This window comes from Burkholderia sp. AU44665 (assembly GCF_030504405.1).
Taxonomy (GTDB): Bacteria; Pseudomonadota; Gammaproteobacteria; order Burkholderiales; family Burkholderiaceae; genus Burkholderia; species Burkholderia semiarida.
Window position 1 is genome coordinate 339,138 of record NZ_JAUJRI010000005.1, and the last position, 56,633, is coordinate 395,770.

At 65.9% G+C, this 56,633-nt stretch carries 54 protein-coding genes and 1 tRNA gene (2 of these 55 cut by a window edge); 24 read left to right on the forward strand and 31 right to left on the reverse strand.

Annotation, left to right across the window (positions count from 1 at the left end; all coding sequences use genetic code 11):
• Both hutH and QZM15_RS14385 read right to left on the reverse strand, forming a co-directional pair.
• Positions 1-1,228: the 5' portion of a histidine ammonia-lyase gene (gene hutH, locus QZM15_RS14380; protein ID WP_302106610.1), read on the reverse strand. The gene continues 296 nt to the left of window position 1, outside the view; only the first 1,228 of its 1,524 coding nucleotides appear in the window; the start codon lies at positions 1,226-1,228; the stop codon falls past the left edge of the window.
• A 78-nt stretch (positions 1,229-1,306) separates the two neighbouring features.
• Positions 1,307-1,441, reverse strand: coding sequence for a hypothetical protein (locus QZM15_RS14385; protein WP_256939973.1), 135 nt, complete (start codon positions 1,439-1,441; stop codon positions 1,307-1,309).
• On the opposite strand from QZM15_RS14385, the gene QZM15_RS14390 reads away from it, so the two are divergent.
• Positions 1,440-2,360 (forward strand): glutamate/aspartate ABC transporter substrate-binding protein, encoded by a 921-nt coding sequence (locus QZM15_RS14390; protein WP_302106611.1) that lies wholly within the window; start codon positions 1,440-1,442, stop codon positions 2,358-2,360. The genes QZM15_RS14385 and QZM15_RS14390 overlap by 2 nt on opposite strands.
• A 21-nt stretch (positions 2,361-2,381) precedes the next feature.
• On the opposite strand, the gene QZM15_RS14395 is transcribed toward QZM15_RS14390, so the two are convergent.
• A complete protein-coding gene (locus QZM15_RS14395) occupies positions 2,382-3,137 on the reverse strand; it encodes a 4'-phosphopantetheinyl transferase superfamily protein (RefSeq protein ID WP_059578308.1) in 756 nt (251 codons plus the stop codon).
• 123 nt (positions 3,138-3,260) lie between these two features.
• Positions 3,261-4,304 carry an alpha/beta fold hydrolase gene (locus tag QZM15_RS14400; RefSeq protein WP_059578305.1) on the reverse strand — a complete coding sequence of 348 codons (1,044 nt, stop codon included), beginning with the start codon at positions 4,302-4,304 and terminating at the stop codon, positions 3,261-3,263.
• Between the two features lie 315 nt (positions 4,305-4,619).
• Here QZM15_RS14400 and QZM15_RS14405 point away from each other — a divergent pair, with 315 nt between their 5' ends.
• From QZM15_RS14405 to QZM15_RS14415, 3 genes are all read left to right on the forward strand, one after another.
• Positions 4,620-5,561, forward strand: a complete 942-nt coding sequence (locus tag QZM15_RS14405) for a LysR substrate-binding domain-containing protein (RefSeq protein ID WP_302106612.1) — start codon at positions 4,620-4,622, stop codon at positions 5,559-5,561.
• Positions 5,562-5,727: 166 nt separating this feature from the next.
• Positions 5,728-6,954 carry an MFS transporter gene (locus QZM15_RS14410; protein ID WP_302106613.1) on the forward strand — a complete coding sequence of 409 codons (1,227 nt, stop codon included), beginning with the start codon at positions 5,728-5,730 and terminating at the stop codon, positions 6,952-6,954.
• On the forward strand, positions 6,945-7,067 hold the full coding sequence (locus tag QZM15_RS14415) for a hypothetical protein (RefSeq protein ID WP_059578298.1): 123 nt from the start codon (positions 6,945-6,947) through the stop codon (positions 7,065-7,067). The genes QZM15_RS14410 and QZM15_RS14415 overlap by 10 nt, the downstream gene beginning before the upstream one ends.
• A 22-nt stretch (positions 7,068-7,089) precedes the next feature.
• On the opposite strand, the gene QZM15_RS14420 is transcribed toward QZM15_RS14415, so the two are convergent.
• The gene (locus QZM15_RS14420) at positions 7,090-8,568 is read right to left on the reverse strand and encodes a deoxyribodipyrimidine photo-lyase (RefSeq protein WP_302106614.1); all 1,479 of its coding nucleotides are present in this window, start codon (positions 8,566-8,568) and stop codon (positions 7,090-7,092) included.
• A 342-nt stretch (positions 8,569-8,910) separates the two neighbouring features.
• Positions 8,911-9,891 (reverse strand): acetyltransferase, encoded by a 981-nt coding sequence (locus QZM15_RS14425; protein ID WP_302106615.1) that lies wholly within the window; start codon positions 9,889-9,891, stop codon positions 8,911-8,913.
• A 24-nt stretch (positions 9,892-9,915) separates the two neighbouring features.
• Here QZM15_RS14425 and QZM15_RS14430 point away from each other — a divergent pair, with 24 nt between their 5' ends.
• The 3 genes from QZM15_RS14430 (at position 9,916) to QZM15_RS14440 (ending at position 12,868) form a co-directional block, all read left to right on the forward strand.
• Positions 9,916-10,125, forward strand: coding sequence for a hypothetical protein (locus tag QZM15_RS14430; RefSeq protein ID WP_226224985.1), 210 nt, complete (start codon positions 9,916-9,918; stop codon positions 10,123-10,125).
• Between the two features lie 339 nt (positions 10,126-10,464).
• Positions 10,465-11,832, forward strand: coding sequence for an MFS transporter (locus QZM15_RS14435; RefSeq protein ID WP_302106616.1), 1,368 nt, complete (start codon positions 10,465-10,467; stop codon positions 11,830-11,832).
• Positions 11,819-12,868, forward strand: coding sequence for a beta-propeller fold lactonase family protein (locus QZM15_RS14440; RefSeq protein WP_302106617.1), 1,050 nt, complete (start codon positions 11,819-11,821; stop codon positions 12,866-12,868). Before QZM15_RS14435 ends, QZM15_RS14440 begins: the two co-directional genes overlap by 14 nt.
• Before the next feature lie 76 nt (positions 12,869-12,944).
• Here QZM15_RS14440 and QZM15_RS14445 read toward each other — a convergent pair whose 3' ends face one another.
• Positions 12,945-13,982, reverse strand: coding sequence for an AraC family transcriptional regulator (locus QZM15_RS14445; protein ID WP_059578285.1), 1,038 nt, complete (start codon positions 13,980-13,982; stop codon positions 12,945-12,947).
• 225 nt (positions 13,983-14,207) lie between these two features.
• Between QZM15_RS14445 and QZM15_RS14450 the strand changes: the two genes are divergently transcribed.
• On the forward strand, positions 14,208-15,317 hold the full coding sequence (locus QZM15_RS14450; protein ID WP_302106618.1) for a fatty acid desaturase: 1,110 nt from the start codon (positions 14,208-14,210) through the stop codon (positions 15,315-15,317).
• Between the two features lie 44 nt (positions 15,318-15,361).
• On the opposite strand, the gene QZM15_RS14455 is transcribed toward QZM15_RS14450, so the two are convergent.
• The 11 genes from QZM15_RS14455 to QZM15_RS14505 form a co-directional block, all read right to left on the reverse strand.
• Positions 15,362-15,982, reverse strand: a complete 621-nt coding sequence (locus tag QZM15_RS14455; protein WP_060314183.1) for an HAD family hydrolase — start codon at positions 15,980-15,982, stop codon at positions 15,362-15,364.
• 120 nt (positions 15,983-16,102) lie between these two features.
• Positions 16,103-16,960: a hypothetical protein gene (locus QZM15_RS14460; protein ID WP_302106619.1), complete on the reverse strand. Its 858-nt coding sequence runs from the start codon at positions 16,958-16,960 to the stop codon at positions 16,103-16,105.
• Between the two features lie 51 nt (positions 16,961-17,011).
• A complete protein-coding gene (locus tag QZM15_RS14465) occupies positions 17,012-17,668 on the reverse strand; it encodes a TerD family protein (protein WP_060314191.1) in 657 nt (218 codons plus the stop codon).
• 97 nt (positions 17,669-17,765) lie between these two features.
• Positions 17,766-18,782 carry a DUF475 domain-containing protein gene (locus tag QZM15_RS14470; protein ID WP_302106620.1) on the reverse strand — a complete coding sequence of 339 codons (1,017 nt, stop codon included), beginning with the start codon at positions 18,780-18,782 and terminating at the stop codon, positions 17,766-17,768.
• Positions 18,783-18,824: 42 nt separating this feature from the next.
• The gene (locus QZM15_RS14475) at positions 18,825-19,565 is read right to left on the reverse strand and encodes a VWA domain-containing protein (RefSeq protein WP_302106621.1); all 741 of its coding nucleotides are present in this window, start codon (positions 19,563-19,565) and stop codon (positions 18,825-18,827) included.
• Positions 19,566-19,592: 27 nt separating this feature from the next.
• Positions 19,593-20,699 (reverse strand): toxic anion resistance protein, encoded by a 1,107-nt coding sequence (locus QZM15_RS14480; protein ID WP_226224979.1) that lies wholly within the window; start codon positions 20,697-20,699, stop codon positions 19,593-19,595.
• 350 nt (positions 20,700-21,049) lie between these two features.
• Positions 21,050-22,387: a virulence factor gene (locus QZM15_RS14485; RefSeq protein ID WP_226093850.1), complete on the reverse strand. Its 1,338-nt coding sequence runs from the start codon at positions 22,385-22,387 to the stop codon at positions 21,050-21,052.
• A 47-nt stretch (positions 22,388-22,434) separates the two neighbouring features.
• Complete coding sequence (locus QZM15_RS14490; protein ID WP_060966367.1) at positions 22,435-22,698, reverse strand: PAAR domain-containing protein; 264 nt, start codon at positions 22,696-22,698, stop codon at positions 22,435-22,437.
• A gap of 9 nt (positions 22,699-22,707) precedes the next feature.
• On the reverse strand, positions 22,708-24,189 hold the full coding sequence (locus QZM15_RS14495) for a virulence factor (RefSeq protein ID WP_196485202.1): 1,482 nt from the start codon (positions 24,187-24,189) through the stop codon (positions 22,708-22,710).
• On the reverse strand, positions 24,186-26,447 hold the full coding sequence (locus tag QZM15_RS14500; RefSeq protein WP_302106622.1) for a hypothetical protein: 2,262 nt from the start codon (positions 26,445-26,447) through the stop codon (positions 24,186-24,188). The genes QZM15_RS14495 and QZM15_RS14500 overlap by 4 nt, the downstream gene beginning before the upstream one ends.
• A gap of 23 nt (positions 26,448-26,470) precedes the next feature.
• A complete protein-coding gene (locus QZM15_RS14505; protein ID WP_302106623.1) occupies positions 26,471-29,248 on the reverse strand; it encodes a type VI secretion system Vgr family protein in 2,778 nt (925 codons plus the stop codon).
• A gap of 350 nt (positions 29,249-29,598) precedes the next feature.
• Between QZM15_RS14505 and QZM15_RS14510 the strand changes: the two genes are divergently transcribed.
• Positions 29,599-29,689, forward strand: a tRNA-Ser gene (locus QZM15_RS14510).
• 84 nt (positions 29,690-29,773) lie between these two features.
• Here the strand turns inward: QZM15_RS14510 and QZM15_RS14515 are convergent.
• From QZM15_RS14515 to acs, 3 genes are all read right to left on the reverse strand, one after another.
• The gene (locus tag QZM15_RS14515; RefSeq protein ID WP_060314223.1) at positions 29,774-31,789 is read right to left on the reverse strand and encodes a sodium:solute symporter family protein; all 2,016 of its coding nucleotides are present in this window, start codon (positions 31,787-31,789) and stop codon (positions 29,774-29,776) included.
• A 3-nt stretch (positions 31,790-31,792) separates the two neighbouring features.
• The gene (locus QZM15_RS14520) at positions 31,793-32,137 is read right to left on the reverse strand and encodes a DUF4212 domain-containing protein (RefSeq protein WP_302106624.1); all 345 of its coding nucleotides are present in this window, start codon (positions 32,135-32,137) and stop codon (positions 31,793-31,795) included.
• Between the two features lie 85 nt (positions 32,138-32,222).
• Positions 32,223-34,205, reverse strand: a complete 1,983-nt coding sequence (gene acs, locus QZM15_RS14525) for an acetate--CoA ligase (RefSeq protein ID WP_099316596.1) — start codon at positions 34,203-34,205, stop codon at positions 32,223-32,225.
• A 325-nt stretch (positions 34,206-34,530) separates the two neighbouring features.
• Here acs and QZM15_RS14530 point away from each other — a divergent pair, with 325 nt between their 5' ends.
• From QZM15_RS14530 to QZM15_RS14570, 9 genes are all read left to right on the forward strand, one after another.
• Complete coding sequence (locus QZM15_RS14530) at positions 34,531-35,439, forward strand: DMT family transporter (protein WP_060313613.1); 909 nt, start codon at positions 34,531-34,533, stop codon at positions 35,437-35,439.
• Positions 35,440-35,550: 111 nt separating this feature from the next.
• Complete coding sequence (locus QZM15_RS14535; protein WP_302106625.1) at positions 35,551-36,135, forward strand: TIGR00645 family protein; 585 nt, start codon at positions 35,551-35,553, stop codon at positions 36,133-36,135.
• A gap of 44 nt (positions 36,136-36,179) precedes the next feature.
• Positions 36,180-37,703, forward strand: a complete 1,524-nt coding sequence (locus QZM15_RS14540; RefSeq protein ID WP_034183495.1) for a fumarate hydratase — start codon at positions 36,180-36,182, stop codon at positions 37,701-37,703.
• A 193-nt stretch (positions 37,704-37,896) separates the two neighbouring features.
• Positions 37,897-38,373: a bacterioferritin gene (gene bfr / locus QZM15_RS14545; protein WP_006478315.1), complete on the forward strand. Its 477-nt coding sequence runs from the start codon at positions 37,897-37,899 to the stop codon at positions 38,371-38,373.
• Between the two features lie 34 nt (positions 38,374-38,407).
• Positions 38,408-39,265: a glutamate racemase gene (gene murI, locus QZM15_RS14550; protein WP_124864560.1), complete on the forward strand. Its 858-nt coding sequence runs from the start codon at positions 38,408-38,410 to the stop codon at positions 39,263-39,265.
• Between the two features lie 150 nt (positions 39,266-39,415).
• Positions 39,416-39,652, forward strand: coding sequence for a bacterioferritin-associated ferredoxin (locus tag QZM15_RS14555; RefSeq protein WP_006482749.1), 237 nt, complete (start codon positions 39,416-39,418; stop codon positions 39,650-39,652).
• 218 nt (positions 39,653-39,870) lie between these two features.
• Complete coding sequence (locus QZM15_RS14560; RefSeq protein WP_226224969.1) at positions 39,871-40,602, forward strand: energy transducer TonB; 732 nt, start codon at positions 39,871-39,873, stop codon at positions 40,600-40,602.
• 36 nt (positions 40,603-40,638) lie between these two features.
• Positions 40,639-41,373, forward strand: coding sequence for a MotA/TolQ/ExbB proton channel family protein (locus QZM15_RS14565; protein WP_059642283.1), 735 nt, complete (start codon positions 40,639-40,641; stop codon positions 41,371-41,373).
• A gap of 13 nt (positions 41,374-41,386) precedes the next feature.
• On the forward strand, positions 41,387-41,815 hold the full coding sequence (locus QZM15_RS14570; protein WP_059583550.1) for a biopolymer transporter ExbD: 429 nt from the start codon (positions 41,387-41,389) through the stop codon (positions 41,813-41,815).
• A 405-nt stretch (positions 41,816-42,220) separates the two neighbouring features.
• Here the strand turns inward: QZM15_RS14570 and QZM15_RS14575 are convergent, their stop codons facing one another.
• On the reverse strand, positions 42,221-43,195 hold the full coding sequence (locus tag QZM15_RS14575; protein WP_059583548.1) for a LysR family transcriptional regulator: 975 nt from the start codon (positions 43,193-43,195) through the stop codon (positions 42,221-42,223).
• A gap of 121 nt (positions 43,196-43,316) precedes the next feature.
• Here QZM15_RS14575 and QZM15_RS14580 point away from each other — a divergent pair, with 121 nt between their 5' ends.
• The 3 genes from QZM15_RS14580 to hemP all read left to right on the forward strand — a co-directional run bounded on the left by QZM15_RS14580 (position 43,317) and on the right by hemP (position 45,158).
• Positions 43,317-44,189, forward strand: a complete 873-nt coding sequence (locus QZM15_RS14580) for a pirin family protein (protein ID WP_059583547.1) — start codon at positions 43,317-43,319, stop codon at positions 44,187-44,189.
• 100 nt (positions 44,190-44,289) lie between these two features.
• Positions 44,290-44,772: an SRPBCC family protein gene (locus tag QZM15_RS14585; RefSeq protein ID WP_059583545.1), complete on the forward strand. Its 483-nt coding sequence runs from the start codon at positions 44,290-44,292 to the stop codon at positions 44,770-44,772.
• A 140-nt stretch (positions 44,773-44,912) separates the two neighbouring features.
• Positions 44,913-45,158, forward strand: a complete 246-nt coding sequence (gene hemP / locus QZM15_RS14590) for a hemin uptake protein HemP (RefSeq protein WP_034207822.1) — start codon at positions 44,913-44,915, stop codon at positions 45,156-45,158.
• Between the two features lie 274 nt (positions 45,159-45,432).
• Here the strand turns inward: hemP and QZM15_RS14595 are convergent, their stop codons facing one another.
• The 5 genes from QZM15_RS14595 to uvrB form a co-directional block, all read right to left on the reverse strand.
• Positions 45,433-46,830, reverse strand: a complete 1,398-nt coding sequence (locus QZM15_RS14595; RefSeq protein WP_099316600.1) for a 4Fe-4S binding protein — start codon at positions 46,828-46,830, stop codon at positions 45,433-45,435.
• Positions 46,827-47,669 carry an FTR1 family protein gene (locus tag QZM15_RS14600; RefSeq protein ID WP_059583542.1) on the reverse strand — a complete coding sequence of 281 codons (843 nt, stop codon included), beginning with the start codon at positions 47,667-47,669 and terminating at the stop codon, positions 46,827-46,829. Before QZM15_RS14600 ends, QZM15_RS14595 begins: the two co-directional genes overlap by 4 nt.
• Before the next feature lie 57 nt (positions 47,670-47,726).
• Entirely contained in the window at positions 47,727-48,059 is a 333-nt protein-coding gene (locus tag QZM15_RS14605) for a cupredoxin domain-containing protein (RefSeq protein WP_006478303.1), read from the reverse strand.
• 55 nt (positions 48,060-48,114) lie between these two features.
• Complete coding sequence (locus QZM15_RS14610) at positions 48,115-48,666, reverse strand: iron transporter (protein ID WP_059583539.1); 552 nt, start codon at positions 48,664-48,666, stop codon at positions 48,115-48,117.
• A 223-nt stretch (positions 48,667-48,889) separates the two neighbouring features.
• Entirely contained in the window at positions 48,890-50,980 is a 2,091-nt protein-coding gene (uvrB, locus tag QZM15_RS14615; protein WP_059583537.1) for an excinuclease ABC subunit UvrB, read from the reverse strand.
• Positions 50,981-51,239: 259 nt separating this feature from the next.
• Between uvrB and QZM15_RS14620 the strand changes: the two genes are divergently transcribed.
• Positions 51,240-52,439 carry an amino acid aminotransferase gene (locus QZM15_RS14620; protein ID WP_226226251.1) on the forward strand — a complete coding sequence of 400 codons (1,200 nt, stop codon included), beginning with the start codon at positions 51,240-51,242 and terminating at the stop codon, positions 52,437-52,439.
• A gap of 119 nt (positions 52,440-52,558) precedes the next feature.
• On the opposite strand, the gene QZM15_RS14625 is transcribed toward QZM15_RS14620, so the two are convergent.
• On the reverse strand, positions 52,559-53,347 hold the full coding sequence (locus tag QZM15_RS14625) for a 3-hydroxybutyrate dehydrogenase (RefSeq protein WP_099316602.1): 789 nt from the start codon (positions 53,345-53,347) through the stop codon (positions 52,559-52,561).
• Positions 53,348-53,511: 164 nt separating this feature from the next.
• Here QZM15_RS14625 and QZM15_RS14630 point away from each other — a divergent pair, with 164 nt between their 5' ends.
• Entirely contained in the window at positions 53,512-54,483 is a 972-nt protein-coding gene (locus tag QZM15_RS14630; protein WP_302106626.1) for an aldo/keto reductase, read from the forward strand.
• Between the two features lie 111 nt (positions 54,484-54,594).
• Positions 54,595-55,440: a 23S rRNA (adenine(2030)-N(6))-methyltransferase RlmJ gene (locus tag QZM15_RS14635; protein ID WP_302106627.1), complete on the forward strand. Its 846-nt coding sequence runs from the start codon at positions 54,595-54,597 to the stop codon at positions 55,438-55,440.
• 15 nt (positions 55,441-55,455) lie between these two features.
• Here QZM15_RS14635 and QZM15_RS14640 read toward each other — a convergent pair whose 3' ends face one another.
• The 3 genes from QZM15_RS14640 to cueR all read right to left on the reverse strand — a co-directional run.
• Positions 55,456-55,824 (reverse strand): hypothetical protein, encoded by a 369-nt coding sequence (locus tag QZM15_RS14640; protein ID WP_302106628.1) that lies wholly within the window; start codon positions 55,822-55,824, stop codon positions 55,456-55,458.
• Between the two features lie 113 nt (positions 55,825-55,937).
• Positions 55,938-56,084: a DUF3563 family protein gene (locus QZM15_RS14645; RefSeq protein WP_080970925.1), complete on the reverse strand. Its 147-nt coding sequence runs from the start codon at positions 56,082-56,084 to the stop codon at positions 55,938-55,940.
• 215 nt (positions 56,085-56,299) lie between these two features.
• Positions 56,300-56,633: the 3' portion of a Cu(I)-responsive transcriptional regulator gene (gene cueR, locus QZM15_RS14650; protein ID WP_226234384.1), read on the reverse strand. The gene runs 71 nt beyond the window's last position; 334 of the gene's 405 nt are visible here — the last part of the coding sequence; its start codon lies off the right edge, out of view; the stop codon is at positions 56,300-56,302.

Consider the following 56,633-nt stretch of genomic DNA (forward strand, 5'->3'; position numbering starts at 1 on the left):
TCGCCGAGGTCGGCAGCGAGTCGACCGACGCCGGGTGCGCGAGCGTCTTGTTTTCCGATGCGAGTGCGGCCGCCGTCACGTGCGCGATCATGAAGCCGGAGTTCACGCCGCCGTCCTTCACGAGGAACGGGGGCAGGCCCGACAGCGTCGCGTCGATCAGGAGCGCGATGCGGCGTTCGGCCAGCGCGCCGATTTCCGCTGCGGCGAGCGCGAGGTTGTCGGCGGCGAACGCGACCGGCTCCGCGTGGAAGTTGCCGCCCGACAGCACTTCGCCGGTGTCCGGGAAGATCAGCGGGTTGTCCGACACGGCGTTCGCTTCGACGAGCAGCACGTCGGCCGCGTGGCGCATCTGGTCCAGGCACGCGCCCATCACCTGCGGCTGGCAGCGCAGGCTGTACGGATCCTGCACCTTGTCGCAGTCGCGGTGCGACTGGTTGATCGGCGAGCCTTCGAGCAGTTCGCGGTACGACGCGGCCGCGTCGATCTGGCCTCGATGGCCGCGCAGTTCGTGGATGCGCGCGTCGAACGGCTTCACCGAGCCGGCCGCCGCGTCGACCGACAGCGCGCCGGCGACGAGCGCGGTGCGGTACAGGTCTTCGATCGTGAACATGTTGTCGAGCGCGAGCGCGGTCGACGCCTGCGTGCCGTTCAACAGCGCGAGGCCTTCCTTCGCCTGCAGCGTGAGCGGCGCGAGGCCCGCGACGCGCAGACCGTCGAGCGCGCTCGCGCGCTCGCCGCGGATGAACACTTCGCCGACGCCGAGCAGCACGGCCGACATGTGCGCGAGCGGCGCGAGGTCGCCCGACGCGCCGACCGAGCCCTTCACCGGGATCAGCGGCAGCACGTCGGCGTTGAACAGCGTGATCAGCGCGTCCATCACTTCACGACGGATGCCCGAGTGGCCGCGGCCGAGGCTCGACAGCTTCAGCGCCATCAGCAGGCGCACCGACGAACGCGCCATCGGCTCGCCGACGCCGACCGCGTGCGACAGCACGAGGTTCTTCTGCAGCAGTTCGAGCTGGTCGTGCGGGATGTGGGTGCTCGCCAGGCGGCCGAAGCCCGTGTTGATGCCGTAGGCCGGCTCGCCCTTCGCGGCGATGTCGGCAACGGCCTTCGCGCCGGCGTCGATCTTCGCGAAGCTGGCCGGGTCGAGCTTCAGTTGCACGGATTCACGTGCGATCCGGCGCAGTTGCGGGAGCGTCAGGTGGCCGGGGGTCAACGTAATCATGTGAGCAATCCTGTCTAGACAAGTTCGGAATGGATTGAAGTGTAGCCACCCACACTTGTCTAGACAACCCGTTTTTCATTATTCCGACTCGGGAGTTTCCCTGATGCCCGGCAGGCCCGCCGGGCCGGTCGCCGCGATCCGGTTCTTAACATCTGTTGCAATTATTTTATTTTTGGCAACATACGAATCATCGCTCGCCACGGAGACCGTCATGCCCTTCCCGTCACGATTCGCCGCCCGCCTCGGCTTCCCCCTGCTCGTCGTCGCGTGCGCGCTCGCGCACGGTGCGTCCTTCGCGGCGGAGCCGCTGTCCGGCACGCTCGACAGGATCCGCCAGGCCAACCTGATTTCGATCGGCCATCGCGAAACGTCGGTGCCGTTCTCCTATGTCGATGCCAGCGGCAAGGTCGTCGGTTTCTCGCAGGACCTATGCGACCGCGTGATCGCCGCGGTGAAGGCGCGCACCGGCAAGCCCGACCTGCAGGTGCGCTTCATTCCGGTCACGTCGCAGAACCGCATTCCGCTCGTGCAGAACGGCACCGTCGATCTCGAATGCGGCGTGACCACCAACCTCGCCGCGCGCCATGCGCAGGTCGCGTTCTCGACCACCTTCTTCGTCGCGACGACGCGCCTGCTCACGCGCACGAGTTCGGGTATCCGCGACTTCCCCGATCTCGCCGGCAAGACGGTCGTGACGAACCAGGGCACGACGTCCGAACGCCTGCTGCGCAAGATGAACGAAGAAAGGAAGATGGGCATGCAGATCATCGGCGCGAAGGACTACGGCGAAGGACGCCTCACGCTCGAATCCGGCCGCGCGGCCGCGTACATGATGGACGACGTGCTGCTCGCGGGCGTGCGCCAGCTCGCCGCGAAACCGGCCGACTGGCGGATCGTCGGCACGCCGCAATCGTCGGAAGCGTACGGGTTCATGCTGCGCAAGGACGATCCGCAATTCAAGGCGCTCGTCGACGGCGTGCTCGTGCAGTTGATGAAAAGCGGCGAGATCGACGCGCTGTACGACAAGTGGTTCTTGAGGCCGGTGCCGCCGAAGGGGCTGTCGTTCGACTTCCCGATGAGCGACGTGATCAAGGCGCGCTATGCTGCGCCGAACGACGCGCCGCTCGAGTGAGCGCCGCGCGTCGACACCGGCTTACGCGCGCGTCCACGCGACGCACGCCGCGTAGCCGGGCGCCGCGTCGAGCCACGCCGCGTCGAACGCCGCGACGCCGGCGGCGGGCGCGGCCGGCTCGACGATCGTCGTCGCGGGCGTCGCCGCGTCGCGCGGCGGCACGACCGCGAACGCGCGCAGCCCGCCGACGATGCCGGTGCCGAGCGCCTTGAGCAGCGCCTCCTTCGCGGACCACACCCGCATGAATTCACCCTCGCGCGCGCCGGGCGGCAGGCCGTCGAGATACGCGATCTCGGCGGGCGCGCACACTTCGCGCGTCAGCGCACGCCAGTCGGTCGCGCGGTTGCAGCCCTCGATATCGACGCCGACGCGGCCTGCCGGCGCCCACGCGAGCAGCGCGTGTTCGCCCGCGTGCGACACGTTGAAGTCGAGCGACGCGCGATGCGCAGGGTCCAGCGACGGCCGCCCCGCCGCGTCGACGACGATCGCGACCGCGCGCGGCGCGATGCCGAGCGCCGCGCCGAGCACGTCGCGCAGCGCGGCGCGCGTCGCGGCGCTGCGCACCGCATCCTCGTGCCGCAGGAAGCGCGCGGCGCGGGCGCGCTCGTCATCGCTCAGCGCCGCATACGCGGCCGACACGAGCGGCACGCGCCAATCGAAATCGACGCGCGCGATCCGCACGCCGGCGCGCGCCGCGGCGGGCGGCACGTCGAGCGCACGCATGCGCCATGCGCGGGGCGTTTCAACGGAAGAAGCGGAATCGGACGGAATGGACATCGGCGCGCGGCAGTCGGTGCGGTAAAACGAAAGGTCCGATGTTAATCGATCGCGCCGGCCTGCGGCCGCTGCGACACGATCGGGCATTGAACGGGGCTGCGCGATGCGTGCGCGGATGCGCGGTCACCCGTTCGCGGCGATGCCGGGCAAGCCGCTCCCCGTCAGCCGCCCGCGCGACGCCGGGTGCAGCGCGTGCACGACGCCCGGCGCATCGGCCGGCAGCACGCCGTGTTGCAGCCAGTACAGCGCGACGGGCCACAGCGTGTCGGTGAAACGGCTGTGGAAAAACGCGAAATGGCCGATCGCGTCGACGCCGATGTCGGCCGGCGCGATCCGCAGATGCGTGACGTTGCTGCCCGTGTAATAGCCGGCCAGCCGCTCGATCGCGTCGACCGTGCCGAACGCGTCGTCGTCGATACCGATCGCGAGCATCGGCGCCGACAGCCCCGCGAAGCGCGCCGGCAACGCGGTGCGACTCGTGGCGCTGTCGTCGAGCACGCTGCCGATGTAGCCATCCTCGAAACGCGGCTGCGAGCGCGCCCACGACAGTGCGACGCCGCGCGGCGTGTCCTCCATCCAGCCGAGACGCTTCGCGGGCACGTAGCCGAACACGGCCGCGAGCGCGGGCATCGCGACATGCCACTTCCACCACATCCGGCGTCGCTCGGCCGGCAGGTAATCGCGCCAGTACGCATACTGCGCGCCGACGGTGACCACATGCCGCGCGTGCACGTTCGATGCCGCGAGGCCGAGCACGCAGCCGCCGATGCTGTGCGCGACCACGTCGAGCGGCTGCCCCGGAAACGCGTCGCGCGCGTAGTGCAGCGCGGCTTCGCAATCGAGCCGCCCCCAGTCGAGCCAGTTCGCGTGCAGCTTGGCGAGCCGCGCCGGGCGCGACCCGCCGATGCCGCGATAGTCGTAGACGAGCACGTCGCGCCCTTGCGCGAACAGCCAGGCCGCGAAACGAAAGTAGTAGTCGCAGCGCACCGACGTCGCGCAATTGACGACCGTCACGGGCCGCACGGCGCCGCCGCCGCCGCGATGGCGCCAGACGTGGGCGCGCAGTTCGTAGCCGTCGGCTGCGCGCAGCGTCACGGGTTCGGGTGGCAACGCGTCGGCCGTGCGATTGGCCTGTGGCGCGCCGCTGTTCTCGTTCGAAATCGTCATTGTGTCTCCTGTCGACCAGAGTTGGCGCTTTAGCGCCTACTCTGGTCCCATGGCGTGGCTGGTTGGAGTTAGCGCTTCAGCGCTTACTCCAACCCCACGGCGGTCGACCCCAGTTAGCGCTTTAGCGCCTACTCTGGTCCCATGGCGCGGCTAGTTGGAGTAAGTGCTTCAGCGCTTACTCCAACCCCACGGCGGTCGACCGGAGCGAGCGCTTCAACCCCAACCCACCCCCGCCTTCCGCGCCCGCCTCCATTGAACTTGACGCGCGCCGCGTTCTCAACCAATCTTGCCGCTCCGTTCGCATGAGTCACACGCATGTCAACGCCACTCGTCCGTCTCCCGTCGCTCGATCTCGTCCGCGGTTTCGTCGCCGTCGGCCGCCGCATGAGCATCACGCTCGCCGCGCAGGACCTGTGCGTCACGCAGTCGGCGGTCAGCCGTCAGATCCATGCGCTCGAAGCGCATCTCGGCGTTGCGTTGCTGCAGCGCGGCTACCGGAAGATCGCGTTCACGCCGGAAGGCGAGCGACTGTTCCGCGTCGCCGATGCGGCGCTGCACGGCCTGCAGGACACCGTCGCGTCGCTCGCCGCCGGGCGCGAGCGCCGCCCGGTGACGATCACGGCCAGCATCGGCGTCACCGCGCTGTGGCTGCTGCCGCGGCTCGGGCGGCTGCAGGCGCGCCTGCCCGGGATCGACCTGCGCGTCGCCGCGAACGACAAGGTACTCGATTTGCGCGCCGAGGGCATCGACCTCGGCATCCGCTACTGCCCGCGCGAGCGCGCACCAGCCGGCGCGCTGCGGCTGTTCGACGAGATCGTCGTGCCGGTCGCGCATCCCGCGCTCGCCGCGCGGCCGGTCACGAGCGCGGCCGCGATCGCCGATCACGTGCTGCTCGAATTCGACGGGCCGCCGCAACCGCAGTTGCAATGGCACGCGCATCTGCACGCGGCCGGGCTCGGCGACGCGCGCCCGAAAGGCGTGCTGCGCTTCAACCAGTACGATCAGGTGATCCAGGCCGCGATCGCGGGCCAGGGCATCGCGCTCGGGCGGCTCGCGCTCGTCGCGCCGATGCTCGCCGACGGCCGGCTGGCGGCGCTCGGGCCGCACACGCGGACGCCGCCGCCAACGTACGGCTACTGGCTGTTTCAGCACGATCCGGCCCCGCGCCGCGAAGTCGTCGACGTGCGCGACTGGATGCTCGCCGAAGCAGCCGAATGCGATGCGGCGATGCACGCGCACGATACGGCCTCGACCTGAACCCGCAGCTGGGCGGCTGCGCATGACCGCAGGCTCACGCCGCCCCCTTCACATTCGCGCCACGCATGCCAACCTGACCGAATGATCGCTTGAGCGACGGCAGCCGCGCTCGTCTAATCGGATCGAGCGCGGCCGTTTCGCCGCGCGCCTTCATCCGGAGACACGCATGACCCCGATCGAGCAGGAAGTCCGGCGCCGCTGGCTGCCCGTGCTGGCAGGCGGCCTGATCATGGGCGCCGCGCTCGGCATCCGCCACGTGCAGGGCCTGTTCCTCGCGCCCGTGTCGCTCGACCACGGCTGGTCGCGCGAGGCGTTCGGGCTCGCGCTGGCGTTGCAGAACCTGATCTGGGGCGTCGCGCAGCCGTTCACCGGGATGGTGGCCGACCGCTTCGGCTCGGTGCGCGTGATCGTCGCCGGCATGCTGCTGTACGCGGCCGGGCTCGTCACGATGGCGCATGCGGCCACGACCGGCCTGTTCACGGTCGGCGCCGGGCTCGTGATCGGCGTCGCGCTGTCGGGCTCGGCGTTCGCGTCGATCTACGGCGCGCTGAGCCGGCTGTTCCCGCCCGACCGGCGCGGCTGGGCGCTCGGTGTCGCCGGCGCGGTCGGCGGCCTCGGCCAGTTCTGCATGGTGCCCGTCGCGCAGGAGCTGATCGGCGGCATCGGCTGGCGGCACGCGTTCATCGCGCTGGCGCTCGTCGCCGCGCTGCTCGCGCCGCTCGCCGTGTTGCTGCGCGACCGGCCCGCGCAGGCGGCCGCCGCCGGCTCCGACCAGTCGATCGGCGAAGCCGTGCGCGAGGCGTTCGCGCATCGCGGCTTCTGGCTGCTGAATGCGGGCTTCTTCGCGTGCGGTTTCCAGCTCGCGTTCATCGCGACGCACCTGCCCGCGTACCTGCTCGACCACGGGCTGCCGGCGCGCCACGCGAGCGTCGCGCTCGCGCTGATCGCGCTGACGAATGTGGCCGGCACCTACGCGTGCGGCCATCTCGGCGGGCTGCTGCGGCGCAAGTACGTACTGTCGGTGCTGTACCTCGTGCGCGCGCTCGCGATGGCCGCGTTCGTCGCCGCACCGCTGTCGCCCGCCAGTGTCTACGTGTTCGCGGCCGTGATGGGTTTCACATGGCTCGGCACGGTGCCGCTGACGAACGGCGTGATCTCGCAGGTGTTCGGCGTGCGCTACATCGCGACGCTGTTCGGCTTCGTGTTCTTCGGGCACCAGCTCGGCAGTTTCTTCGGTGTATGGCTCGGCGCGCTCGTGTACGACGCGACGCACTCGTACCTGCCGCTGTGGATCGGCTCGATCGCGCTCGGCGTGCTCGCGGCGCTACTGCACTTGCCGATCGACGACGCGCGCGTCGCACGCCCGGCATCGGGCACTGCGGCATGGGCATGATTCGCGCGGCGCTGGCCGCCGGCATGCTCGCGTTCGTCGCGTGGTGCGGCGCGGCCTACCTCGATTCGGGCGTCGCGTACGCGCTGCTCGAGCACGTCGCGTTCTGCAATTGATGCGGCAAACCTCGGCGCCTCGTCAGTGGCGCTTCGGCAACGCGGCCAGCGCATCGAGCGCACGGGCGCGCGCGGCCGCATGCTCGACGAGCGGCGCCGGATAGTCGAGCCCGAGCCGCACGCCGGCCGCGTCGAGTTCCAGCGGCGACGCTTCCCACGGCGCATGGATCGACGTGTTGTCGAGGCCGGCGAGCTCGGGCACCCAGCGCCGTACGTACGCGCCGTCCGGGTCGAACTTCCGGCCCTGCGCGACCGGATTGAAGATGCGGAAATACGGCGCGGCGTCCGCGCCGCAGCCGGCCACCCATTGCCAGCTCGCCGCGTTGTTCGCGGGATCGGCGTCGACCAGCGTGTCCCGGAACCACGCTTCACCCGCGCGCCAGTCGATCAGCAGATGCTTGATCAGGAACGACGCGACGACCATTCGAACGCGGTTGTGCATCCAGCCGGTCGTCCACAGCTGGCGCAGGCCCGCGTCGACGAGCGGATAGCCGGTCCGGCCCCGCTGCCACGCACGCAACGCGGCGGGATCGTCGCGCCACGGCATCGCATCGAATTGCGCACGGAAGTTGTCGGTCGCGAGCGCCGGGAAGTGATACAGCAGCATGTAGCTGAATTCGCGCCAGCCGAGCTCGCTCAGGAATTTGTCGGCGTGCATCGCATACGCCGCGCCGCCTGCGTTCGCGGCGCCCTGCACCGCATGCCACACCTGTCGCGGCGATACGTTGCCGAAGCGCAGGAACGGCGACAGCCGGCTCGTCGCGGGGCGGTCGGGTCGATCGCGCGCGTCCGCATAGCCGGCGAGCGAGGTCGTGAGAAACGTGTCGAGCTGCGCGTGCGCGCCGGCTTCGTCGGGCGCCGGCCACGCCTCGCGCAGGCCGCCGGCCCAGTCCGGCGCATGCGGACGCAATGCGAGCGCATCGAGCGACAGCGCGCGCTCGCGCACGGCCTTCGGCCACGGATGGAACGCGATCCGCTCGGGCGCCGGCAGCGGCGCGGCCACCGTGCGATCGCGGCGCGCCGCGCGCCAGTAAGCGGTGAATACCTGGTACGGGCCGCCGCTGCCCGTCAGCACCTCCCAGGGCTCGTTCAGCAGGCTGCCGTTGCTGCTTTCGACCGTCACGCCCTGCGCCTTGAGCGACGCCTTCAACGCCGCATCGGCGTCGCGCTGTGGCTGCGGATAGCGGCGGTTCCAGTACACGGCCGCGGCGCCCGTGTCGCGAACGAGGCGCTCGATCTCGCGCCGCGCGTCGCCGCGCAACAGCAGCAGGCGCCCGCCATGCCGCGCGAGCGCCGCGTCGAGCCCGGCCAGCGACCCGTGCAGCCACCAGCGCGCCGCGCCGCCGAGCGCGGGCCCGGCGCCCGTGTCCGTGCCGTCGACGAAGACGCAGACGAGCGGCCGGCCCGATTCGACCGCGCGCGTCAGTGCGGGCTGATCTGTCACGCGCAGATCGTCGCGGAACCATACGATCGCTGGGGCAACGGACGACTGGGCGGACACGGGCATCTCGATGACGAAAGGGAAAGGAGATGCGTATTGTCGCGGCTGCGCTGCGCGGTGTCGACGCCGGCCGTTACGGCCGGCGCATCACGGCGACGCCGTGCGCGGCCGCACACGCGGCGCCGACCCGATGAAGGTTGCGGTGCCGGCCGCACGCACGTGATGTTTGCGAGGCTGTCGTCCGTCGACCGGTTCGTACGCTCGGCGCATCGCTGACGCATTGCCCCGCGCATCGACGAACGCAGGAAAGCCGGCCGTGGCCACCTGTGCGGCCGGCTGGTCCGCTTCGCGATGCACGTGCCGCGCGATGGCCCGCCCGGCGCACGGCGCATCGATGTTGGATCAGTCGAGCCGGAACGCGGCCTCGAAGCGCTCGGCGAATGCGTCGAACTCGGCTTCCGGCAGATGGTTGATGCCGCCTGCGCACTTGCGCCCGCCGCCGGTCGCGAAGCCGCGGCAGAACTCGTCCGCACCGATCGGCCGGCCGTCGGGCACGCGTACGCTGACGACGAGCCCGCCGCCCGCGCGCGGCGACAGCACCGCGAGCGCCGTATGCGGCGCATTGCGCATCCGTTCGTTCGCGAGCATGCCGGTCGCGCGCCGCGCCCACGGATGATCGGGCATCCGGACCAGCGTCGCGCCCGGCACCTCACGCAGCGGCGCGAGCGCGCACGCGAGCGCCATGTCGTCGCGATAGCCGTCGCGCAGCGCGGCGAACACGGCCGTCTCGCGCACGAAATCGACTGGATCGGCCCACGGCAACATCGCATCCGCGAGCGCCGCCGGATCGAAATGCAGATCGCCGACGCATTCGCCGTATGCGTTGTAATTCAGGTAGCGCCCCAGCTCGGCGAGGGTGCAGCGCTCGGCTTCGTCGACCCCATGCTCGCGCGCGAGCGAATCGCCGAGCGCCGGCAGTTCGTCGCCATAAGCGGCGACGATGGCCCAGCGCACGTGCCGGCCGCCGAGATAGCGGTTCACGATCGCGCTCGTGCAGACGTCGGCCGCCGTGTCGATATGCGCGTGAAAGCGCGGATCGTCGGGCAGTTCGCCCGCGAAGTGATGGTCGAAATAGCGGACCGTCGCGCCTGCCCGCAGCAGCCGCGCGCAGGCATCGCGGTTCTGGTCGTGCGACACGTCGAGCACGGTGACAAGGTCGCCCGCGCGCGCGTCGATCCGCTCGAGCAGCGTGATGTCGCGCTTCACGCCGGTCACGAGCGTGCCGTGCACGCGTTCGGCGAGCCGCAACTGCTGAAGCGCGCACAGGCCGTCCGCGTCGCCGTTGAACGCGAACACGTGCCGCGCGTACTGGTTGTCCTGCATGATCCGTTGCTCCATCGTCAAGGCATGAAATCGCGTCCGTTCTCGCGTGGCGAGCACGCCGAGTTCCGGCGCCAGATATTTTGCCGCAACCGCGAGCGCGCCTTTCGATACAGCGTAGTCGCGCTCTCGACAAACGGCTTGCGGGTCGCCTGCGTGTCGATCGTCGCGATCGCGCCGCTGCCGCTTCATCGGCGGCACGACTTCCTGTATGGGCACACCGTACGGAGCGCGTGAATATCGAACGTCGCCCCGTCGAGGCCGGTTTTCTCCGCCGGCGCCGGCCACACGCCGTGCGCTCACGCACCGCCTCGACCGCGAGCCTCGCGCCCAGTCCGGCCCGACCTTGAAGCAGCGATCGGTGCAATGTTGCCTTATGTCATACGTCATCAGATGTGAAGACAGGCGCTTTCCATCTCGAGATTTCGGTAATTTTTGATAAATTCCCGGGTAAACCCGCGACCTCTTCGAGGACACTCCGGCGTACCATGTCATACGACGACATACTACATAACCGCCACCCAGATGCCGCTGCGGGCTGCCGCTCCGCCCGCCGACACCCGACCGGAGACACCCTTGAACCCGCCCTCGTCCGCCCTGCCCGGCCGCGATCCGCTCGCGTCCGCCGTCTCGAAAGTGAAGTGGCACGTGCTGCCGCTCGTGCTGATCATGTTCATCGCGAACTACGTCGACCGCGTGAACGTCGGCTTCGTCGATCGCCACCTCGAAGCGTCGATCGGCATCGGCGCGGCCGCGTACGGGCTCGGCGCCGGCCTGTTCTTCGTCGGCTATGCGCTGTTCGAAGTGCCGTCGAATCTGCTGATGCAGCGCTACGGCGCCCGCGTCTGGCTCGCGCGGATCATGGCGACCTGGGGCATCGTCGCGGCCGCGATGGCGTTCGTGTGGAACGACACGTCGTTCTACGCGCTGCGCTTCCTGCTCGGCGCGGCCGAGGCCGGCTTCTTCCCCGGCGTCGTGCTGTACCTGTCGCAATGGCTGCCGCCGCAGGAGCGCGGCAAGGCGATGGCGATCTTCCTCGGCGGCTCCGCGTTCGCGTCGGTGCTGTCCGGGCCCGTCACCGGCGCCCTGCTGTCGATCCGCGGCTTCGGCCTCGCGGGCTGGCAATGGATGTTCCTGATCGAAGGGCTGTTCTCGGTTGCGCTGTGCGGCGCGAGCTGGCTGCTGCTGAAATCGCACATCCGCGACGCGACGTGGCTCACGGCCGACGAACGCACCGCCCTCCAGAACGCGCTGGACGACGAGCGCGCGACGCGCGACGTCCGCTCGAACGTGCCGGTGCGCGCCACCGCGCTGCTGCGCGATCCGCAGATCGTGCTGTTCTGCTTCCTGTACTTCTCGATCCAGTTGACGATCTACGCGGCCACGTTCTGGCTACCCACCATCATCCGCAAGATGGGCGGCCTCACCGATTTCCAGGTCGGCCTGTACAACACGATTCCGTGGATGATCGCGATCGGCGCGATGTACGGCTTCGCGGTGCTGTCGTCGAAGTGGAAGCATCCGCAGCGCTGGCTCGCGTTCGCGCTCGTGCTCGCCGCGTGCGGGCTGTTCGCGTCGACGTCGCCGAATCCGGTGTGGTCGTTCGCGTCGGTCTGCTTCGCCGCGCTCGGCTTCAAGGCGGCAGCGTCGCTGTTCTGGCCGATCCCGCAGGGCTATCTCGACACGCGCGTGGCCGCGGCCGTGATCGCGCTGATCAACTCGGTCGGCAACCTCGGCGGCTTCGTCGCGCCGACGGCCTTCGGCTATCTGAAGCAACATACGGGTTCGATCACGGGCGGGCTGTATGCGCTCGCGATCGCTTCGCTCGTCGCCGCGGTCGCCGCGCTGTTCGCGCGCACGCACCGGCGCAGCGATCCGCCGCGCGGCCGGCCGGCCGACGAATCCTTCACGCACGCCCCGATGCTCCGCCATGCCGAACACTGACCGCCTGACCGTCGTCGTCTCGAATGCCGTCGACGGCGACCTCGCCACGTTCTCCCTCGCCGGCGACGGCACGCTCGCGCCGCTCGCCCGCTATCCGGCGGCCGACGCCGCGATGCCGATCGCGGTGCAGGCCGACCGCGCGCGGCTCTACGTCGCGACACGCGGCGCGCAGCCGACGATCGTCGCGTTCCGCGTCGCCGCCGCCACGGGCGCGCTCGCACGCATCGGCACGACCGCGATCGACGCGAGCCATGCGTACCTGTCGCTCGATCGCAGCGGCCGCTGGCTGCTCGGCGCATCGTACGGCGGGAATTCGCTGAGCGTCTACGACGCCGCGCGCGTGCGCGACGGCGACGGCACGCCGCTGCAGGTCGCCGGCGGCATCGCGAACGCGCATGCGGTGATCGTGTCGCCGGACAACCGCTTCGCGTACGTCAGCTCGCTCGGCTCGGACCGCGTGTTCGGTTTCGCGCTGGTCGAAGACGCCACGGGCCTGCGCGCGGTCGAACACGGCGAAACGCGCGTGCCCGCCGGCTTCGGCCCGCGTCACCTGCGGTTCGCGGATGACGGCCGCACGCTGGTCGTCGTCAGCGAATTCCAGGCGACGCTTGCGACCTTCGCGCGCGACATCGACACCGGCCGGCTCGGCAACTCGCACGTGAGCGCGCGCCATCCGGCCGTCGCCGAACTCGCGCAAGGCCATGCGCGCCCGCCCGCCCCCGCCGAGCCGTCCGTGTGGGCCGCCGATCTGCACCTGACGCCCGACGAACGTTTTGCGTACGTCAGCGAGCGCACGTCGAGCCAGTTGCTCGGCTATCGCCGCGACGAAGATGGCACATTCGTGCCCACCCACGCGACGCCCACCGAGACCCAGCCGCGCGGCTTCGCGATCGATCCGTCGGGACGCTGGCTGGTCGCCTGCGGCGAACAGTCGGAACACGTCGCGGTGTATGCGATCGCGCCGGACGACGGCACGCTGTCGCTGCACGCGCGCGTGCCGAGCGGCCGCGGCGCGAACTGGATCGCGATCGTTTGAACGTCTGAAGGCTTGAAGAAGCATCCGCGCCCGCGCGGGAACCGGCCCGCCGATGCGGGTGCGCCGTTCGGCGCGTTCAGCGCCGCTCGCTCGGCGCCACGCCCGTCCAGCGCTTGAACGCGCGCGTAAAATTGGCGCGGTCGGTATAGCCGACACGCGCCGCGATCTCGTCGACCGGCAGCCGCGTGCCTTCGAGCAGCCGCAGCGCGTCGCGCAGCCGGATCTCGTCGAGCAGCGCCGAATAGGTCGCGCCGTATTCGGCCAGCTTGCGCTTGAGCGTGCGCGCCGACACATGCAGCTCGCGCGCGATATCGTCGACCGACGGATAGCCGCCCTCGCCGCAGATCAGCAGGTTGCGCACGCGCTCGACGATGCTTTCCGCGTAGCCGAGCCGCGCGAGTTCGGCCTCGCACTGCTGGACGATCATCTGCGCGGTCTGCGCGTTCGCGGTGCCGATCGGCTCGTCGAGCAGCGCGGCGTCGCAGCGGATGCGGTTCGCGCTCGCGTCGAAATGGCAGCGCGGCAGGCGCGCGCGATAGCGCTCGAACCACGGCGGCTCCGGCCATTCGAAATGCAGTTCGGCACGCGACTGCAGCGTGCGCCCCGGCGTCGGATACAGCAGCGAATTGAACAGGATCGCGGTCTCGACCAGAAAGTTTTCCACCGCGAACTGGCGCAGCCGGCCGAGCGGAAACGCTTCGCGCACGTCAATGTCGACGATGCCGTCGAGCCGCGCGAGCCGCACCGAGAAGAACGGCACGCGCGTCGGCAGGTAACGGATGCCGAGCGCGATCGCCTCGCCGAGCGTCGCGCAGCTCATCAGCCCGAAGCCGATCAGCCCCGCTTTCGTCAGGCTGCTGCGCAGGCCGATCTCGATCGCGATCGACGGATCGTCGGTCGCGTCGAGCAGGTTGAACACGATCGCCGCCTGCTGCAGCGGCGTGATGCGCGCATCGGGCTGCGCGAGCCGGTCACGCTCGACGCCCGAGCCGGCGAGGATGCGGCCGCCGTCGATGCCGCGCTCCTCGGCCAGCATCAGCATGAACAGCGCATACGCGGACGACACCGTCGCCTTGTTCAACTGGCGCGCGGCATCTGGAACGGACGGGACCATGCGGCTCACTCCGGGCGGTTTCGGCGGATTGTAGCGTCGCTGGCCCTCCATGACACCTTGCCGGCACTCTAGCGCGCCGACATCCGCTCGGGTGCGCGCCCGCCGGCCAACGTGGCCCGAAATGACACCACGATTGGCACCGGCGGCCCTCGCACGCGCTCCGGCACGCGCCTATGCTTGTCACATCGGCATTGCGCCCCACTCCTTCCGCATGGATCCCGGTCGATGAGCCACCCCGCACGAACCGCCTTTCGCCACGACGCAGACAAGGTCGCGTACGTCCGCCGCGAAGTCAACGCCGCGAGCGACGCGATCCGCGCGCGGTTTCCGCTGCTCGACAACCAGAACCTCGTCGGCGCGACCGTGATGGTCGTGTCGGTCGGCGCGATGCTCGCGATCGCGTGGCTGTATGCGCGCGGCGCGATCGCGTGGTACGTCGCGCTGCCGCTCGCCGCGTTCGTCACGTCGTTGATCCACGAGCTCGAGCACGACCTGATCCACCTGATGTACTTCAAGAAGACACCGTGGGCGTATCACCTGATGATGGCGCTGTGCTGGCTCACGCGGCCCGGCACGATCAACCCGTGGACGCGGCGGCGCATGCACCTGCATCACCACAAGGTATCGGGCGGCGAATCGGATCTCGAGGAATTCGGCATCACCAACGGGGAACGCTGGGGCGTGAAGCGCGCGCTGATGATCGCGGACGGCATGCTCGCCGTCGTGCTGCGGCCGGCCGCGATGCGTCGCAAGGTGAAGCAGTACGTGGCCGCGCAGCCGGTGCAGGATCCGTCCGGGCGCCTGCAACTGCGCGTCGAGCAGCTGTCGTCGTACATGCCGATCGGTCACCTGTACTACACGCTGTGGCACGCGTTCATCGTCTATCACGTCGGCCTGTTCGCACTGCATGGGTTCGGCTACGCGGTGACGGTGCCGGCCGTCGTCGAACGCGTGATGAGCGTCGTCGATTTCCTCGCGGTGGTGTGGCTCGGGCCGAACTTCCTGCGCAGCTTCTGCATCAACTTCGTCAGCTCGAACATGCATTACTTCGGCGACATCGATTCGCGCAACGTGATCCAGCAGACGCAGGTGCTGAACCCGTGGTGGATGCTGCCGTTTCAGTTGTTCTGCTTCAATTTCGGCGGCACGCACGCGATCCATCACTTCGTGGTGCGCGACCCGTTCTACATCCGGCAGCTGACCGCGCGCACCGCGCATGCGGCGCTGCGCGAAGTCGGCGTGCGCTTCAACGATGTCGGCACGTTCGCCCGCGCGAATCGCTGGGGCGCCTATCGTCCGTCTCGCGGCACGCGCGACGCGCAGGCCGACGCGTAACGCGTAACGCGTGACGTGTGCGGCGCGCGGCGTCAGCGCCGGGGTCAATCGCCGATCGGCGGCATCGGCCCCTGCCCGCGAATCCACGACCAGTTCGCGAGCTCGGCCATTTCCTTGTCGCCGCGGCTGTCGCCGTACGCGAACAACTGCTTCGGCGGCCGGTTGCCCCACCATCCGCGCAACCGCACGACCTTCTGCGGCCCCCAGCAATTCTCGCCGTCGAGCCGCCCGGCGAAGACACCGCGCTCGAACGCGAGCCGCGTCGAGAGTACCGCGTCGAAGCCGACCGTCTTCGCCCACTTCTCCAGATACAGCGACGGCGACGCGCTGACCAGCACGACTTCATGCCCGCGCGCGCGATGTTCGCGAATGCGTTCGAGCATTTCCGGACGCACGAGGCTCGGCAGATAACTGTCGACGAACGTGCGCGCGTGTGCATCGAGCGCGTCTTCGCGGATCGGCCCGAACGCGAACGACGCGAACTTCGCCTTCGCGTCGCCGCGCGACAGCAGCCCGGCCTTCATCGCGAAGATCCACGGCAGCGCGCGCAGCCCGGCCCACGCGAATCGCGGCGTGCCGACCGCCTGGCGGACGAAATGGCGGAAGCTGTCGGTGGTCGTGATGGTGCCGTCGAAATCGAAGGCGGCGACGATGCGGTCGGTCATGGGGAATCGGCGGGAAAGCGGTGAGATGCCGGGAAGATAGCAGAGTCGCGACCACCCGCGCGAAACCGTATCGCCCGACACGAGACCACGCGCACCGAAGCGCGCGGTCGCATCGTTCCCTCAGCGCGGCGGCCGCGCGGCCAGCGCCGCCGGCAGCACGACGTTCATCAGGTGATCGGCGCGCGACAGCAGATCGGTCACGCGCTCGTCGAGCCCGCGCAGTTGCGCCGGCTGCATCCGGATCTGCTGGACAGCCTGCCCGACGATGTTGCGGCGATCGAACAGCGTGCGCTCGACGCCCGCGTCGTCCGGCGCCCGCACGACGTCCGACACCGCACTCAGCGCCGCGAGCACGACCACGAGGTTCTCTTCCGCATGGCGAACCTTCGCGGCGAGTTCCTCGGTCCGGCGCGGGAAAAAGCCGAGCGACTGCTTCAGCGCGCCGAGCGCCGCGCGGTAGTCGACATGGCTGGACGCCCCGCCGAACCAGCGTTCGAACATGCCGGCCTTGCGCGTTGCCTGCGCGAGCATCCCGGCCATCATGTCGGCCGCGCCGAGCTCGTTGAATTCGCGCGTCGTCGCGGCGACCGCTTCGACGAGGTTGCCGGCCGTCTCCAGCGCACCGTCGCCGATCGTCGCGACCGTCGCGAGCTTCAGCGGCACCAGTTGCCGGATATGCCGCTCGATGCGCGGTGCGTAGTCGGGATAGAGATTCGGAAAGCTGGCCTGTGCGGCGCGGAAACAGGCTTCGAGCTGCGGATGGTTCGATTCGCCGAACAACGCGCGGCCGACCGCATCGGCCGGCGCCGTACGCACGGCTCGATCGGACGCGGGCGCCGGCCCGAGATCGAGCGCCCGCGGGGCGGGCGGCGCCGGCGCACCGGCCGCCGTCGGCGCGTCGAACGCAAGACGCCCGGGCGTAGGCTCGGGCGTCGTATCGAACTCGAGCCGCTTCGGCTCGTCGGACGGATTTGTCATTGCTGCTTCCTGCCCGGCGCGGCGGCGTGCCGCGCGCCGGGCCGCCGCCAGTCAGACCGCGCCGCCGTATGCGCGGACGAAATCGCCGAGGCCGCGGTTGTAGCCCGCGCCGACCGCCTTGAACATGAAGTGGCCGTCGCGACGATAGAAGCTGCCGACCTGCACCGACGTCTCCATCGAGAAGTCTTCCTCGAGCGCATACTTCGCGATCACCGTACCCGACACCTCGTCGGCAATCTGGATATAGCTGTTGCGGACCTGCCCGAAATTCTGGCGGCGCGCTTCGGCCTGGTCGATCGTCACGACCACGGAGATTTCCTCGACATCGGCCGCGAGCTTGGTCATGTCGATGAAGATCACTTCGTCGTCGCCGCTGCCGCTGCCCGTGCGGTTGTCGCCGCTATGCACGACGCCCAGGCACTTCGACGAAGGCATCCCGCGCTTCGGGAAATCGTCGCCTGGCTGGATGAAGGTTTCCTTGCGCTCCATCGTGCGCACTTCGCTGTTGTAGAACACGAAATGCTGATCCGAGATCAGCTTCGGATTGCTCTGCTCGTCGTACTTGCACAGGAACACCGACACGTCGAGATCGAAATCCGTGCCCGTGTCCGTCGCGTTCGCGTCCCAACCGAGACCGATGCGGAATTTCTGCGTGCCGGGCGCTTCCTTCGACAGATTGACGCGACCGCCTTTCGACAAATTGATCATCTGAACCTCTTCTGCGGGAACCGCCGTTACGCCGGCGGCGATGCCGGGCCGCATGGAGCGGCCCCTTCGTTGATGGTTTTCGTGCCGCGCGACGCGCTTACTTGCCCGCCACCGCGGCGCGGTCTTCCCTGCGCTGCACGACGATCGACGACCACACGGCCGCGGCGATCATCGCCGCGCCGATCAGGCCCGTGACGACTTCGGGCACCTCGAACTTCACGCCCAGGAACATGATCGTCGCGAGCGCGCCGATCGCCCAGAACGCGCCGTGCTCGAGAAAGCGGTACTGCGCGAGCGTGCCCTTCTTCAGCAGCACGAGCGTCATCTCCCGGATGTAGGCCGCGCCGACGCCGAGGCCGAGTGCGATCAGGAAGATGTTGTTCGACAGCGCGAACGCGCCGATCACGCCGTCGAAGCTGAACGACGAATCGAGCACTTCCAGATACATGAAGCCCGCGACACCTTCGCGCACCACGCGCGTGCCCGTGTCCTCGCCGCCGACGAGGTCACCCACGCCGTGCGCGATCACGAATCCGATCACGCCGAACGCGCCCGCGAGCAGGAAGCTGACCTGCTCGGCCGCCGGCACGTAGAACGACGCGATGATCACGATCGCGAGCGTCAGCGCCACTTCCAGCGCGGTGATGCGGCCGAGATGGCGCATCGGGCCTTCGAGCAAGCCGATCCAGTGTTCGTCCTTCTCGGTGTCGAGCATGAACTTGAAGAACACCATCAGCAGGAACGCGCCGCCGAACGCCGACACCTCGTGATGCGCGGACGTCAGCACCGCCGCGTACTTGTCCGGCGATTCGATCGCGAGCGTCAGCGCGTCCCACAGGCCGATGTGGCCGATCACCGCGACGATCAGCAGCGGGAACACGAGCCGCATGCCGAACACCGCGACCGGCAGGCCGAACACCATGAAGCGGTTGCGCCACTTCTCCGACCAGTTCTTGAGCACCGACGCGTTGACGACCGCGTTGTCGAGCGACAGCGAAATTTCGAGCACGCACAGGACCGCGACGATCAGCATGTCCTTCACGCCGCCGAGGAGATAGGCCGCGATCAGCGCGAACGCCGTGAGCGACAACGGGATCTTGAAGTCTTTCAACATGATGGGGTAATCGAGTTCAAAAAATGGGTAGGCGGGATACGCTTACTTCACGCGCACCCAGTCGCAGAATTCCTGCGTGATCAGCTGTTCGTAGATCTGTTCGTCGCTCAGGTCGAGCGATTCGAGATGCAGGAAGCCGACGTTCGGCATTTCGTTCGCGACTTCCGCGAGGAAGTCGAATTCGCTCGGGTCGCCGACGCCGACGAGCGACCAGTACAGCGGGAAATGCTGCGAGTCGGCCAGCAGCTGGCGCACGCGCTTGCGGTCGTTCTTCGGGTTCTGGCCGTCGGTGACGAACAGCACCCAAGCGGGCAGATGGCCGTTCGCGGGCGCCGAAGCGGCCGGTGCGGACGTATCGTCCGCGCCGCCGAACAGCCGACTCAGGAAACCGCGCTTTTCTTCGCGCTTCGGCTCCGGCGCGCGGAAGAAGAAGTCGACGATGTCGTTCATCACCGGCGCGTACTGCGTGCCGCCCCACTTGTCGATCCGCGCATTGAGCACATGATCGGAAATGTACGAACCGTAGTTCTCCGGCGTCGCGGTCGGCAGGCGGTCGTAGCCTTCGGTGAAGGTCCACGTATCGACTTCGCCGTTGTCGTCGAACTTCAGCGCGATGCCGAGGATCCGGTCGTGCGTCTCCTGGATCACGCCCGACTGGTACAGCGGCTTCGCGGAGCCCGAGATGTCGAGCGCCGCGCCGACGCGCACGACGGGCGGCTTCAGGATCTGACGTTTTTCGAGGACGATCGCGACCTTCGCCGCGCGTTTCTCAAGCGTAATCATGCGGTGTTCTCTCAGGTTTCTTGGTTGTCAGTTCTGCTTCGGAGCAAATCGGGTGATCAGGTCCTGTTCGAGCTGGCGCAGGCGCGGCGCGTCCTGCTCGCGCTGGCGGCGGCCGTCGGCGATGATCTGCGTGATGTCGTCGAACGCGCCGAACAGCTGCTGCTGCGCGTATTCGAACGTGTCGGTCGAGATCACCGGGCGCTGGCCGAGCTTCGCGACTTCCTGCGCGTTCTGGCGATTCAGGTCGGCCTGCGCGCGGATCGCCTCGTCGGCCGCGTCGTACGTCGCGTTCGCGAGCGCCGCCGCGCGCTTCGTGCTGAGCTGTTCGAGGTAGAGCGCGAATGCGTTGGTCCACGCGGGGATCAGCACGGTCTTGATCGTCATGAATTTCGACGTCAGCGTGCGTTTCTGGTCCTGCTCCATCCGGATCTGCGGCGCGAGCTGCTTCGACATCAGCATCGCGCGGTCGAGATCGTCGAGCTTGCTTTCGAGCGCGTCGACCTTGCGCTTCACGTCGAGCAGGCGCTGCGCGGCGAATGCGTCGTCCGCCGGCTGCTGGCCGGCCGCCAGATGCGCGCGCAGCGCCGCGAGCGCCGTTTCGCCGTGCGCCTTCGACTGCGCGAGTTCCTGGTGCAGCGCGTAGTTGTCGTTGTACATCCGCTCGAGCTCGTCGATGCCGGCCTTCTGGCGCTGCGCATGGTTTTCGAGCTCGACGACGAGCGTGTCCATCCGCTTGCTCACCGATTCATATTGCGACAGCAGCTTCTCCTTGGTCGAGCGGAACAGCCGCGTGACCTGCGTGAGCAGCCCGCCCTTGTCGGCGCCGCGCGGGTCGAGCCCTTTCGCGGTCGCGATCAGCTCGTTGAGCTTGTCGCCGAACTGGTCGGCGTCCGAGGCCCGGACGCTCGCGAGAATCTGCTGGGAGAAGGCGGCGATCCGCGTGCCCTGCGTCGCGCCGAGCTGGTCGATCTCGTCGACGGTGATCAGGCGCGCGTGTTCCGTGGGCTGCGCTGCCGGCGCGACGACGTGGGCAGCGTTGGCGACGGCGGCTGGCACGGCGACGGGTGACGAAGGCGGGGTGGAAGGACGATCGCTGACCGCATCGGATTGCTTGTCGTCGAATAGCGGCTTCATGTGGCTACCCCGTTTCCTTTTCTGCTTTTTGCTACGTGTTGTCGTGCGCGCGAGGCGCGCTTCCGTGGTTGCCGTCGTGCTCTCTCACGGACGGCAGACGGACAATAATGGGCGGCGGTGCGGCTCGTCAAGCCGGGCCAATCGTTCATTTTCCATACTTTTTGTAATATATGCGGCGGAAATTCCGACACTGCCTCCGGCAACGTCAGGACAAGTGCCTTGATGGAGCACGAATCCGGGTTCCTCGGGGCACGTCGGCAAAGAGAAATGGAAAGTATTTTGAAAGAATTAAGCGCTCGCCATTCCGCTGATTGTTACAGATCGCTTAACGCGAGCCCTTGCGTCGCGCCCTAGTACGAATAGCCTTGCGACGCCGGGCGCGCATCGTGACGGCGGCCCCACCACGGCAAGTACGCGTTGTTCTCCCCGCGTGCGCGGAACCAGTCCTTGCCGGGATCGATCGGTGTCAGCTTCGACGGCGCAACCACCACCACGGCCGTCGGATGCTCCGCGTCGGTCGTCCCCGCCACGAGCACGTTTCCGCCGAGATGGTTTGCGCGGCCGATCGCCAGCGCCACATCGGTCAGCGCCGCGCCGGCGCCCATGTCACCGAGCAGTGCCGACGTGTTGAAGGTCGCGTCGCGGAGGTCGCTTTCCGGCACGGCTTGCGCGAGCCCTTGCGAAAGCGACGCGGCCCTTGCCGACGCGGCAGCGCTGCCCTTGCCCGCATCGTGAATAACGTAGTTCAGCAACGAGACAGCGACGCCCGCATTGCCTGCCGCCGCATCGATCGTCGACTTCCATGCCTGCCCTCCCCGGCTGCCGCCCTGCTTCGCGTCGAAATCCTCGACGTTGCCTTGCGCCGCCTTGCCGATCCATGCCAGCGGTTCGCGCTCGGTCTTCAGAGCCGGGCCGGCGAGGAACAGCACCACCATGTTCTCGTTGATCTGTTCGTCCTGCGGAGGAAAGCTTGGCGCGTCCCAGTTCATCACCCACACGCTTTTGTCGGGATGCGCGGCCAGGTAGTCCAGCGCGGCGTTCAGCGACGTGAAGCCGGCATTGCCGTGGCCCGACGTCACGCGCACATCGGGCGGCGTATCGCTGCTCCATAGATTTTTTGCGGAAGGGTTGCCGATTTCGTACGTACTTACCATTTCGTCGCGCAGGTACGCGCCGGCAGCTTCAGGATCGAGACGGTCGGCGGGAAGAGCAAGTTCGACACGCACCCCGGCCAGTTCGCGCCACTCCCGCTTGTACTTCGAGCTGACGGTGTAAAAATAATCGGGGTTCATCACGTAGCGCGTTCGAAACAACACAAGAAGTTCGTCGACGTACTTTTCATAGAACCCGGAAAACGTCTCACTTCCCCAGTTACCATTCGCAACAATGGAAACCGCCTGCAAGGTCGAGTATTTTTTGGGGTTTGTCCGCACCATGTCGTCGTTGGCGTTCGGTTTCACCAACCCGAGCGTCCACAGCAATTGCCACTCGGTCGGATAGTCACGACGCTGCAGCGGATTGAGCCATTCAAGTCCGACAACTTGAGCAACAAATGGCGCGGCAGATGCACCTTCGACAGATTGCGCCGATGTGGTGCTCGTCTCGGCCCGCAACGGCGGGAACGACAAGAGTGTTGCCATGACCATCGAGACGCACCCGATGCGTCTGGCAAGCGTGAAACAGTGCATGAATATTCCCGATCGAGCCGACCAATCCCGAGCGCCGGTCCGATAATTCATTCCCGTCCGGACGACGCCAGACTCGAAATCAGCGTCGCACCACACGACGTTTTGTGACCATCGAATGCGGCCGGTTTCCCGTCGACGATGACCTGCGGATCGCCTTCGGCGATAAAGCAGGCCTGATGTCCCGTAATCGGGCAGACACACGTATCACCGAGCCGCGCGACCGGCCGCCCCATCACTTCGCTGACCGCGCTGCCGGTCACGACCTGACCGCCGTGGCTCGTTGCGTCGCCGACCCGAATGATTCCGCGCATGCGCGCTCCTTATTCCGAATAGCCTTGCGGAGCCGGACGCGCGTCGTGACGGCGGCCCCACCACGGCAAGTACGCGTTGTTCTCCCCGCGTGCGCGGAACCAGTCCTTGCCGGGATCGATCGGTGTCAGCTTCGACGGCGCAACCACCACCACGGCCGTCGGATGCTCGGCGTCGGTCGTTCCGGCTACGAGCACATTTCCACCGAGGTGATTCGCGCGGCCGATCGCCAGCGCCACATCGGTCAGCGCCGCGCCGGCACCCATGTCACCGAGCAACGCCGATGTATTGAAGGTCTGCGTGCGGAAATCGTATTCCGGCAGAACTTCTGTCAGCGTCTGCGACAGTGAGGCAATGCGTGTCGATGCAGCATCGCTGCCCTTGCCCGCGTCGTGCACGATGTAATTCAACGACGACACCGGCACGCCAGCATTACTCGCCGCCGTATCGATCGTCGACTTCCATGCCTGCACCGCACGGCTCGCGCCTTGCTTTGCCTCGAAATCCTTGACGTTGCTTCGTGCAGCCTTGCCGATCCAGGCCAGCGGCTCACGCTCGGTCTTCAGGTCGGGGCCGGCGAGGAACAGCACCACCATGTTCTCGTTGATCTGTTCGTCGTTCGGCGGGAAGCTCGGTGCATCCCAGTTCATCACCCACGCGCTTTTGTCGGGGTGGGCGGCCAGATAGTCCAGCGCCGCGTTCAGCGACGTGAAGCCGGCATTCCCCTGTCCCGATGTCACATGCACGTCCGGCGGTGTGTCGTGGCTCCATAAATTTTTGGCGGACGGGTTTCCTATTTCGAAGAAATTAACAATCTGATCTCGCAAATGTGACGATGCCAGCCCAGGATCGAGTCGACCAGAGGGGATTGCCAGCTCGATATGCATGCCAGCCAATTCTCGCCACTTCTTCTGACTATCCGCGCTAACCGTGTAAAAATAATCCTGGTTCGTGAAATATCGAGTCCGGAAAAGTACCAGCAGCTCATTGATATATTTCTTATAAAATCCGGAAAACGATTCACGCCCCCGGCGACCATCGGCCACGATAGAAATCGGTTGCAATGTTGAATATTTTTTTGGATTGACCCGAACCATGTCATCGTTGACATTCGGCTTTACCAGGCCGAGCGTCCATAATATCTGCCACTCGGTGCTGTAATCCTTGCGCTGCAACGGGTTCATCCAGCCAAGCCCGACGACCTGAGCAACGAATGGTCTGGACGCCCCAGCTCCGGTAATTGGAGCCGCCTTCTCGTTCAATGAAGCCGCAACCGCTCGCGGACCCGCAATCACCGTTGCAAATGCAAATACCATGATTGCCACAAGTCCTGGAACCAGGACTAACCGCTTCATCAGAGTTCCCATGCTCAACAACGCTCCTGTCCCGTCATCAGACGAAACCAATATCAAAACCGATACACCCAGCGCAAGAAGCAATGCACCGCCGGCGACTCCGGCACGACGCGGCCATGTAGCGATGGCCGATCTCATAAATGGCCTCCAAGCTTCAGGAAAAATCCACCATCTCTTTCGTCGTGTATCTTGGAAGGCATTTTTGCATGATCATCCTTAACAACCCAATCTTGCAAAAACATTTTTTCACACTTTCCAGTTATAATATATTCTGCCATCTTACCATTTTGACCCTCATCACCCAAACTATTGGCAAATCGCCAATCAGCCTGAATCCTGATTTCTTCAAAATCCATCTCGGTCAGATAGCAAAGCCCAATTGCAACATCATAAGCCAACGCCTTTTCAGCATGGTCCTTGTTGGTCATGATGGTCGAATGGTTGGTGGGGTTATTCTTGTCCCCGCCGTTCAGAATCTGAAATATCTCCTTGTTCCGCCATTCCGTATAGTCAGCACTCGCTGCCCCCGGATTGTCCTCCCCGACCACGGTTCCGATCTCGTCGACCCAGCGACGATTTCCGGATCTCCGCGCTTCCATGCGAAGAATCGAATGATCCTCATACCGCTGCGCAGCCTCGGACGCCGCATCGCCCTGTGCTTTCAGCGCATCACCCTCAGTCTTGAATTTTTCCGACTTCGCGTCGAAGTTGTCGTACGGATCGTCATCGCGCTTGCTCTCCTTCTTGGCATCGCGCGCAGCCGACGGCGGATCGTAACTCTCGTTGAAGCGCCCTTCCTCAATCGGTTTCCCCTGCGCATCGCAAGCGCCCGACGGTTTGTCGTAGCGCAACGCCTGCGGAAGGAAGCGGGTCTCCTTGTCGAGCATCGGTGCCGTAATCGGGATTTCCCAGTCTTTCGGCGGATCGGCATTGACCGCCATGTTAGTCAAATTGAACAGGTAAAGAGCCGGGCTCGTTGCAATCGTGAAAAACTTCGCGATCCACCCTTCATTGGAATGCGTGCCTCGTCCAAGACCATACCGTGCAGGTGGTGACGGCGGATACCAGAAACCCTCCTTCTGGTTCTTGTCCTTGCGCCAGTCATCCTGCCAATACCGATAGAGCTTGTTCTCTCCGCCCACCTCGAAATTCGACGCGAACACGCGCTGCGAGAAAACACCCCACCCGTTGGTCGCACTGATCTCGTCGACACTCATCCCGCGCCAGCCGATTCCCTGAACGGTCAAGGCCGAAATGACCTGATCGTGCGGGCAACAGTACAGCGTCACTCTGCCGTACGTGTTTTTCTGGTACAACCCGTGCGCCTCGCGGTCCTTGGCTGCACTATACGGTTTGCCGCCATTCTTCGACGGCCTTGCGTTTTCCATTGCGCGATCCAGATCCTCCGCAGGCATCTCGAGCTCGGCCCGGGTACGCAGGATATCGAAGTACTCCCTCAGCGTTTCCTTGCGCGCGACATAGGTCTCGCGCCCCACGTGCCCGTTCTTGTCGCGCACCCCGCGCTGGGCCCACGAGTCGGTCATGTTGGCCTCGACGAGACTGTACGGGGGATTGGCGAGAACATAGGTATCGGCGACGCAGCGCCCTTTCTTGCCCCATTGATCCGTCACCTCGGGCAAGCGGTCTCCAAGGAATGCAGCGGCAAGGCCGATCATGTTTCCCTGACTGTGGCACACGATCGTGATCGGCGCGTCGGCCTGTCGCTTGCGGATCGACTCGACCAGGCGTGCAAGCCGCAGCGCGCCAAGCACACCGTAAGTGCGCGGTGGCGTGGAGTAGATTTTTCGATTGCCGATGCCATTCATGTGCTGGACGGTCAGCCACAGGAAAAGCCGATCGTTCAACCCGTCGTTCCACAGATCCGGCAAACTCGTACACCCGCCCGCGAACGGGCCACCGCCCCAGTAATTCTTTTCGTTGAGCATGATCTTGTCGCCATACTCCTTCAGTTCCTCCGCGTTCGCGGCATAGCCCCACCGAAAGTGGATGACGGGCGAAAAGGACGGATCGGGCTTGATGTACGTCTTCGACGACATGTCCGGATTCAGGAAACCGTCTGGCGTCAGGCTTTCGATATAGCTGACCGGCGTCATCTGCCCGGCCACCGGCCCCCAATGGAACAGTTGATCGTCATAACGCCCCATGCGCCGGTTCAATCCGGCACACAACCCTTTCTCGGCGTCCTTGAACCATTCCCCTTCCGAATTCACCCCGTGCACGAAAATGACGACGCCCGGCAACGGCATCTGCATCACGCACTCGAGGTCGTTGCGGTTAAACAGTGTCGTCCCCAGTCCACCGCCCACCGAAGTCTGCGACGGGTCGTCCGTCGACGGTTGCCCGCCCGGGTTCTGCGCAAAGTTGTAGTTGAACATGTTGTTTTTCTTGAAGACTCAGCTCAGGTTCTGGACTTGAAAAAGCGAACCGCCAATTGTTCGAACTGATCGCTGCTGACCGGCGCCAGCTTGCCTTGCGCGTCGGTCTTCCCCTTGGTCAATTCGCCCGACGCCTTTCGCACCTCGGCTTCCATGCCCTCGACCGGCTGCCCGTCCGTGGCGCGTACCAGCTTCGGCACGCGCCCCAGCGAGCCTTGGTCGAACTTCGGAAAGTCGGCGCTCATGCTCGCCGGCCCGGCCCACGTATGCGACGCGGACTTGACGGTAAAACTCCCCGGACACCCGAGCTCGATATCGCCGCCATGCAGCTTCAGATACGCGCCGCCCGACGTCACGAACACGACCTGCTCGCTGGCCATGCCCGCGAGCTTGCCGCCGCCCGCCGTCATCTGGATGTTCTTCGCCGAATCGATCTGCGTGTCGTCGTTCTGGCTCTGCAGCGCAACTTTCCCCCGGTTGGCGATTGCCGACACGCCTTCGCTGTGCGCAAACATCGCGACGCCGTGCCCGGCCTGCAGGTTGATCCGCTGCCCGCTCGTGTACTGCAGGTGGTTCTGCGCGACGACATCGACGTTGCCGCCCGCATGGGTCGTCACGGTCTTCGGCGTCGCCATGCTGATGCCGGCCGGTGCGGTGATGCCGATCGCGGCCATCGACGCGCCTGACGACTCACCGCCGCCGGACGCCTCGCCATTCGGCCAGCCTTTCACCGTGGTCATGAGTGCATCGTGCGGCTGCGTGTCGGGCGCGACGCCTTGATGCTGGGCCGCATAGTCGCCGAGACTCTTGAACAGCTCGACGCATTCCTGCATCAGTTGCAGATACTCGTCCCGCGCGAGGTGGCCGTCACTGGCGCGCAGCCGCTCCCAGGCCGAAATCAGCATCGCCTTGCCGCTTCGAATCGCCACGTGCGCATCGCTGCGCAATTCCGCGCCTTCGCCGCGCGCCGCCCCCTGCCCGTTGTCGCGCGGCTGCGTCAGATAGCCGAGGTTCAGCTGACTGTACGCATGCTCGCTCGCCAACTGGCTGCTGATCTGCCCGGGCGTATCGTCGAAGCGGATCTGGTTGTACCGCTGCCCCTTGATTTCCTTCGTCTTCGTGCCGGAAAGATAGCGGTTGCCCGGCAGCGCGCCGGTATGACTGAAGGTCGCCGGCATGTTCGGCCCATTGGCCAGCACACCCATCACGACGAGCCGGTCCGGATCGCCGCCGATATGGCCGATCAGCACTTCCATGCCGACGCGCGGCAACGTATTCGCGCCGAAATTCGACCCGGCGAGCGCGCAGGCGACGCGCACCGGTGCGCTGTCGGACGGCGTGCCACTCGTGCCGGCACCCTGCGCGTGCGCATGATCGTCCGCGCTCAGCCCCTGGATCCGCACCCGGATGCGGCCCATTTCATCGCAGAACACCTCCTCGCCCTCCGGCCCGACGACGACGGCCGTCATCGGATGCACGGGCGGCAGGTCGACGTGCGGATCGTAGGCAGGCGTCAGCGGCACGCCGCGCCGCACGCACGAGAACGTGTTCTCGTAGCGCCTGTCGCTTTCGTCGCCCGGCTTGCCGCTCACGTCGGTCGGCACCGCGCTGAACAGCACGCGGCTTGCCGCGAACAGCGATTGCGCGCGCTCGTTCAGTTCCTTCGGCAGATTGTTTCGCACGCAATGATGAAGCGACGTGACGACAAACTGCCGCTGTTCAGCCGGCAACGTGTCGAGTTGAGGATGCTCCGCGAGCGCAAACCAGTGACCGACGGCCAGATCACGCACGTTGCTCACGCCGTCGACGGATTCGGCGCGCAGTTCATGCGCCAGCATCCGGTCCTTGCCGATCCGGTCGAGATCGGACGACGAATCCCCGGCGTGCGGGATATCGATCACGACGTCGGCCAGCAAATGCCCGAGGTCGTTGCCACTGTCGCCCTGATCGACGATCGTCGCCTGCTCGGTTTGGGACATCCGGCCGCTCTTGTAGTCCCACGTCGGCCGGACGATCTTGCCCGGAATCAACCGGCGGCTCGTCGCCCACAGCGTGATCGAGTCGCGCTCTTCGGTGGCGGCGTCACGGTGGTAGCGGATGGTGCCGGCGGCCGTCTGCGGCAACTTCATCGAGTCGTCGGCAAAGACGAGCGTATGCACCGGCGTGTCGTGCGCATTGCCGCTCGCCCGCTCCCCGGCCTTGCCCGCCTTGACGAATACGGTCGCTCCCTCCCGTCGCAACAGGCGCCGAATGAAGTGCGCGTCCGACTCGTTGACCTGCCGTGTGAGTTCCCGCGCGGGGTAACGCTCGGCTTGCAGACCGGACAGGTCGAATTCGAATGCGCCCGCGAGCGCCGAGCTGCGCTGGCGCCATTCCTGAAGCAGCACACCCAGGATGTCGGGCAGGCTCTTCGACCGAAACAACCGCGAATTGGTCCGTCGCTCCATCACGGACAGCACGTCGCGAATCGTCAGCTGGTAGCAGGTCAGTGAACCGTCCGATTGGCCGGTGCGAACGTCGGTGACAATGCCGTTGATGGTATGGAGACGCCCGCGATCGGTCGTCATCTCGACGGAGACCGGCAGCCCGATGAAGCCGCGGATCGGAAGATCGGCCCGTGACGACACGCAGGTCAGATGCCCCTCGATGCCCGTCATCAACCCTTCGCGGATATCGGCATACTGGAGCGCAAGCACCTGCTCGAGCGTTTTCTGGGCGGCCCCCCAGTTCATGCGAACCGGCCGATTGTTCTGATCGACCACCCCGGACGCAAACGTGCGCAGCAATTCGGCTGTATTCACAGCGTGACTCTCAGGATTTTGTTTGACTTCGTTGTTCGGCGAACAATCACGCCCGCTGGTCCGTCCTGGGAGTGCCGCCCGTCTGATTTTCGGCGAGCATAACAAATTTGTCGGCTTGGTGACGGCTTTTTGACAGGATTTAGAATCCTTTTTGCGAAGCGTCCGAACGGACTCTCCAGTTCACATTCTTTCGAACCGGGACGTTCCGTGTCCGATGTAGCGAGCAGGTCGTACGGGTCGTCACGATCTGACGCAGGGCGTCGCGCGCTCGGTATGGATCGACGATTTTCCGACGGGCGCGGAAGGGAGTGGCGGGCTGCCGCCAGAGTTTGCTATACTCTCGGTCTTCCGGAGAGATGGATGAGTGGTTTAAGTCGCACGCCTGGAAAGCGTGTATAGGTTAATCGCCTATCGGGGGTTCGAATCCCCCTCTCTCCGCCAGAATACGTGAGGCCCCTGATTTCCCTAGGAATCAGGGGCTTTTCATTTTGGGACCGCCGACACGCCATACATCGCCCCGCCCCCTCACGGATGCCGAATGTAATCCACCAACGCCCGCGTATACTCATCCGGCCGCCTGTCGCACAGACTGACCACGATCGCCACCGCAAACCCCGCCGGCACCCCGAACACGCCTGAACTGATCGGCTCGATCCCGAACCACGTGCGCCCGGCGAACCCGGTCAGTTGCGTGAAGAACGGATAAGTCGACACGATGTAGTACACGCACACCGCCAACCCCGTCACCATCCCCGCAATCGCGCCACGCGTCGTCGTGCGCTTCCAGAACACCCCCAGCACCAGCACCGGAAAGAAGCTCGACGCCGCCAGAGAAAACGCGGCGCCGACGAGAAACAGGATCTTTCCGGTATTGAGCGACGCGACATACGACGCGAACAGCGCCACCCCGAGCAGCAGCACCTTCGAGATCGTCACGCGCCGCTGGCTCGACGCATCGGGCGCCACCATGCAGTAGTAGACGTCGTGCGACAGTGCATTCGCGATCGTCAGCAGTAGCCCGTCCGCGGTCGACAGCGCCGCGGCCAGTGCACCGGCCGCGATCAGCCCCGACACCACGTACGGCAGCCCCGCGATTTCCGGCGCGGCCAGCACGACCATGTCCGGCTGCATCTGGATTTCCGACCAGTGCACGATGCCGTCCCGAATCACCTCGACGACGCTGATCAGGTCGGGCTCGAAGTGATGCCACTGCGTGACCCACCCCGGCAATTCGGCGAACGGCCGCCCGACGAGATTCGCGAGGATCTCGTACTTGATCAGCACCGCGAGCACAGGCACGCTCAGGTAGAACAGCGCGATGAAGAACAGCGTCCAGCCGACCGAGCGCCGTGCCGACGCAACCGACGTGGTCGTGTTGTAGCGCGTCAGGATGTGCGGCAGGCTCGCGGTACCGAGCGACAGGCACAGCAGCAGCGCGAGGAAATTCCGCTCGCGCGGCTTGCGTTCGTCTTCGCTCGCGGCCGGAAACGGCTCGTGCATCGGCACGGGCGGCTCGGCACGCGCGAGCAGGTCGTCGCGCGCCTGCGTCCACGCCACGCGCGCCGCCGCCGGATCGCGCGGGAAATCGGCCAGCTCGCGCTCGCGCTGGCTGATCTCGCGCAGCGGCCCGTTGTGGCGCCGCAGGTCCGCAAGCTGGTCGACGAGATGCCGGCGCGCGTCCGCATAGGACGCCGGCAACCGGTCGAGCCGCGTCTGGATGTCCGCGGCTTGCCGGCGGTATGCATCGCGCACCTGCTGCTCGTCGCGCGCGTCGCGCACCTGCGCCTCGCGCGCCGCGACGCGCTCCATCAGCTTGCCGTAATTGAACTGCGGCACGGGGCCGAGCCCGTTCTTCATCGCGATCAGCGACACCGGAATCAGGATCGCGCTGATCAGGATGATGTACTGCGCGACCTGGGTCCACGTGACCGCGCGCATCCCGCCGAGAAACGAGCACACGAGAATGCCCGCGAGCCCGCAGAAGATGCCGATCGCGAAATCGACCCCGATGAAGCGCGTCGCGATCAGGCCAATCCCCTGGATCTGCGCGACCAGGTACACGAACGAACACAGGATCGCCGCGCCGGCCGCGAGCGCGCGCACGGCCGTGCTCGAAAAGCGCGTGCCGAGAAAATCGGGAATCGTGTAGCGCGCGAGCTTGCGCACATACGGCGCGAGCAGGAACGCGACGAGGCAGAACCCGCCCGTCCAGCCCATCACGTACGCGAGCGCGTCGTAACCGGTCGCGTAGAGCGAGCCGGCCAGACCGATGAACGACGCGGCCGACAGCCAGTCGGCCGCCGTCGCCATCCCGTTGAACGCGGACGGCACGCGCCGCCCGGCCACGTAGTACTCGACGAGATCGGACGTGCGCGACAACAAGCCGATCACCGCGTACACGGCGATCGGCACGAACAGGAACACGTAGCCGATCCACACGCCCGAGCCCGTCGCGCGCTCGATCCGCCACATCAGCAGCACGAAACCGAGAAACCCGAGCGTATAGAGCGCGTACGCGCGTATCAGTCGATGTGTCAGCATGAATCAGCGCCCGCCGTTCGCAAGGCCGGCGCGCGCCGCATGCTCGCCGTACGCGCGGCGCAGCGTGCGGTCGGCGCGCTGCATCAGCCCGATGTAGACGACGATCAGCACGAGGTACACGAGAATCGCGCCCTGTGCGCCGACATAGAACGGCAGGCTGAAGCCGGCGAAGCGAACCCCGGCGAGCGCGGGCCCGAAGAACGGCACGATGAACGACACCGCGAAACCGATCACCATCAGCACCGCGATCAGCGCGACGTTGAAGCGCCAGTAGCGTGCGTGCGCACGCGCGAGCGGCGCGGGAACGGGAGGTGGCGCAGCAGGCGCCGAACGGGTCGGAACGGTCATGCCGTTATGTAGCAAAAAGCCCCTGCGCGGGCAATCGGGATTGCCGCGCAGGGGCTCGTGCGCGTGACGCGCAACCGGCAGGCGCTCAGCGCACTTCGGTGAGCTGCTCGAGGATGGCCGGATTCTCGAGCGTGGACGTATCCTGCGTGATCGCCTCGCCCTTCGCGAGCGAGCGCAAGAGGCGCCGCATGATCTTGCCCGAGCGCGTCTTCGGCAGGTTGTCGCCGAAGCGGATGTCCTTCGGCTTCGCGATCGGCCCGATCTGCTTGCCGACCCAGTCGCGCAGCGCCTTCGCGAGCGCCGCGGCTTCGTCGCCTTCCGGGCGCGAACGCTTCAGCACCACGAATGCCACGACCGCCTCGCCCGTCGTGTCGTCCGGGCGGCCGACCACCGCCGCCTCCGCAACCAGCTCATGCGACACCAGCGCCGATTCGATCTCCATCGTGCCCAGCCGGTGGCCCGACACGTTCAGCACGTCGTCGATCCGGCCCATGATCGTGAAGTAGCCGGTCTCCTTGTCGCGCACGGTGCCGTCGCCGGCCAGATAGAGCGTGCCGCCGAGTTCTTCCGGGTAGTAACTCTTCTTGAAGCGCTCCGGGTCGCCCCAGATCGTGCGGATCATCGCGGGCCACGGGCGCTTGACGACCAGAATCCCGCCTTGCCCGTTCGGCACGTCCTGGCCCGTCTCGTCGACCACCGCGGCCATGATGCCCGGCAACGGCAGCGTGCACGAACCCGGCACGGTCGGCGTCGCGCCCGGCAGCGGCGTGATCATGTGGCCGCCGGTTTCGGTCTGCCACCACGTATCGACGATCGGGCAGCGCTCGTGGCCGACGTGCTTGTGGTACCACATCCACGCTTCCGGATTGATCGGCTCGCCGACCGTGCCGATGATGCGCAGGCTCGACAGGTCATAGCTCTTCGGATGAACCTTGTCGTCGGCTTCGGCCGCCTTGATCAGCGAACGGATCGCGGTCGGCGCGGTGTAGAACACGGTGACCTTGTGATCGCCGATCATCTTCCAGAAGCGCCCGGCGTCCGGATACGTCGGCACGCCCTCGAACACGACCTGCGTGCCGCCGCACGCGAGCGGCCCGTACGTGATGTACGTGTGGCCCGTGACCCAGCCGATGTCGGCCGTGCACCAGAACACGTCGTCGGGTTTCCAGTCGAAGGTCCACTTCATCGTCTGCGCGGCCCACAGCAGGTAGCCGCCCGTGCTGTGCTGCACGCCCTTCGGCTTGCCGGTCGAGCCCGACGTATACAGGATGAACAGCGGATGCTCGGCGCCGACCCAGGTCGGCTCGCAGCGGTCGGATTCGCCGTCGGTCAGCTCGTGCATCCACAGGTCGCGGTCCGCATGCCAGTCGATCTTGCCGCCGGTGCGGCGATAGACGATCACGCTCTTGACCGCTTCGCAGCCGCCCAGCGCGATCGCCTCGTCGGCGATGCTCTTGAGCGGCAGCGTCTTGCCGCCGCGCGCCTGTTCGTCGGCGGTGATCAGCGCGACCGCGCCGACGTCGACGAGCCGCTCATTGAGCGATTTCGCGGAGAAGCCGCCGAACACGACCGAGTGCGTCGCGCCGATGCGCGCGCAGGCCTGCATCGCGACGATGCCTTCGATCGACATCGGGATATAGATGACGACGCGATCGCCCTTGCCGATCCCGCGTTTCTTCAGCGCATTGGCGAAGCGCGACACGCGTGCGAGGAGGTCCGCATAGGTGACGCGGGTGACGGTGCCGTCGTCGGCCTCGAAGATCACCGCGACGCGCTCGCCGTGGCCCGCTTCGACGTGACGGTCGAGACAGTTGTACGACGCGTTGAGCTCGCCGTCGTCGAACCATGTGTAGAACGGCGCGTTACGCTCGTCGAGCACCTTGGTGAACGGCTTGTGCCACGTGAGGCCCTCGCGCGCGAGCCGCGCCCAGAAGCCTTCGTAATCCTGCTCGGCCTCGGCGACGAGCGCGCGATAGGCCGGCATGCCGGAAATGGTCGCCGTCTTCTCGAGCGCCGCGGGCGGCGCGAACTGACGGGTTTCGTGAAGAACCGATTCAATCGCAGACATCGACTACCCCTTGGTGAACATGAATCCTCTGCATGGCGGCGCGATCGTGCGCGCCGCGCGTCGTCCTGGCCGGCGCTGCGCGCCGCTGTCTCCCACCACCCGCGCGCGGCCGCGAAGGCCTGCGCACGATGCTGCACCGCACCACATCAAGTCACGTCACGCAAATGTGACCTGCGGCGCGGCAGTTCCACGATAAGCGCGCCAACTTACCCGTCACTTACGCGGCATGGCCGTTTCGTGCGCGAGGCGCCGCACCGAGGCCAGCTTTACGCTGTTACAACCGCGACCCTACAATCCTAACTGAACTCGCCTTCCGGATTCCAGCTTGAATCGCTACGCCCTCTTCCTCATCCTGTCGATGCTGTTCGTCGGCAGCAACGTCGGTATCGGTAAATCCATCGTTGCATTCGTCCCCGTCGCCATCCTCGCCACGCTGCGCTTCGTGATCGCGATCGCGGTGCTGTGGCCGCTGTTCAGCCCCGTGAAGATGCGCACGGTCAAGCGCGGCGAATGGCTGAACCTGTTCCTGCAGGCGTTCTTCGGCACCTTCATGTTCACGCTGCTGATGCTCAACGGCGTGCAGCGCACGAGCGCGGTGGCCGCGGGCGTCATCACGAGCACGATCCCGGCGATCGTCGCGCTGTTCGCATGGCTGATCCTGCGTGAAAAACCGAACGGCCGTGCGCTCGTGTCGATCGCGCTCGCGATCATCGGCGTCGTGACGATCAATCTCGCCAACGGCAGCGCGGCCGGCCACGGCGCGCAGGGCGACGCGTCCGGCTCGCTCGCCGGCAACCTGCTGATTCTCGGCGCGGTGTGCTGCGAATCGATCTACGTGATCCTGTCGCGCCGGCTCACGCAGACGCTCGCGCCGATCGACATCTGCGCGTATACCCACCTGTTCGGCCTGTTCCTGATGCTGCCGCTCGGCGCGACGGCGCTGTGGCGCTTCGATTACGCGAGCGTGCCCGCCGGCACCTGGGCGCTCGTCGTCTGGTACGGGTTGTCGGCCAGCATCTTCTCGTTCTGGCTGTGGATGAAGGGCATCCGGCACGTGCCGGGGAGCCTCGCCGGCGTGTTCAGCGCGGTGCTGCCGATCGCGGCAGCCGCGTACGGCATCGCGTTCCTCGGCGAGCGCCCGACGCTCGCGCACGGCATCGCGCTCGCGTGCGTCGTCGCCGGCATCGTGCTCGCGAGCCTGCGCGTCAAACGCGTGCCGGCGGCCGCCTCCTGATCCGTCCCCCGCGGCGCCGGCGCGTCGCTGCAGTCGCGCCGGCCGACGCGTTACAATAGCGCGCCTTTTCAAGATTACCCCGATACCTGCGCACCGCGCCCGTACCCCGACATGTCCGCCCCGCATTCGCCCGGCTATCCTGGCCGTCGCCCGCTTCGCCCGCTTCCCGCGCTGATTTTCATGAGCCGCTGGCTCCAGGTTCCGCTCTATCTGGGCCTGATCGTCGCGCAGGCCGTCTACGTGTTCCTGTTCCTGAAGGAAGTCTGGCACCTGCTGTCGCATGCGACGGGCCTCGACGAAATCAGCGTGATGCTCGCCGTGCTCGGCCTGATCGACGTGGTGATGATCTCGAACCTGCTGATCATGGTGATCGTCGGCGGGTATGAAACGTTCGTGTCGCGGCTCGGCATCGAGGGCCACCCCGACGAGCCCGAATGGCTCGACCACGTGAACGCGGGCGTGCTGAAGGTCAAGCTGTCGATGGCGCTGATCAGCATTTCGTCGATCCACCTGCTGAAGACGTTCATCAACCCCGACCAGCACACGACGCACGCGATCATGTGGCAGGTGATCATCCACGTGTCGTTCCTCGTGTCGGCGCTCGTGATGGCGTGGGTCGACCGCCTGACGACGCACACGCACCCGGCCCATTTCCACGAGGCGCATGCGTCCGCAGCGTCCCGACCGGCGGCCTGAACCGTCGGCAACGCATTCCCCACTGTCCCCACAGAGTCTCAGCCATGACCGTCATCAAACAGGAAGACCTGATCCAGAGCATCGCGGATTCGCTGCAGTACATCAGCTACTACCACCCGCTCGACTACATCCAGGCCCTCGGCCGCGCGTACGAGCTGGAAGAGAGCCCGGCGGCGAAGGACGCGATCGCGCAGATCCTCACGAACAGCCGCATGTGCGCGGAAGGCAAGCGTCCGATCTGCCAGGACACCGGCATCGTCACGATCTTCGTGAAGGTCGGCATGGACGTGCGCTGGGACGGCGCGACGATGGGCCTCACCGACATGATCAACGAAGGCGTGCGCCGCGGTTACACGCACCCGGACAACGTGCTGCGCGCGTCGATCGTCAATCCGCCGGAAGGCGCCCGCAAGAACACGAAGGACAACACGCCGGCCGTGATCCACTACGAGATCGTGCCGGGCGACAAGGTCGACGTGCAGGTCGCGGCGAAGGGCGGCGGCTCGGAAAACAAGTCGAAATTCGTGATGCTGAACCCGTCCGATTCGATCGTCGACTGGGTGCTGAAGACGGTCCCGACGATGGGCGCCGGCTGGTGCCCGCCGGGCATGCTCGGGATCGGCATCGGCGGCACCGCCGAGAAGGCGATGCTGATGGCGAAGGAATCGCTGATGGAGCCGATCGACATCCAGGAAATCATCGCGCGCGGCCCGAAGGACTGGGTCGAGGAACTGCGTGTCGAACTGCACGAGAAGGTCAACGCGCTCGGCATCGGCGCGCAGGGCCTCGGCGGCCTCGCGACCGTGCTCGACGTGAAGATCATGGCGGCGCCGACGCACGCGGCGTCGAAGCCGGTCGCGCTGATCCCGAACTGCGCGGCCACGCGCCACGCGCACTTCGTGCTCGACGGCTCGGGCCCGGCCAAGCTTGAAGCGCCGTCGCTCGACGCCTGGCCGAAGGTGCAGTGGGAACCGAACACGGAAACCAGCAAGCGCGTCGACCTGAACACGCTGACGCCGGAAGAAGTCGCGAGCTGGACGCCGGGCCAGACGCTGCTGCTGTCGGGCAAGATGCTCACCGGCCGCGACGCCGCGCACAAGCGCATCGCGGACATGCTCGCGAAGGGCGAGAAGCTGCCCGTCGACTTCACGAACCGCGTGATCTACTACGTCGGCCCGGTCGATCCGGTGCGCGACGAAGTCGTCGGCCCGGCCGGCCCGACGACGGCCACGCGCATGGACAAGTTCACCGAGACGATGCTCGCTCAGACGGGTCTGATCTCGATGGTCGGCAAGGCCGAGCGCGGCCCGGTCGCGATCGACGCGATCAAGAAGCACAAGGCCGCCTACCTGATGGCGGTCGGCGGCGCGGCCTACCTCGTGTCGAAGGCGATCCGCGGCGCGAAGGTGCTCGCGTTCGAAGACCTCGGCATGGAAGCGATCTACGAATTCGACGTGCAGGACATGCCTGTAACAGTTGCCGTCGATTCGTCGGGCACGTCGGTGCACCAGACGGGTCCGAAGGAATGGCAGGCGAAGATCGGCAAGATCCCGGTCGCAGCCGCGTAAGCGCGATCGAACGAAAGGCCGGACGCGCGTCCGGCCTTTTTACTTCTCATTCTCATTATTGTGCGCGGCCGGTTATTCAAGGCTGATTCTCATTACACGCAAAAGGCAGGCCCGACAAGGCTTCGAGGCTTGGCTTTTCTCGTTCGAGCGATTATCGTTCGGTTTCTGAAGCTCCACTGAACAAGGAACAGCCATGCAAGGCGACAAGAAAGTCATCGAATATCTGAACGCCCAACTGAAGAATGAACTCACGGCGATCAACCAGTACTTCCTGCATGCGCGCATGTACAAGCACTGGGGCCTCGACAAGCTCGGCAAGCACGAATACGACGAGTCGATCGGCGAAATGAAGCACGCCGACTGGCTGATCGAACGCGTGTTCATGCTCGACGGCCTGCCGAACCTGCAGGACCTGCACAAGCTGCTCGTCGGCGAGGAAACCGAAGAGATCCTGAAGTGCGACCTGAAGCTCGAGCAGATCTCGCAGTCCACCTGCAAGGAAGCGATCGCCTACTGCGAATCGGTTCGCGACTACGTGTCGCGCGAGATCTTCGAAAAGATCCTCGACGACACCGAAGAGCACATCGACTGGCTCGAAACGCAGATCGACCTGATCGGCAAGGTCGGCCTGCAGAACTATCAGCAAACGATGATGGGTTCGGCCGAGTAATCGCCCTGCCCGCCAGCCCGCCGCCCGCCCGACGATGACGCACCCGTCCGCCGCTACCGCGCCGCACGCCGCCGCCCCTGTCGGCATCTTCGACTCGGGGCTCGGCGGCCTGTCGGTGCTGCGCGCCGCGCGCGCGCACCTGCCCGGCGAATCGTTCGTCTACGTAGCCGACTCGCACCACGCGCCATACGGCCCGCGCGACGAGGCATTCATTACGGAACGCACGCTGGCCATCGGCGAGTGGCTCGCGCGCGAAGGCGCGAAAGCGCTCGTCATCGCATGCAACACGGCAACGGCTCGGGCGATCGCGGCCATCCGCGAACGCCTGTCGATACCGCTCGTCGGCGTCGAGCCGGGCATCAAGCCGGCCGCCGCGCTGTCCGCGACCGGCGTCGCGGGCGTCCTCGCCACACAGTCGACGCTGAACAGCCCGCGCTTCCAGGCGCTGCTCGACCGCTACGGCGCCGGCCGCCGCTTCATCTGTCAGCCCGGCCACGGGCTCGTCGAAGCGATCGAGCGCGGCGACACGAACTCGCCCGCACTACGGGCACTGCTCGAGCGTTACATACAGCCGATGCTCGACGACGGCGCCGATACGCTGGTACTCGGCTGCACGCACTACCCGTTCTTCACAGAAACGATTCGTGACATTGTTGGCGAGCGCCTGACGATCGTCGACACGAGCGATGCCATTGCCCGCCAGCTCGCGCGGGTGCTCGACGAACGCGGGCTGCGCGCGCCGGCCGGCACGCACGCCGCGCCGACGCGCTTGTGCTCGACGAGCGACGGCCTGCAACTGCGCGCGCTCGCGTCGACGCTGCTCGGCCTCGAGGCGCCGGTCGAATCCGTCACCATTTCCTCGCCGAACGCGCACGCCTGCGCGACCGCCTGACGCGCGCCGGCACGCCGGGCTCCCACGGCGGCCAAGCCGCCGCTTCCTTTCAAGGGTCCGATGACCTTAAAAAAAGCCCGACCCAGGCTTGTCAACACCCGCAAAATTAATGATAATAATTCGCATTAACGTTAGCTATCGCAACTCATCATGATCGTCTGCGTGTGCAAGTCTGTTTCCGATCGCAAGATTCGCGCGTCCCTCGCGGAGGGCGTGAACTCTTTCGATGAACTCCAGTTCGAGCTCGGCGTGGCCACGTGCTGCGGCAAGTGCGAGGAGTCCGTACGCGACCTCATGGCCGAGCAAGGCGTCTGCGCGAGCCGGTGCGGTGTCGAGCATCATGCTCATCCGATCCCGGTCACGTTCTACGACCGCAAGGCGGCCTGAGCGGCGCCGAGCGTGTGCATGCGGCCCGGGCCGCATTTTTTGTCTTGACCGTCAGCAAGCCACCGTCTGCGCGAGCCAACGGCTTACCTGCCAAGGAGCCTGTGATGGAATTGCTGATCGGATTCGTAACCACCGTTTGCATCTCGCTGCTGATCTTCCGCAAGTGATGCCGATTCACCCGCCGCGCCCCGGGTGCGGCGTCGTTCTTTCAAGCTAACATGCAGGCTTCGCATCTCGCTCCTGCCGGCGCCATGCCGGCTGCACCACGTATGAATCCCCGAGTGATCGTCGTCGCGGTCGGCGTGCTAGCCGCACACGCGATCATGCTGACGGCCGCATGGCTCCATCGCAACGCGCCGCCGCCGAAATCGGTCGAGGTCCAGACGATCACCGCGCAGCTCATCACGCCTGCGCCGATCGCGCAGCAGGTCGCGGCCGAATCGATTCCGCAGCCCGCCCCGCCGAAGCCCGTGCCGCGCGTGAAGCCGAAGGTCGAGCCGAAACCGGTGCAGAAAGCCGCAAAGCCGACCCCGCAGCCGGTCGCGCCGTCGCCGGCGCCGTCGCCCACCCCGGCTCCCGCGGCCGATCCGACACCCGCTCCGGCCGCGCCCGCGCCCGCCGCACCGGCCGCCACGCAGGGCCCGGCGCGCGAAACGATGCAGGTCAGCGCGCCGAAGAACGTGCCGACGCTCCAATGCAACTTCGTGAAGCCCGACTATCCGTCGATGTCGCGCCGCCGCGGCGAATCGGGCACCGCCTATGTCCACTTCGTCGTCGGCGTGACCGGCAAGATCGAAAGCATCGATCTGCAGAAGAGCAGCGGCTATCCGCGCCTCGACGATGCCGCGCTCGACGCGATGCGCGCGACCACCTGCCGTCCGTACATCGAGAACGGCGAGGCGATCCGCGCCGCCCGCACACAGCCCTACAGCTTCGGGCTCACCGACTAACCTGCCTCATCCGGAAGATTCAAAGGAAACAAAAAAATGCAAAGCTACGGTATCGCGCACGTCTGGGCGCAAGGTGATTTCGTCACGCGCGCCATTGCGATCACGCTGCTCGTGATGTCGGTCCTGTCGTGGATCGTGATCGTCATCAAGGGCTGGAACGTGATCCGCCTGAACCGCCTCACGAAGAACGCCGAACAGGCTTTCTGGCATTCCGACGATTTCGACGACGGCATCAAGAAGCTCGGCCTCGCCGCGTCGACGCCGAACGACAACCCGTTCCTCGCGCTCGCGCTGTCGGGCAAGGAAGCCGTCGACCACCACCATCACACGCAACCGCATCTGCACGATCGCATGGACGTATCGGACTGGGTCACGCGCTGCCTGAAGGACACGATGGACGAAGGCATTTCGCGCATGCAGAGCGGCCTCGCGATCCTCGCATCGGTCGGCAGCACCGCGCCGTTCGTCGGCCTGTTCGGCACGGTCTGGGGGATCTATCACGCGCTGCTCGCGATCGGCGCTACCGGCCAGACGTCGATCGACCAGGTCGCGGGTCCGGTCGGCGAATCGCTGATCATGACGGCCTTCGGCCTGTTCGTCGCGATTCCCGCGGTGCTCGGCTACAACGCGCTGATCCGCGCGAACAAGGGTGTCGTCAGCAAGCTGCGCCGCTTCGCGCACGGTCTGCACGCGTACTTCGTGACGGGCGCGAGCCTCGCGTCGTCGTCGACGCGCGACGGCCTGCGTCTCGCATCGCGCACCGCCAGCTGAGACGAGGTGAACCATGGCCATGAACACCGGTTTCAGCGACGATGACGACGATGCCGTGATGAGCGAGATCAACATGACGCCGCTCGTCGACGTCATGCTCGTACTCCTGATCATTTTCCTCGTGACGATCCCGGCGATGCAGCATGCGGTGAAGATCGACCTGCCGCACGCCAGCAGCCAGCCCGTCGACGAAAAGCCGCAGACCGTCGACGTCGCGATCCAGGGTGACGGCACGATCCTGTGGGACGACCACACGGTCACGCGCGAACAATTGCAGGCGCGCATCGCGGAAGCCGCGAAGCGCACGCCGCAGCCGGAATTGCATCTGCGCGCGGACCGCAAGGTGGCCTACGAGCACGTCGCGGAAGTGATGTCGGATGCGCAGGCTGGCGGCTTGACCAAGCTCGGCTTCGTGACGGAGCCCGGCGCGAAAACGAAGTAACACGCGCACGTTCTGTCGTCGCCAGTAGTCACTGCGCGCCTTGCCGGCCGCACCTCGCCGGCCGCACCTAGCCGGCCGCGCCCAAAGTAAAAGGCCTTCATCGCCAGATGAAGGCCTTTTTTCATGCGCACGCGGGCGCCTTCGGGCGGCGGGCTCTTCGGCGGTATCGGTTACGCCTCGAGCAACGCAAATGCGACTTTGCCGTGGTCTGCACGGACTGCGCGTTCTGCCCTATCTGGCTCACAATATATGCGGCCACCTGATTTCGCTCAGAACTTCCTTCACGAAATGGGATTTCAATATAGGCTCGCCAGCGCACGCATTCAAGGTTCCGGCGATTGAAACTTGCGATTGCAGGCGGCGCTTCAATGACAAAACAAATTTGCGTCGTCGTGCCCGCCGTGTTCAGGTGGCCGAAACATCGGCCGCCGCTTCCTTCTTCGCACGTTCTGGGCAACCCGGATCCTTGTACGCGCCATGGTCGAGCTTCTCGACGAGGTAATCGACGAATGCACGTACCGCGGGCGGCATCCCCTGCCGCGACACGAACACCGCATACAACTGCGGCACCGGCAGCGTCCAGCCTGGCATCACCGGCGACAGTTGCCCCGCGCGCAGCGCGTTGCCGTACATCATCTCCGGCAGCGCCGCGATGCCGAGGCCGTCGAGCACGGCCTCGCGGATCGTCATCAGGTCGGCCGTCACGAGGCGAGGATCGTGCTCGTGCACGTGGCGCGTCCCGTCCGGCGCGATCAGGTTGAAGACGTGCCGGCCGTCGACGCTCGGCGTATCGAGCGTCTCGAAGCCGGTCAGGTCGTCCGGCACCAGCGGCGGTGCATTCTGGCTCAGCAGGCTCGGCGCGCCGACCAGCATCTGCTCGGTGCGCCACAGCGGCCGCACGACGATGTTCGCGTTCTGCGGCGGCTCCGAGCGCACGCGCAACGCGACGTCGATCGAATCCTCGAACAGGTCGATCACGCGGTTCGTCACGCGGACGTGCACCTTCACCTCGGGATAGCGGCGCAGGAATTCGGGCAGGATGCGCGACAGCATCGTCTGCGACAGCGTCACCGGCACGCTGACACGTACCGAGCCGCGCGGCGACGCGCGCAACTGCTGCACGGCGTTCATCGCGGCTTGCGCTTCCGCGAGCATCGCCTGGCAATGCTGGTAAAACAGCTCCCCTGCCTCGGTCAGCGCGAGCTTGCGCGTCGAGCGCTGCAGCAGGCGCACGCCAAGCGCCGCCTCGAGCTCGGTCAGGCGCCGCGACAGACGCGATTTCGAGATGCCCAGCACGCGCTCGGCGGCCGAGAAACCGCCATGTTCGACGACCTGCGAGAAGTACATCAGGTCGTTCAGGTTATGTGCATCGATATTCATCTCATCGTTCCAATTTCAGAACAATCCATTGCGATCCGCCGCAAATCGACCGGTAAAACGCCCAATATAATAGCGCTATGTTTCGAAAATAACGCTATTCCGATGATTTCGAGGGCTTCCCATGACCACCGCTCGCTCGCTTGATCGCACCTACCCCGCGCTTCGCACCACCGAAGGCGGCGGTTTCGTGGTTCACCGCCCGTTCCCGACGCGGCTGCTGATGGATTTCGATCCGTTCCTGCTGCTCGATGAAATGGGCCCTGTCGATTACGCGCCCGGCGAAGCCGTGGGCGCGCCCGACCATCCGCATCGCGGCTTCGAGACCGTGACCTACGCGCTCGACGGACGCTTCCGCCATCGCGACTCGTCCGGCCATGCCGGCACGCTCGGCCCGGGCGACGTGCAATGGATGACGGCCGGGGCCGGCGTCGTCCACAGCGAAATGCCGGACCCGGCGTTCGCGCAGGCCGGCGGCCGCTCCCACGGCTTCCAGCTGTGGGTCAACCTGCCGCGCCGCGACAAGATGATCGCGCCGCGCTACCAGGAGATTCCGGCCGCTCGCATTCCGGCGGCGACGTCGCCGGACGGTCGCGCGCGCGTGCGCGTCATCGCCGGCGAAGCGTTTGGCGTACAGGCCGCGATCGAGACGCGCACGCCGATCCTCTATCAGCATTTCACGCTGGAGCCCGGCGCAACGGTCACGCAGCCGGTGCCGGCCGGTTATCGCGTGTTTGCCTATCCGATCGACGGAACGGGCCTCTACGGGCCCGACAGGCAGGCTGTCGACCCGCGACACATGATCGTCTACGGCGACGATGGCGACACCGTCACGTTCGCTGCCGGCGACACGTCGCTCGACCTGCTGCTGATCGGCGGCGTGCCGCTCAACGAGCCGATCGTCCGTTACGGCCCGTTCGTGATGAATACCGAGGAAGAGATCCGGCAGGCCGTTGTCGACTATCAGACCGGTCGCATGGGTCGCATCGAGGCGTAGTTTCGATCGGGGGTCGCAGGTGCCGCGAAGCCGGCGGTTTTGCGTCACAATAACTTCTTGAACCATGTGGCCACCCGCCACCCAGAAGGAACCCGTCCCCTTGAACTTCGAACATCTGATCCAGATCAACTCCGACGATCCGGCCGTGCCGACTCTCACTCGCGACCAGCTCTGGGAAGGCCTCGTGCTGCGTGCGGAACAGCCGCAATTGTTCGTGATCGGCCTCGACAGTTGCGTCATCCACGAACGGACGGACACGACGCTCGAACGCGAACTGCACTACGGCCACGCGACGGTGCGCGACCACGTGACGTTCACGCCGAACCAGCAGGTCCGCTACGACATCCGAGCAGCCGATGGCGAGATCGGCGGCTCGCTGACGATGACGATCGAGGAACGCGACGACCACGAACTGTTCCTGCGTTTCGAGTACCGGACGACGCTGACGGTCACCGACGACAGCGAAGAAGCGCGACAGACGCATGGGATCGTCAAGGAGGCATACCGCACGTCGGATATCGACACGGTGCGCCTGATCCGCGAATACGCGCAGGGTCGCAAGGACCCCGATCCGCTGCACTGAGCCCGGCGGCGGCCTGCGGGCCGCCCCTTTTGATTCAAACTATCAGACTAGAACCATCGATCGATAAAGAGTTTTTGTAAATGGGAATAGTTATCATTTAGAATTCATTCCATCGTATCGACAGTCACCGATCAAACCGAATGACCGACACCATGCGCCCGACCACGCTGACCCTGCGCCGGACCACCGGCACCGCAGCCAGCAGCCGTCAGAAGACGGCAGCGGTCACCACGCCGGCGAAACCCGCCGGCAACCGCGATGCAGGCACGCGGGTCGTCAACAGTGATGCGCTGCTGCAAGGCCAAAGCCACGTCAGCATCGCGCATAACGGAGAGACGTATCAGTTGCGCGCCACGCGGCTCGGCAAACTGATCCTGACGAAGTAACGACCGAGTATTGTGGGGACCACCTCCCTGAGAGGTGTTGGGCAGTAGCCAGCGTAACGGCTTGCACGCGAGATCTAGACCCCTTCGTGCAAACACACTCAAGCAGCCGTTGCAGCAAGCCAAGCCACTTTTTTGGTTCTCGCACAAGGAAGAAAAAAGCGACACGTCGATGGACGTGTCGCTTTTTTGTTTGGGCAGCCGATGCGCGAAGCACGCTGCCCAACTATCGTGGCTGCCGTCAATGCGCGACGGCGAGAGCGGCATGCGCGCCGCCTCAGAATCCCCAGAACATCAACCACCATGCGCTGTCGACGACAGCCAGCCCGACGGCGAACCACGCGAATGCCGCGAGCCGGCGCGGCCACGCCGCATAGCGCCCCGTCACCTTCCACGCGAGCCACGCACTCCATACGTTTGCGCCGACCAGAATCGCGATGCGCACATCGGTTGCCCAGCCGAGCGGCACATGCTCGGCGCGCAGCAACGACAGCGTCGTGGCCGACAACCCGAGGAACACGCCCGCACCCGCGATGGGGATCAGCGCCTGCGCGAGGTGATGCAGGCGCACGCGATCGAAGCGGCCGAGCATCAGCGTGGCGCCGGCCAGCAACACTAGGAGTGCCGTGCCGTATACGAGCCCCGTGCCGACGATGTAGCTGACGACCAGCCCGCCATCGAGCCAGGAGAACACGTCGTTGCGATCCGGGTAGTGCGTGAGCAGGAACCACGGCGCATTGGTCTCGAGCGGCCACGTGATGTCGTGGTCGAGCAGCCAGCCCGCGAGCCATTGCTTGATCTGCACGAACCACGGGCTGACGGTCCAGTGGAACGCACCGATCGCCACGCCGAGCAGGCCGTACAGGATCAGTGCGGTGTCCCACGGGTTGGCTCGCTCCGCACCGAGGTTCACGACTTCGTCGGACGGCGAGCGCAGCGACAGCGAAATCGCGTCGCGGTGCCCGCTGCAGCGGCCGCACATATGGCAGTCCGCCGCGCCCTTCATGTTGCGCAACGGCACGAGCGGCGCGCAATTGATCGGAATCACGCGATGGCCGTGCTCGCCGTTCCTGTACGAACGGCGCCACGCGTCCTCGTCGACCTTGTAGCGCATCGGCGCAAGCCGCGCGAGCAACCCGAACACGCCGTTGACCGGGCACAGATACTTGCACCACACGCGCTTCTCGCGGCCGTACAGCACGCCGATCACGATCGCGCCGACGGTCGAGCCGCCGAGCACGAACAGCACCGCGAGCGGGTACTGGTACACGCTCACCATCTGCCCATAGATCGTCGTGATGCCGAACGCGACGAACGGCCAGCCGCCCCACCGGATCCAGCGTGGAATCGGGCCGCCGCGGCCGAACTTGCTCGCGTATTCGGTGAGCGCGCCTTCCGGGCACAGCACACCGCACCAGACGCGGCCGAGCATCACCATCGACAGCAGCACGAACGGCCACCAGATGCCCCAGAACGCGAACTGCGCGATGAGCGTGAGGTTGTTCCACAGATGCGCGGAATCATCCGGCAGCGGCAACACGGCCGGCACGATGATCAGGAACGCGTAGACGGCGACGACGATCCACTGGATACCGCGGATCAGCGCACCGTGGCGCTGCATCCACTGGCCGGCCTGCGCGAGCCAGCCCGGCTTGACGGCGGCGACAACGCTCATGCCGCGCGACCCGCTACGACGGCCGGACGGCGGCTCGCACGCTTCATCAGCAACCAGACGACCGCCCAGTACACCGCATACGCCACCAGGTTGGTCAGCGCCGGGTGCGCGCGATAGCCGGTCAGCGTCGCGACGAGCGAACCGAACGTGCCCGAATCATCGAGGATCGCGGACGTATCCCACACCTGCGAGATGCCGAGCGGCAGGATTTCCTTGTCGATCAGCTTGTCGACGCCGGTCTGGAACAGGCCCGCGCCGAGGAACAGCAGCATCACTTCGGTGACGCGGAAAAAATGCCGCCACGAGAAGTACTTGCCGCCGAGCTGCAGCAGATAGAACGTGAGGAACGCGAGGCCCAGGCCGATCACGACCGCGAGCATCTGGCTGCCGTCGACGTGGCCGGACTGGCCGAAACCGAGGCCGTACAGGAAGATCACCGTCTCGCTGCCTTCGCGCGCGATCGCGAGCGCGACCAGCACCGCGACGCCCCACCAGTTCGAATCACGCGTGCTTTGCTGCAGCGATTGCTCCATGTCGCGCTTCAGCGTGCGGCCGTGCCGGCGCATCCACAGCACCATCTGCACGATCAGCACGCACGCGATCAGCACCATCGCCGTCTGGAAATAGTCCTGCGCGTCGCCGGACAACACTTCGGTGAACCCGACCAGCGCGGCGCCGAGGCCGACTGCCATCAACAGGCCGACAGCGACGCCCGTCCAGAGGAAAGGCAAACCGCGGCGCGCGTCGTCGTCGCCGTTTTTCAGCCATGCATAGAGAATGCCGACGACGAGCAGCGCTTCGACGCTCTCCCGCCAGACGATGAACAAGATCTGACCCATCGATACCTCCTGACGCGCGGGGCACGGCCTGGCCCGCCCGCGCGCAGATAAAACACGTTACTTCGCGACGATCACGCCCTGTGCCTGCTGGTGGAAATCGTCGAAAAACTTGTATTCGCCCGGCGACAGCGGGGCGACGACCACGAACGAATCGGCGCCCGGCGCGAGCACCTTCTCCTTGCGCAACTGCACGCTCTCGAATTCGGCGGCGCCCTTGCCGGTGTTCCTGATCTCGATCTTGAAACGCTGGCCGGCCGGCACTTCGATGCGGGCGGGATTCAGCTTGCCATCCGTCATCTCGAGCTTGAACGTCGGCAGATCGGCCGCATGCGCCGCGCCGGCAAGCCACAGCGCAGCGGCTGCGGCGACGATTTTCTGGGGAATTTTCATTCTGGGTTCTCTACGCCGACGGCGCGCCGAAGCGCGCCGTTCGTGATGCCACCGATCAGTAACCGCCCTTCTTGCCGATACCGGCGAACGGGAAGTCGTACTCGAGCGTGATGGGCTTGAACCACGGGCCCACGCCCGTTTCCTTGTCGACGTGACGACCGAACGCCATGTGACCCGACTGCATCGGCGGCTTGACGACCAGCGTCAGGTGGTACTTGCCCGGGCCGGCGAGCTTCACGTTGTCGCCGTAGTGCGGGCCGTCGCTCGCGACCATGCCCATCAGGTCGCCCTCGGCCTTCCACTTGGTGTCGCCCTGCTTCGTCAGCTTGTACGTGACCTGCAGGTACGGCATCCAGTCGCCTTCCGCGAAACCTGTCGGGTTGTTCTTGACCGCATGGATGTCGGCCTCGAGGTGGATGTCGGAATCCGACGCCTTGCGCATCATGCCTTCCGGGTCCATCGTGATCGGCTGCAGATACACCGCGCCGATTTCCATGCCGCCCTGGATCTGCTGCTTGCCGATCGGATACTCGGCAGCCGAGGCCGACATCGCGGCAAACGCCGCCGCTACCGCAACCGTCGTGCGGATGAACGAAGAACCCAACATGGACACTCCTTGTTATTTGTCTGACTATCTTGACGACATGCGAGCCGCCGCTGCCGCCCGCCGGAAACACTAACGCGACGAAGAACGTTAATGCGAACTATTCTCAATACATGCGGAGTTTAGCACCGAACCCGTTCCGGAACAAACGGGGAGCGCCGTAAACCCCTGATCCGACAAGGCTTACAGGCGCTTTACCGAAGAATTCCGTGACGCTTGGAAAGATTTACCGGCCGCCGCTGATGTGGTCGCCGACGTTCGCGCCGAACACGCGTTCACGCAGCACGGCAAGCTGGTCGCGGGTCGCGGCGGCCTTCTCGAATTCGAGATTCTTCGCGTAGTCGGCCATCTGCTTCTCGAGGCGCTTGATTTCCTTCGCGAGCTGCTTTTCCGACATGTCCTCGAATTTCGCGCGCTGCTGCGCCTCCTTCAGCTCCGCGCGCGCGTCGTCGGCGTTGTAGACGCCGTCGATGATGTCCTTGATGCGCTTCACGACGCCGCGCGGCGTAATGCCCATCTTTTCGTTGTAGGCGATCTGCTTCGCGCGGCGCCGCTCGGTTTCGCCGATCGCGCGCTTCATCGACTCGGTCATGTTGTCCGCGTAGAGGATCGCCTTGCCGTTCACGTTCCGCGCGGCACGACCGATCGTCTGGATCAGCGAGCGCTCGGCGCGCAGGAAGCCCTCCTTGTCCGCATCGAGAATCGCGACGAGCGACACTTCGGGAATGTCGAGGCCCTCGCGCAGCAGGTTGATCCCGACCAGCACGTCGAACGTGCCGAGCCGCAGGTCGCGGATGATCTCGACGCGCTCGACCGTGTCGATGTCGCTGTGCAGGTAGCGCACCTTGACGCCGTGGTCGGCCAGGAACTCGGTCAGCTGTTCGGCCATGCGCTTCGTCAGCACGGTGATCAGCACGCGCTCGCCGGCCTTCACGCGCGCGTTGATTTCGGTCAGCACGTCGTCGACCTGCGAGCTCGCCGGCCGGACTTCGATTTCCGGATCGACGAGGCCCGTCGGCCGCACGACCTGCTCGGCGATCTGACCCGTCACGCGCTTCTCGTAGTCGGCCGGCGTGGCCGACACGAACACGACCTGGCGCATCTTGCGCTCGAACTCGTGGAACTTCAGCGGCCGGTTGTCGAGCGCCGACGGCAGGCGGAACCCGTAATTGACGAGGTTTTCCTTGCGCGCGCGGTCGCCGTTGTACATGCCGTTCAACTGGCCGATCAGCACGTGCGATTCGTCGAGCAGCATCAGCGCATCGGGCGGCAGGTAGTCGACGAGCGTCGGCGGCGGATCGCCGGGCGCCGCCCCCGAGAAATGCCGCGAATAGTTCTCGATGCCCTTGCAGAAGCCGAGCTCCTGCAGCATCTCGAGGTCGAAGCGCGTGCGCTGCTCGAGGCGCTGCGCCTCGACGAGCTTGCCTTCGCGATGGAAGAACTCGAGCCGTTCGCGCAGTTCGTCCTTGATCGTCTCGACCGCGCGCATCACGGTGTCGCGCGGCGTCACGTAGTGCGACGACGGATACACGGTGAAACGCGGGATCTTCTGCCGCACGCGCCCGGTCAGCGGGTCGAACAGGTGCAGCGTCTCGACCTCGTCGTCGAACAGCTCGACGCGTACGGCCATTTCCGCATGCTCGGCCGGGAAGATGTCGATCGTGTCGCCGCGCACGCGGAACGTGCCGCGCTGGAAATCCTGCTCGTTGCGCGTGTATTGCATCGCGATCAGCCGCGCGATCACGTCGCGCTGGCCGAGCTTGTCGCCGGTGCGCAGCGTCAGGATCATCTGGTGGTATTCGGACGGGTTGCCGATACCGTAGATCGCCGACACCGTCGCGACGATCACCACGTCGCGGCGCTCCATCAGGCTCTTCGTCGCCGACAGCCGCATCTGCTCGATGTGCTCGTTGATCGACGAATCCTTCTCGATGAACAGGTCGCGCTGCGGCACGTAGGCCTCGGGCTGGTAGTAGTCGTAGTACGAGACGAAGTACTCGACCGCGTTGCGCGGGAAGAACTCACGGAACTCCGCGTAAAGCTGGGCGGCGAGCGTCTTGTTCGGCGCGAACACGATCGCCGGGCGGCCGAGCCGCGCGATCGTGTTGGCCATCGTGAAGGTCTTGCCCGAGCCGGTTACGCCGAGCAGCGTCTGGAAGGCAAGGCCGTCGCCGACCCCTTCGACGAGCGTGTCGATCGCGCTCGGCTGGTCGCCCGCGGGCGGATACGGCTGGTAAAGCTGGAACGGCGACCCTTCGAAAGTGACGAATTTGGATTCGTCGAGCGCGTCGCCGACTTCGGCATGATGTTCGGACATGGAATGCGGCCGGAGCAAGGGCAAAGAAAGCATTCTAGCGCTTCGCGGCCGAGCGAACTGCTGTCGGCTCCTGACGCGCGACGGCCGCCCGAAATCGCGTTTCGCCGCGCCAATCGCGACGGAATCACCGCCCCCGCCAGCGCGAATTCGCTACAATGTCAGGCTGCTGCGCTTTCCGGCGTCGCGCCGTTGGCGCGGTCCGCTGCACCCGTCCCGCCGGCTGAAAGCCTGACCCTCTTTTCACTACTGCCGAATCATCATGTCGCTCTTCTCCGCTGTCCAGCTTGCTCCCCGCGACCCGATCCTGGGCCTGAACGAAGCCTTCAACGCCGATGCGCGTCCGACCAAGGTCAACCTCGGCGTTGGCGTGTACACGAACGAGGAAGGCAAGATTCCGCTGCTGCGCGCGGTTCGCGACGCGGAGAAGGCGCGTGTCGAAGCCGGCCTGCCGCGCGGTTACCTGCCGATCGACGGGATCGCCGCCTACGATGCGGCCGTGCAGAAGCTGCTGCTGGGCAACGATTCGCCGCTGATCGCGGCGGGCCGCGTCGTCACGGCGCAGGCCCTGGGCGGCACGGGCGCGCTGAAGATCGGCGCCGATTTCCTGCGCACCGTGAATCCGAACGTGAAGGTCGCGATCAGCGATCCGAGCTGGGAAAACCACCGCGCGCTGTTCGAGGCCGCCGGCTTCGAAGTCGTCGCGTACCCGTATTACGACGCGGCCACCAACGGCGTGAACTTCGAAGGCATGCTGTCGGCGCTGAACAGCTACGCGGCCGGCACGGTCGTCGTGCTGCACGCGTGCTGCCACAACCCGACCGGCGTGGACCTCACCGAAGCGCAATGGCAACAGGTCGTCGACGTCGTGAAGGCGCGTGACCTCGTGCCGTTCCTCGACATGGCCTACCAGGGCTTCGGCGAAAACATCGAAGCCGATGCCGCTGCCGTGCGCCTGTTTGCCGCGGCCGACCTGAACGCGTTCGTGTCGTCGTCGTTCTCGAAGTCGTTCTCGCTGTACGGCGAGCGCGTTGGCGCGCTGTCGATCATCACGTCGAGCAAGGAAGAAGCCACGCGCGTGCTGTCGCAACTGAAGCGCGTGATCCGCACGAACTACTCGAACCCGCCGACCCATGGCGGCGCGGTGGTCGCAGCGGTGCTCGCGTCGCCGGAACTGCACGCTTCGTGGGTCCAGGAACTCGGCGAAATGCGCGACCGCATCCGTGCGATGCGCAACGGTCTCGTCGAACGCCTGAAGGCAAGCGGCGTCGATCGCGATTTCAGCTTCATCAACGCGCAGCGCGGGATGTTCTCGTATTCGGGCCTGACCTCGGCACAAGTCGATCGCCTGCGCGACGAGTTCGGCATCTATGCGGTCGGCACGGGCCGGATCTGCGTCGCCGCGCTGAACACGCGCAACCTCGACGTGGTCGCCCAAGCGGTCGCAGCGGTCCTGAAGTAAAGCGGCGCCGGGCGGCGGCCGTCGCCGGCCCCGCCCTGCCGACATGAAAAACGCGCTCCACGGAGCGCGTTTTTTTGTGCCATCCACCGCGGCGGGCGGCGACACCGCCCGCATCCGCGTTACTGCATGAACCAGCCGTGACTGACGACCACCGACTGGCCCGTGAGCGCGGCGCTCGGGAACGCCGACAGGAACAGCACCGTCTGCGCGACGTCCTGCACCGTCGTGAACACGCCGTCGACCGTGTTGCCGAGCATCACCTTCTTGATCACGTCCTCTTCGCTGATGCCGAGCTCCTTCGCCTGCTCCGGAATCTGCTTGTCGACCAGCGGCGTGCGCACGAAGCCCGGACACACGACGTGCGAGCGCACGTTGTGCTTCGCGCCTTCCTTCGCCAGCACGCGGGCCAGGCCGAGCAGGCCATGCTTGGCCGTCACGTACGCCGACTTCAGCGGCGACGCTTCGTGCGAGTGCACCGAGCCCATGTAGATCACGACGCCGCCGCGATCGTCCTTGTACATGTGCTTGAGCGCGGCCTTGGTCGTCAGGAATGCGCCGTCCACGTGGATCGCCTGCATCTTCTTCCAGTCGGCGAACGAGTAGTTCTCGATCGGGTTGACGATCTGGATGCCCGCGTTCGACACGAGGATGTCGACCGAGCCGAACGTTGCGGCGACCTTGTCGATGCCGGCGTTCACGGCTTCCTCGTTGGTCACGTCCATCGCGACGCCGATCGCCTTGCCGCCTGCCTTGACGATCTCGTCGGCGACCGCGTTCGCGCCGTCCTGGTTCAGGTCGGCGATCGCGACGGCTGCGCCCGCCTTGGCGAGCTCGAGCGCGATTTCCTTGCCGATGCCGCTCGCGGCGCCCGTGACGACTGCGGTCTTGCCATTCAGATCTGCTGCCATGTCCGTCTCCTCCCGTTGTCGGATCGATGAAACACGCGCCCGCCGCATCCGCGCGCATCGCGAAATCGCATCGGCGTGCCAGCCGCCATTGTGCCCGATCGGACCCGCCGTTCGCGCGCAAAACGTCTAAGCTTAAGGTCGGTTCCGTTCAGCAGGAGAATCTCATGCACTATCGACGGCTAGGCCGCTCCGGCCTGCAGATCAGCGAGCTTTCCCTCGGCTCGTGGGTGACGTACGGCAACCAGGTCGACCAGCGGGTCGCGCGCGAATGCCTGGCCGCGGCACGCGACGCGGGCGTCAATTTCTTCGACAACGCCGAGGTTTACGCCGGCGGCAAATCCGAGGAAATCATGGGCCACGCGCTCAAGTCGCTCGACTGGCCGCGCGTCAGCTATATCGTGTCCACGAAGTTCTTCTGGGGGCTCGCGGAAGCCCCGAACCAGTATCACACGCTGAACCGGAAATACCTGCTGAACGCGATCGACGGCTCGCTGCGCCGGCTACAGCTCGACTATGTCGACCTCGTCTATTGCCATCGCCCCGATCCGCATACGCCGATCGAGGAAACCGTCTGGGCAATGAGCGACATGATCGTGCGCGGCAAGGCGCTGTACTGGGGCACGTCGGAATGGAGCGCCGACGAGATCCGCGCGGCATGCGAGATCGCCGAGCGGCATCATCTGCACAGGCCGGTCGTCGAACAACCGCAGTACAACCTGTTCCACCGCACCCGGGTCGAACAGGAATATGCGCGGCTCTACGACGATTACGGCCTCGGCCTCACGACCTGGAGCCCGCTCGCGTCGGGCCTGCTCACCGGCAAGTACCGCAACGGCGTGCCGGCCGGCAGCCGCGCGCAGTTGCAAGGCTACGACTGGATGCGCGAACGCCTGACCGATCGGGCCGCCAACGACATCGTCGAACGGCTCGGCGAGATCGCCGCCGAGCTCGGCTGCAGCACCGGCCAGTTGGCCATTGCGTGGGTGCTCGCGAATCCGCGCGTGAGTTCGGTCATCACGGGCGCCTCGCGGGTCGACCAGATCGGCGACAACATGCGCGCGCTCGACGTTGCCGCGAAGCTGACGCCGGATGTGAAGCAGCGCATCGAGGCGATAGTCGGCGACGCATACGAGTAAGGCGACTCGCGACCACTCGCGTACAATACGCGGCCGCATCGGTGCCCGGCCTGACGGCCGCGCACGTTCGACCGTTTTAATCGATTCACCTTTCGTTTCAGGCAGCCAGCCATGCTCAGTTATCGTCACGGTTTTCACGCAGGCAACCACGCGGACGTGCTCAAGCACACCGTCGTCGTCCAGTTGCTGCGCTACCTGAACAAGAAAGACAAATCGTACTGGTACATCGATACGCACGCGGGCGCCGGCGTGTACTCGCTGCGCGACGGCTATGCAGCGAAGACGTCGGAATTCGATACCGGCATCGGCCGGCTGTGGAACGAAAAGAGCCTTCCGGAAGCGCTGGGCGACTATATCGATGAAGTCCGCGCGCTGAACGACGACGGCAAACTGCACTTCTACCCGGGCTCCCCGTACATCGCCTGGCGGTCGATGCGCGAGCAGGACCGGATACGTCTGTTCGAAATGCATACGACGGAAATCGATGTGCTGCGCCACAATTTTCGCGATGCGGGGCGACGCGCGATGATCTTCGCCGGCGACGGCTTCGAAGGTATCAAGGCGCTGCTGCCGCCGCCGCCGCGACGCGCACTCGTGCTGATCGACCCGTCCTACGAGGACAAGAAGGATTACGCGCGCACGGTGAGCTGCGTGACGGAATGCCTGAAGCGTTTCGCGACCGGCTGTTATGCCATCTGGTATCCGCAGGTCACGCGGACGGAATCGCAACGCTTTCCCGAGCAGTTGAAGCGCCTGCAGCCGAACAACTGGCTCCACCTGACGCTGACGGTGTCGAATCCGCCGACCGATGGACTGGGCCTCTACGGAAGCGGGATGTTCATCCTGAATCCGCCATATACGCTCGCCCAGAGCATGAACGAGGTCCTGCCCTACCTGGTCGAGAAGCTGGGACAGGATAGCGGCGCCCGCTGCCAGATCGAGCACCGCGGCAACTGATCGGGCGACCGGCGGTTACGGTTGCGGTCTGGGCGCCAGTCTCGGCTGGTTGGCCGGCTGCCCGTTCCATGCGGGAACATTGATGTACGGCGCGACGAACAGCGGAACCGACGTATTCGGTCCCTGCCCGGCTGGAGCCCGCATGCCTGCCGGCTCGACGATCGGCTCCGAAGACAACGGTGCCGTCTGCAACACCAACCCGCCTTTGCCGTCCTGGATACCGCGCTGGGTATCGAGCACGAGCGGCCTGGACGACGTCGCGGCACCTACCGCGAAGCCATGGACGAGCATTGCCGCGCCCAGAACGAGACGCGCGCAGGTACTGCGTCGCACATCGACACGCACACGCATGATCGTGTCCTTCCCGATGAAAAGTAGGCCCATACCATAGCGCTGCACCGACGATTTCGCCAGATCCGGCGCACAAAAAACAAAGCCCCGTCAATACGGGGCTTGCTTATCGTTCGGTGCCGCTCGGCACCCGACGGTCACTCCGATTACAGCGAGTAGCCGTTGGTTTCGAGCGAGCGGATGCGGCGCTCGAGCTGAACGATGTCCGACGACGTGGCGAGGTAAGCCTCACGGCGCTCACGTTCTGCGGACTCGAACCAGTTGCTCAGCTTTTCGACGATGTAGGCGATCATGACGTTCTCCAAGGAAGAGGGACCCCTGGTGAATCGATATTCAGGGATTTCCCGTATAGGGTTATCCCGAATTATAGCGACGCCGCACCAAGATGCTAGTGAAATACTTGCATGGGCACCATTCCGATTTGGAATGGCGCCGCACCGACCACCTGTAACGCATTGATTTTTATAAGAATAGAGTCGGGGCCCGTTTCGCGGCTCGAGGAAGCGCACTAATTTGGTTCATCGACGGGGTCGGCGAGGCGCGCCAAAATCGGGCATTCAGGCCGCCCGTCACCATGGCAGTGCGCGGCCAGATCGGCCAGCGTGTCGCGCATGTCGCTGAGCTCGGCGATGCGTTTGTCGAGTTCGGCCACGTGCTCGAGAGCGATCGATTTCACTTCGGCGCTGGCGCGCGAGCGATCTTGCCAAAGCATCAGCAGCTTGCGAATGTCCTCGACGAGAAAGCCGAGTCGCCGCGCCTGACGGATGAATCGCAGGATATGGATTTCGTCCGCGCCGTAGATCCGGTAGCCGGCCTCGGTCCGCTTGCTCGGCGCAAGAAGG

Coding starts and splice junctions, on each gene's coding strand:
- QZM15_RS14460 (WP_302106619.1), bottom strand. CDS start 16,960: ATGACAAATCCGTCCGACGAGCCGAAGCGGCTCGAGTTCGATACGACG.
- QZM15_RS14480 (WP_226224979.1), bottom strand. CDS start 20,699: ATGAAGCCGCTATTCGACGACAAGCAATCCGATGCGGTCAGCGATCGT.
- QZM15_RS14570 (WP_059583550.1), top strand. CDS start 41,387: ATGGCCATGAACACCGGTTTCAGCGACGATGACGACGATGCCGTGATG.
- QZM15_RS14445 (WP_059578285.1), bottom strand. CDS start 13,982: ATGGTCCCGTCCGTTCCAGATGCCGCGCGCCAGTTGAACAAGGCGACG.
- QZM15_RS14500 (WP_302106622.1), bottom strand. CDS start 26,447: ATGTTCAACTACAACTTTGCGCAGAACCCGGGCGGGCAACCGTCGACG.
- QZM15_RS14395 (WP_059578308.1), bottom strand. CDS start 3,137: ATGTCCATTCCGTCCGATTCCGCTTCTTCCGTTGAAACGCCCCGCGCA.
- QZM15_RS14595 (WP_099316600.1), bottom strand. CDS start 46,830: ATGAGCGTTGTCGCCGCCGTCAAGCCGGGCTGGCTCGCGCAGGCCGGC.
- QZM15_RS14465 (WP_060314191.1), bottom strand. CDS start 17,668: ATGATCAATTTGTCGAAAGGCGGTCGCGTCAATCTGTCGAAGGAAGCG.
- QZM15_RS14495 (WP_196485202.1), bottom strand. CDS start 24,189: ATGAGATCGGCCATCGCTACATGGCCGCGTCGTGCCGGAGTCGCCGGC.
- murI (WP_124864560.1), top strand. CDS start 38,408: ATGACGCACCCGTCCGCCGCTACCGCGCCGCACGCCGCCGCCCCTGTC.
- QZM15_RS14620 (WP_226226251.1), top strand. CDS start 51,240: ATGTCGCTCTTCTCCGCTGTCCAGCTTGCTCCCCGCGACCCGATCCTG.
- hemP (WP_034207822.1), top strand. CDS start 44,913: ATGACCGACACCATGCGCCCGACCACGCTGACCCTGCGCCGGACCACC.
- QZM15_RS14605 (WP_006478303.1), bottom strand. CDS start 48,059: ATGAAAATTCCCCAGAAAATCGTCGCCGCAGCCGCTGCGCTGTGGCTT.
- QZM15_RS14485 (WP_226093850.1), bottom strand. CDS start 22,387: ATGCACTGTTTCACGCTTGCCAGACGCATCGGGTGCGTCTCGATGGTC.
- QZM15_RS14515 (WP_060314223.1), bottom strand. CDS start 31,789: ATGCTGACACATCGACTGATACGCGCGTACGCGCTCTATACGCTCGGG.
- QZM15_RS14535 (WP_302106625.1), top strand. CDS start 35,551: ATGTCCGCCCCGCATTCGCCCGGCTATCCTGGCCGTCGCCCGCTTCGC.
- uvrB (WP_059583537.1), bottom strand. CDS start 50,980: ATGTCCGAACATCATGCCGAAGTCGGCGACGCGCTCGACGAATCCAAA.
- QZM15_RS14560 (WP_226224969.1), top strand. CDS start 39,871: ATGCAGGCTTCGCATCTCGCTCCTGCCGGCGCCATGCCGGCTGCACCA.
- QZM15_RS14455 (WP_060314183.1), bottom strand. CDS start 15,982: ATGACCGACCGCATCGTCGCCGCCTTCGATTTCGACGGCACCATCACG.
- QZM15_RS14610 (WP_059583539.1), bottom strand. CDS start 48,666: ATGTTGGGTTCTTCGTTCATCCGCACGACGGTTGCGGTAGCGGCGGCG.
- QZM15_RS14580 (WP_059583547.1), top strand. CDS start 43,317: ATGACCACCGCTCGCTCGCTTGATCGCACCTACCCCGCGCTTCGCACC.
- QZM15_RS14490 (WP_060966367.1), bottom strand. CDS start 22,698: ATGCGCGGAATCATTCGGGTCGGCGACGCAACGAGCCACGGCGGTCAG.
- QZM15_RS14600 (WP_059583542.1), bottom strand. CDS start 47,669: ATGGGTCAGATCTTGTTCATCGTCTGGCGGGAGAGCGTCGAAGCGCTG.
- QZM15_RS14440 (WP_302106617.1), top strand. CDS start 11,819: ATGCCGAACACTGACCGCCTGACCGTCGTCGTCTCGAATGCCGTCGAC.
- QZM15_RS14425 (WP_302106615.1), bottom strand. CDS start 9,891: ATGCAGGACAACCAGTACGCGCGGCACGTGTTCGCGTTCAACGGCGAC.
- QZM15_RS14385 (WP_256939973.1), bottom strand. CDS start 1,441: ATGACGGTCTCCGTGGCGAGCGATGATTCGTATGTTGCCAAAAATAAA.
- QZM15_RS14555 (WP_006482749.1), top strand. CDS start 39,416: ATGATCGTCTGCGTGTGCAAGTCTGTTTCCGATCGCAAGATTCGCGCG.
- bfr (WP_006478315.1), top strand. CDS start 37,897: ATGCAAGGCGACAAGAAAGTCATCGAATATCTGAACGCCCAACTGAAG.
- QZM15_RS14635 (WP_302106627.1), top strand. CDS start 54,595: ATGCTCAGTTATCGTCACGGTTTTCACGCAGGCAACCACGCGGACGTG.
- QZM15_RS14625 (WP_099316602.1), bottom strand. CDS start 53,347: ATGGCAGCAGATCTGAATGGCAAGACCGCAGTCGTCACGGGCGCCGCG.
- QZM15_RS14470 (WP_302106620.1), bottom strand. CDS start 18,782: ATGTTGAAAGACTTCAAGATCCCGTTGTCGCTCACGGCGTTCGCGCTG.
- QZM15_RS14540 (WP_034183495.1), top strand. CDS start 36,180: ATGACCGTCATCAAACAGGAAGACCTGATCCAGAGCATCGCGGATTCG.
- QZM15_RS14640 (WP_302106628.1), bottom strand. CDS start 55,824: ATGGGCCTACTTTTCATCGGGAAGGACACGATCATGCGTGTGCGTGTC.
- QZM15_RS14405 (WP_302106612.1), top strand. CDS start 4,620: ATGTCAACGCCACTCGTCCGTCTCCCGTCGCTCGATCTCGTCCGCGGT.
- QZM15_RS14430 (WP_226224985.1), top strand. CDS start 9,916: ATGAAATCGCGTCCGTTCTCGCGTGGCGAGCACGCCGAGTTCCGGCGC.
- QZM15_RS14390 (WP_302106611.1), top strand. CDS start 1,440: ATGCCCTTCCCGTCACGATTCGCCGCCCGCCTCGGCTTCCCCCTGCTC.
- QZM15_RS14630 (WP_302106626.1), top strand. CDS start 53,512: ATGCACTATCGACGGCTAGGCCGCTCCGGCCTGCAGATCAGCGAGCTT.
- QZM15_RS14565 (WP_059642283.1), top strand. CDS start 40,639: ATGCAAAGCTACGGTATCGCGCACGTCTGGGCGCAAGGTGATTTCGTC.
- QZM15_RS14415 (WP_059578298.1), top strand. CDS start 6,945: ATGGGCATGATTCGCGCGGCGCTGGCCGCCGGCATGCTCGCGTTCGTC.
- QZM15_RS14450 (WP_302106618.1), top strand. CDS start 14,208: ATGAGCCACCCCGCACGAACCGCCTTTCGCCACGACGCAGACAAGGTC.
- QZM15_RS14645 (WP_080970925.1), bottom strand. CDS start 56,084: ATGATCGCCTACATCGTCGAAAAGCTGAGCAACTGGTTCGAGTCCGCA.
- QZM15_RS14410 (WP_302106613.1), top strand. CDS start 5,728: ATGACCCCGATCGAGCAGGAAGTCCGGCGCCGCTGGCTGCCCGTGCTG.
- QZM15_RS14575 (WP_059583548.1), bottom strand. CDS start 43,195: ATGAATATCGATGCACATAACCTGAACGACCTGATGTACTTCTCGCAG.
- acs (WP_099316596.1), bottom strand. CDS start 34,205: ATGTCTGCGATTGAATCGGTTCTTCACGAAACCCGTCAGTTCGCGCCG.
- QZM15_RS14520 (WP_302106624.1), bottom strand. CDS start 32,137: ATGACCGTTCCGACCCGTTCGGCGCCTGCTGCGCCACCTCCCGTTCCC.
- QZM15_RS14475 (WP_302106621.1), bottom strand. CDS start 19,565: ATGATTACGCTTGAGAAACGCGCGGCGAAGGTCGCGATCGTCCTCGAA.
- QZM15_RS14400 (WP_059578305.1), bottom strand. CDS start 4,304: ATGACGATTTCGAACGAGAACAGCGGCGCGCCACAGGCCAATCGCACG.